At 45.3% G+C, this 57,671-nt stretch carries 47 protein-coding genes and 2 pseudogenes (1 of these 49 running past the window's edge); 26 read left to right on the top strand and 23 right to left on the bottom strand.

Annotated elements, in window-relative coordinates; genetic code table 11:
* The 3 genes from ACQEXP_RS12500 to ACQEXP_RS12490 form a co-directional block, all read left to right on the top strand.
* Positions 1–31, top strand: partial view of an IucA/IucC family protein gene (locus ACQEXP_RS12500; protein WP_426970215.1) — the final stretch only. The gene continues 1,733 nt to the left of window position 1, outside the view; only the last 31 of its 1,764 coding nucleotides appear in the window; its start codon lies off the left edge, out of view; it ends in the stop codon at positions 29–31.
* Between the two features lie 66 nt (positions 32–97).
* The gene (locus ACQEXP_RS12495) at positions 98–1,408 is read left to right on the top strand and encodes a lysine N(6)-hydroxylase/L-ornithine N(5)-oxygenase family protein (protein WP_426970213.1); all 1,311 of its coding nucleotides are present in this window, start codon (positions 98–100) and stop codon (positions 1,406–1,408) included.
* A 119-nt stretch (positions 1,409–1,527) separates the two neighbouring features.
* Positions 1,528–3,645, top strand: a complete 2,118-nt coding sequence (locus ACQEXP_RS12490) for a TonB-dependent receptor (protein ID WP_426970211.1) — start codon at positions 1,528–1,530, stop codon at positions 3,643–3,645.
* A 65-nt stretch (positions 3,646–3,710) separates the two neighbouring features.
* Here the strand turns inward: ACQEXP_RS12490 and add are convergent, their stop codons facing one another.
* Entirely contained in the window at positions 3,711–4,703 is a 993-nt protein-coding gene (add, locus tag ACQEXP_RS12485) for an adenosine deaminase (RefSeq protein WP_269375837.1), read from the bottom strand.
* A 212-nt stretch (positions 4,704–4,915) separates the two neighbouring features.
* Here add and ACQEXP_RS12480 point away from each other — a divergent pair, with 212 nt between their 5' ends.
* Complete coding sequence (locus ACQEXP_RS12480) at positions 4,916–5,581, top strand: Crp/Fnr family transcriptional regulator (RefSeq protein WP_426970210.1); 666 nt, start codon at positions 4,916–4,918, stop codon at positions 5,579–5,581.
* A 99-nt stretch (positions 5,582–5,680) separates the two neighbouring features.
* Here the strand turns inward: ACQEXP_RS12480 and ACQEXP_RS12475 are convergent, their stop codons facing one another.
* Complete coding sequence (locus tag ACQEXP_RS12475; RefSeq protein WP_426970209.1) at positions 5,681–6,658, bottom strand: arginine deiminase-related protein; 978 nt, start codon at positions 6,656–6,658, stop codon at positions 5,681–5,683.
* 314 nt (positions 6,659–6,972) lie between these two features.
* On the opposite strand from ACQEXP_RS12475, the gene ACQEXP_RS12470 reads away from it, so the two are divergent.
* Complete coding sequence (locus ACQEXP_RS12470; protein ID WP_426970208.1) at positions 6,973–8,817, top strand: ABC transporter ATP-binding protein; 1,845 nt, start codon at positions 6,973–6,975, stop codon at positions 8,815–8,817.
* Between the two features lie 515 nt (positions 8,818–9,332).
* A complete protein-coding gene (locus ACQEXP_RS12465) occupies positions 9,333–11,171 on the top strand; it encodes a hypothetical protein (protein ID WP_426970207.1) in 1,839 nt (612 codons plus the stop codon).
* A gap of 60 nt (positions 11,172–11,231) precedes the next feature.
* Here the strand turns inward: ACQEXP_RS12465 and ACQEXP_RS12460 are convergent, their stop codons facing one another.
* The 10 genes from ACQEXP_RS12460 to catB form a co-directional block, all read right to left on the bottom strand.
* Positions 11,232–11,783, bottom strand: coding sequence for a GNAT family N-acetyltransferase (locus ACQEXP_RS12460; protein WP_426970206.1), 552 nt, complete (start codon positions 11,781–11,783; stop codon positions 11,232–11,234).
* 14 nt (positions 11,784–11,797) lie between these two features.
* On the bottom strand, positions 11,798–11,959 hold the full coding sequence (locus ACQEXP_RS12455; RefSeq protein ID WP_167489421.1) for a hypothetical protein: 162 nt from the start codon (positions 11,957–11,959) through the stop codon (positions 11,798–11,800).
* Between the two features lie 238 nt (positions 11,960–12,197).
* Entirely contained in the window at positions 12,198–13,022 is an 825-nt protein-coding gene (locus tag ACQEXP_RS12450; RefSeq protein WP_426970204.1) for a helix-turn-helix domain-containing protein, read from the bottom strand.
* 19 nt (positions 13,023–13,041) lie between these two features.
* Positions 13,042–13,635 carry a LysE family translocator gene (locus ACQEXP_RS12445; RefSeq protein ID WP_426970202.1) on the bottom strand — a complete coding sequence of 198 codons (594 nt, stop codon included), beginning with the start codon at positions 13,633–13,635 and terminating at the stop codon, positions 13,042–13,044.
* Between the two features lie 299 nt (positions 13,636–13,934).
* Positions 13,935–14,135, bottom strand: coding sequence for a hypothetical protein (locus tag ACQEXP_RS12440; protein ID WP_138971672.1), 201 nt, complete (start codon positions 14,133–14,135; stop codon positions 13,935–13,937).
* Between the two features lie 535 nt (positions 14,136–14,670).
* Positions 14,671–14,883 carry a transcription antiterminator/RNA stability regulator CspE gene (gene cspE, locus ACQEXP_RS12435; RefSeq protein WP_138971670.1) on the bottom strand — a complete coding sequence of 71 codons (213 nt, stop codon included), beginning with the start codon at positions 14,881–14,883 and terminating at the stop codon, positions 14,671–14,673.
* Positions 14,884–15,351: 468 nt separating this feature from the next.
* Positions 15,352–16,989 carry a methyl-accepting chemotaxis protein gene (locus ACQEXP_RS12430; RefSeq protein WP_426970200.1) on the bottom strand — a complete coding sequence of 546 codons (1,638 nt, stop codon included), beginning with the start codon at positions 16,987–16,989 and terminating at the stop codon, positions 15,352–15,354.
* A 242-nt stretch (positions 16,990–17,231) separates the two neighbouring features.
* A complete protein-coding gene (locus tag ACQEXP_RS12425) occupies positions 17,232–17,765 on the bottom strand; it encodes a hypothetical protein (RefSeq protein WP_426970198.1) in 534 nt (177 codons plus the stop codon).
* Positions 17,766–18,018: 253 nt separating this feature from the next.
* A complete protein-coding gene (locus ACQEXP_RS12420; protein WP_426970316.1) occupies positions 18,019–18,867 on the bottom strand; it encodes a pirin family protein in 849 nt (282 codons plus the stop codon).
* Between the two features lie 191 nt (positions 18,868–19,058).
* Complete coding sequence (catB, locus tag ACQEXP_RS12415) at positions 19,059–19,691, bottom strand: type B chloramphenicol O-acetyltransferase (RefSeq protein ID WP_269375853.1); 633 nt, start codon at positions 19,689–19,691, stop codon at positions 19,059–19,061.
* A 205-nt stretch (positions 19,692–19,896) separates the two neighbouring features.
* On the opposite strand from catB, the gene ACQEXP_RS12410 reads away from it, so the two are divergent.
* Positions 19,897–21,192 carry an alpha/beta fold hydrolase gene (locus tag ACQEXP_RS12410; RefSeq protein WP_426970196.1) on the top strand — a complete coding sequence of 432 codons (1,296 nt, stop codon included), beginning with the start codon at positions 19,897–19,899 and terminating at the stop codon, positions 21,190–21,192.
* Positions 21,193–21,227: 35 nt separating this feature from the next.
* Here the strand turns inward: ACQEXP_RS12410 and ACQEXP_RS12405 are convergent, their stop codons facing one another.
* The 3 genes from ACQEXP_RS12405 to ACQEXP_RS12395 all read right to left on the bottom strand — a co-directional run bounded on the left by ACQEXP_RS12405 (position 21,228) and on the right by ACQEXP_RS12395 (position 23,754).
* Positions 21,228–21,608 carry a VOC family protein gene (locus tag ACQEXP_RS12405; protein ID WP_138971258.1) on the bottom strand — a complete coding sequence of 127 codons (381 nt, stop codon included), beginning with the start codon at positions 21,606–21,608 and terminating at the stop codon, positions 21,228–21,230.
* A gap of 93 nt (positions 21,609–21,701) precedes the next feature.
* Positions 21,702–23,096 carry a sensor histidine kinase gene (locus tag ACQEXP_RS12400; RefSeq protein ID WP_426970194.1) on the bottom strand — a complete coding sequence of 465 codons (1,395 nt, stop codon included), beginning with the start codon at positions 23,094–23,096 and terminating at the stop codon, positions 21,702–21,704.
* Entirely contained in the window at positions 23,080–23,754 is a 675-nt protein-coding gene (locus ACQEXP_RS12395) for a response regulator (RefSeq protein ID WP_426970192.1), read from the bottom strand. Before ACQEXP_RS12395 ends, ACQEXP_RS12400 begins: the two co-directional genes overlap by 17 nt.
* 170 nt (positions 23,755–23,924) lie before the next feature.
* On the opposite strand from ACQEXP_RS12395, the gene ACQEXP_RS12390 reads away from it, so the two are divergent.
* Positions 23,925–24,425: a GlcG/HbpS family heme-binding protein gene (locus tag ACQEXP_RS12390; protein ID WP_426970190.1), complete on the top strand. Its 501-nt coding sequence runs from the start codon at positions 23,925–23,927 to the stop codon at positions 24,423–24,425.
* Positions 24,426–24,532: 107 nt separating this feature from the next.
* Here the strand turns inward: ACQEXP_RS12390 and ACQEXP_RS12385 are convergent, their stop codons facing one another.
* Positions 24,533–25,066 carry a dihydrofolate reductase family protein gene (locus ACQEXP_RS12385; protein WP_426970188.1) on the bottom strand — a complete coding sequence of 178 codons (534 nt, stop codon included), beginning with the start codon at positions 25,064–25,066 and terminating at the stop codon, positions 24,533–24,535.
* A 99-nt stretch (positions 25,067–25,165) separates the two neighbouring features.
* Between ACQEXP_RS12385 and ACQEXP_RS12380 the strand changes: the two genes are divergently transcribed.
* The 5 genes from ACQEXP_RS12380 (at position 25,166) to ACQEXP_RS12360 (ending at position 28,118) form a co-directional block, all read left to right on the top strand.
* A complete protein-coding gene (locus tag ACQEXP_RS12380) occupies positions 25,166–25,720 on the top strand; it encodes a TetR/AcrR family transcriptional regulator (protein ID WP_426970186.1) in 555 nt (184 codons plus the stop codon).
* A gap of 138 nt (positions 25,721–25,858) precedes the next feature.
* Positions 25,859–26,635 carry a substrate-binding periplasmic protein gene (locus ACQEXP_RS12375; RefSeq protein WP_426970184.1) on the top strand — a complete coding sequence of 259 codons (777 nt, stop codon included), beginning with the start codon at positions 25,859–25,861 and terminating at the stop codon, positions 26,633–26,635.
* A gap of 40 nt (positions 26,636–26,675) precedes the next feature.
* Complete coding sequence (locus tag ACQEXP_RS12370) at positions 26,676–26,915, top strand: hypothetical protein (RefSeq protein WP_269375861.1); 240 nt, start codon at positions 26,676–26,678, stop codon at positions 26,913–26,915.
* Positions 26,916–26,956: 41 nt separating this feature from the next.
* Positions 26,957–27,370, top strand: a complete 414-nt coding sequence (arfB, locus tag ACQEXP_RS12365; RefSeq protein ID WP_426970183.1) for an alternative ribosome rescue aminoacyl-tRNA hydrolase ArfB — start codon at positions 26,957–26,959, stop codon at positions 27,368–27,370.
* A 106-nt stretch (positions 27,371–27,476) separates the two neighbouring features.
* Positions 27,477–28,118 (top strand): START domain-containing protein, encoded by a 642-nt coding sequence (locus tag ACQEXP_RS12360; protein WP_426970181.1) that lies wholly within the window; start codon positions 27,477–27,479, stop codon positions 28,116–28,118.
* Between the two features lie 47 nt (positions 28,119–28,165).
* Here ACQEXP_RS12360 and glgB read toward each other — a convergent pair whose 3' ends face one another.
* From glgB to ACQEXP_RS12345, 3 genes are all read right to left on the bottom strand, one after another.
* On the bottom strand, positions 28,166–30,343 hold the full coding sequence (glgB, locus tag ACQEXP_RS12355; protein WP_426970179.1) for a 1,4-alpha-glucan branching protein GlgB: 2,178 nt from the start codon (positions 30,341–30,343) through the stop codon (positions 28,166–28,168).
* A 185-nt stretch (positions 30,344–30,528) separates the two neighbouring features.
* Positions 30,529–32,709: a 4-alpha-glucanotransferase gene (gene malQ / locus ACQEXP_RS12350; protein ID WP_426970177.1), complete on the bottom strand. Its 2,181-nt coding sequence runs from the start codon at positions 32,707–32,709 to the stop codon at positions 30,529–30,531.
* 101 nt (positions 32,710–32,810) lie between these two features.
* The gene (locus ACQEXP_RS12345) at positions 32,811–35,264 is read right to left on the bottom strand and encodes a glycogen/starch/alpha-glucan phosphorylase (protein WP_426970175.1); all 2,454 of its coding nucleotides are present in this window, start codon (positions 35,262–35,264) and stop codon (positions 32,811–32,813) included.
* Between the two features lie 569 nt (positions 35,265–35,833).
* Between ACQEXP_RS12345 and malT the strand changes: the two genes are divergently transcribed.
* From malT to fbpC, 8 genes are all read left to right on the top strand, one after another.
* Positions 35,834–38,542 carry an HTH-type transcriptional regulator MalT gene (gene malT, locus ACQEXP_RS12340; protein WP_269375867.1) on the top strand — a complete coding sequence of 903 codons (2,709 nt, stop codon included), beginning with the start codon at positions 35,834–35,836 and terminating at the stop codon, positions 38,540–38,542.
* 158 nt (positions 38,543–38,700) lie between these two features.
* A complete protein-coding gene (locus ACQEXP_RS12335) occupies positions 38,701–41,574 on the top strand; it encodes an alkaline phosphatase family protein (protein WP_426970173.1) in 2,874 nt (957 codons plus the stop codon).
* Between the two features lie 192 nt (positions 41,575–41,766).
* Positions 41,767–42,402 (top strand): response regulator, encoded by a 636-nt coding sequence (locus ACQEXP_RS12330; RefSeq protein ID WP_269375869.1) that lies wholly within the window; start codon positions 41,767–41,769, stop codon positions 42,400–42,402.
* The gene (locus ACQEXP_RS12325) at positions 42,399–44,003 is read left to right on the top strand and encodes an MASE1 domain-containing sensor histidine kinase (protein ID WP_269375870.1); all 1,605 of its coding nucleotides are present in this window, start codon (positions 42,399–42,401) and stop codon (positions 44,001–44,003) included. Before ACQEXP_RS12330 ends, ACQEXP_RS12325 begins: the two co-directional genes overlap by 4 nt.
* Positions 44,004–44,089: 86 nt before the next feature.
* The gene (uhpC, locus tag ACQEXP_RS12320) at positions 44,090–45,391 is read left to right on the top strand and encodes an MFS transporter family glucose-6-phosphate receptor UhpC (RefSeq protein ID WP_426970170.1); all 1,302 of its coding nucleotides are present in this window, start codon (positions 44,090–44,092) and stop codon (positions 45,389–45,391) included.
* A gap of 77 nt (positions 45,392–45,468) precedes the next feature.
* The gene (locus ACQEXP_RS12315) at positions 45,469–46,503 is read left to right on the top strand and encodes an ABC transporter substrate-binding protein (RefSeq protein ID WP_269375872.1); all 1,035 of its coding nucleotides are present in this window, start codon (positions 45,469–45,471) and stop codon (positions 46,501–46,503) included.
* Positions 46,504–46,568: 65 nt separating this feature from the next.
* Positions 46,569–48,653, top strand: coding sequence for an ABC transporter permease (locus tag ACQEXP_RS12310; RefSeq protein WP_426970167.1), 2,085 nt, complete (start codon positions 46,569–46,571; stop codon positions 48,651–48,653).
* An 18-nt stretch (positions 48,654–48,671) separates the two neighbouring features.
* Positions 48,672–49,733 carry a ferric ABC transporter ATP-binding protein gene (gene fbpC / locus ACQEXP_RS12305; RefSeq protein WP_426970165.1) on the top strand — a complete coding sequence of 354 codons (1,062 nt, stop codon included), beginning with the start codon at positions 48,672–48,674 and terminating at the stop codon, positions 49,731–49,733.
* Between the two features lie 89 nt (positions 49,734–49,822).
* On the opposite strand, the gene ACQEXP_RS12300 is transcribed toward fbpC, so the two are convergent.
* Positions 49,823–50,179 carry a YibL family ribosome-associated protein gene (locus ACQEXP_RS12300; protein ID WP_138971249.1) on the bottom strand — a complete coding sequence of 119 codons (357 nt, stop codon included), beginning with the start codon at positions 50,177–50,179 and terminating at the stop codon, positions 49,823–49,825.
* Positions 50,180–50,405: 226 nt separating this feature from the next.
* Between ACQEXP_RS12300 and ACQEXP_RS12295 the strand changes: the two genes are divergently transcribed.
* The 3 genes and pseudogenes from ACQEXP_RS12295 (at position 50,406) to ACQEXP_RS12285 (ending at position 53,331) form a co-directional block, all read left to right on the top strand.
* A complete protein-coding gene (locus ACQEXP_RS12295; protein ID WP_269375876.1) occupies positions 50,406–51,179 on the top strand; it encodes a DUF4344 domain-containing metallopeptidase in 774 nt (257 codons plus the stop codon).
* A gap of 35 nt (positions 51,180–51,214) precedes the next feature.
* A pseudogene (locus tag ACQEXP_RS12290) lies at positions 51,215–51,423 on the top strand (DCC1-like thiol-disulfide oxidoreductase family protein).
* 246 nt (positions 51,424–51,669) lie between these two features.
* Complete coding sequence (locus ACQEXP_RS12285) at positions 51,670–53,331, top strand: methyl-accepting chemotaxis protein (RefSeq protein ID WP_269375877.1); 1,662 nt, start codon at positions 51,670–51,672, stop codon at positions 53,329–53,331.
* A 196-nt stretch (positions 53,332–53,527) separates the two neighbouring features.
* Here the strand turns inward: ACQEXP_RS12285 and ACQEXP_RS12280 are convergent, their stop codons facing one another.
* On the bottom strand, positions 53,528–53,806 hold the full coding sequence (locus ACQEXP_RS12280; RefSeq protein WP_426970163.1) for a type II toxin-antitoxin system RelE/ParE family toxin: 279 nt from the start codon (positions 53,804–53,806) through the stop codon (positions 53,528–53,530).
* Positions 53,806–54,087: a damage-inducible protein J gene (locus ACQEXP_RS12275; protein ID WP_426970161.1), complete on the bottom strand. Its 282-nt coding sequence runs from the start codon at positions 54,085–54,087 to the stop codon at positions 53,806–53,808. The genes ACQEXP_RS12280 and ACQEXP_RS12275 overlap by 1 nt, the downstream gene beginning before the upstream one ends.
* A 337-nt stretch (positions 54,088–54,424) precedes the next feature.
* Here ACQEXP_RS12275 and ACQEXP_RS12270 point away from each other — a divergent pair, with 337 nt between their 5' ends.
* Both ACQEXP_RS12270 and ACQEXP_RS12265 read left to right on the top strand, forming a co-directional pair.
* A complete protein-coding gene (locus ACQEXP_RS12270) occupies positions 54,425–55,459 on the top strand; it encodes a formylglycine-generating enzyme family protein (protein WP_426970159.1) in 1,035 nt (344 codons plus the stop codon).
* Between the two features lie 225 nt (positions 55,460–55,684).
* On the top strand, positions 55,685–56,719 hold the full coding sequence (locus tag ACQEXP_RS12265) for a formylglycine-generating enzyme family protein (protein WP_426970157.1): 1,035 nt from the start codon (positions 55,685–55,687) through the stop codon (positions 56,717–56,719).
* A gap of 35 nt (positions 56,720–56,754) precedes the next feature.
* On the opposite strand, the pseudogene ACQEXP_RS12260 reads toward ACQEXP_RS12265, so the two are convergent.
* Positions 56,755–57,671, bottom strand: a pseudogene (locus tag ACQEXP_RS12260) (LysM peptidoglycan-binding domain-containing protein); the annotation flags it as partial.

Genomic DNA, 57,671 nt, shown 5'->3' with positions numbered 1-57,671 from the left:
GACTGCACTGCGAACAGAACAACAAATTTAAAGACTTATAACAATATATAACGGCAAGTTAAGCCGCATAAAGTAAACCAAGAAAAGGATTGTGATCATGGAACACACTCACAACGTCAAACTCGATCTAGCAGGTGTCGGTGTTGGGCCGTTTAACCTCAGTATTGCTGCTCTATTGACTGAAAAACCTCAAATAACGTCGCGCTTCTTCGAAAGCAGAGATACCTTTGCGTGGCATCCAGGATTGTTACTCGATAACACCAACATGCAAACCATGTTTCTCAAAGATTTAGTGACAGCGATCAGCCCAGAAAACCGCTACTCATTCCTCTCATATCTGGTCAAAAACAAGAAGTTCTATCGCTTTTTGTCAGCCGAGCTCCAGTGCATCAGTCGCCATGAGTTCTCGGACTATTTGGCATGGGCGGCACATCAAATGGACAACGTTCAATTCTCCACTCGCGTTGAGCAAGTCAAATACACGGGCAAAACCTTCCATCTCCATACCAATCAAGGTGTTTATCAGGCTGACAACTTGTGTATTGGTACAGGTAAAGTGCCTTTTATTCCTGACTGTGCCAAAGCGCATATCGGTGAACGCGTTTTCCATGCTGCTGAAATCGGTCTTCGCCAACGAGATTTTACCAATAAGCGTGTGATGATCATTGGCGGAGGACAAAGCGGCGCCGATATCTTCATCAACACACTGCAACATAAATGGGGTAAGCCTAAATCTTTAGACTGGTTATCGCGTCGGTCAAACTATCAGCCACTTGATGAGGCGTCGTTTACCAATGAGTTCTTCGCTCCAGATTATGTGGATGCATTTATCAACCTCTCTCCAGCAGTAAAACACAAAGAGATTGCCAATCAGAAACTCACCTCTGACGGCATTACTCAAAAAGCGCTACTGACTATTTATCAAGAGCTTTACCACCGCTTCGACGTCCTGAAAGAAGAAAAATGGGTAAGGCTACTGCCTCATCGCACCTTGACTCACATTAGCAACGAGTCTGATGGATTCAGGTTAGCCGCGAACAACGCTCTGGGGCAAAACCTTGAAACACATCATGCGGATATTGTCATCCTCGCGACCGGTTTTGAAGCGCCCTATCCAGCCTGTTTGCGCGACATATTGCCCCTACTCGATATGGATGAAGATAACCGCTATCAGATGAGTGCCGATTTCGAACTGAAATGGGAAGGTCAGCACAACAACAAAATCTTTGCTGTAAATGCAGGCATGCACAGCCACGGGATTGCTGAACCGCAGCTCAGTCTGATGGCTTGGAGAAGCGCAAGGATCATCAATAGTCTGGCTGGCGACACACTGTTTGAGACCGATTCCGGCCGCGGGATGATCGATTGGCTTAGCCCGACCTCTCTTAGCAAGGCATCGATGATCTGATCCATTTAGGCGCTTGGTCTCTTTTCGGAGATCAAGGCCTATTTATCAAAGCAAGAAACTAAGGCCGTTGAACAAGGCATACCGTCTTGTCGCGCCTATACATAAACATAGAGAAAAAAATGAACGTTAAAAAAGGAAGTTTTCCACTATCTAGTGTCGCGATTGCTGTTGCTGCTGCGACTACGGTATTTGCAGCTCAAGCCCAAGAATACACCAGCGATGAGAAGATGGTCGTGGTATCAAGTCATCTACCAAAAGCCATCAGCGATATTCCAGGCACGGTCTGGTATATCGATTCAGAGACCATCGAGCAGGAGTACCGTGGTGGTAAGAGCCTCGATGAGATTTTAGCTGCCACTATTCCCTCGCTAGATGTAAGCAGCGGTGGCCGTACTCACTCGGGGCAAAATCTGCGTGGTCGAAGCCTGATGGTGATGATCGATGGCGTATCGCTTCAGTCTGTCCGCTCACTCAGCCGTCAGTTGGACTCCATTGATCCATTCAACATCGAACGCATCGAAGTACTATCTGGCGCAACGTCGATTTACGGAGCGGGCTCGGCAGGTGGTGTCATCAATATCGTGACTAAAAAAGCCTCAGGTAACGAAGTTGAGTTTGAAACCTTTGTCAGCGGTACTTCCGGCTTCTCATCAAGCGAAGATTTTGACTACAAACTGGCGCAATCAATCGCAGGTGGAAATGAAAAAGTTCAAGGTCGAGCGTCGGTCGCGTACACCAAAACTCAGGGTTACTTTGATGCTGATGGGAAAATCGTTACCCCTGACATTACGCAAGGCTCAACGCAGTTCAACGAAACCATCGATCTATTAGGCAACCTGCAAATTAATCTTGCACCTGGTCAGCAGCTAAATCTGTTGGCGCAATACTACGATAGCCAGCAAGATACGCCTTACGGCCTCTACTTTGAAAAAGACGGTAGCGGCAAGTTTCAGTTTGTCGATGTTAGAGAAGGTTACTCAGCAGAGCGTCAGCAGGGGACGGAGCGTGTAATGCTCAGTGCAGCATACACCAATAACAGTTTCTTGAGCCACCAGCTGATTGCTGAGCTTTCCTACCGAACCGAAGACCATATGTTCATGCCGTACACATCCGACGGTAAGAGCACACTCTCAACCAACTCTTCTCGCCAGACCACCGATATTTTGGCGATGAAAGCGGCGCTGAATAAATCATTTGGCTCATTAACGTTGACCTACGGTGTTGATGGTTACATAGATAAATTCGATAGCGATAAAGCCGTCTACGATCAGGCGACGACCGAGGCGACTGGCGGTCTAGTTCATGTGATCAATGAAATCCAAGGCCGTTACCCTGGTATTGACAGCCAATCTCTCGCGGGCTTTATTCAAGCGGAGTACCAAATTACCGATGACTGGTCTGTTCAAACGGGCTACCGTTACCAATACATGGACATTGATGTTGCCGATTTCCAAGCTAAACCAAGCTCGACGTTTGTTCCTGGTGGTTCAACCGACTACGCTGAAGGTCTTTTCAATCTTGGGACGATTTATCACTTAGATCCAACATCTCAAGTTTGGGCTAACTTCTCTCAAGGTTTCGATATCCCTCAGCTGTATCGCTACTATGGCAAGAGTGCAACGCAAGATGTCGCGGCATCTAAACTCGAAGGGATCAAAACAGACAGCTACGAAATCGGTTATCGCAATGACCTAGATAATCTGTCACTGCAATCGGCGATTTACTACTCACACTCTAGCGCAACAGTTCAGTACGAAGATGATTTCTCGATCTCTGGATTGGCCGATCCTAAACGTGTCTACGGTGCAGAAGCTCAAGTAAGCTACTGGGCAACAGACATGCTGCAACTTGGTTTGTCTGGCCACTATGTCGTAACACAAACCAAAACCGATGCAGGATGGGAAGATCACCAAGTGATGGAAGCAAGTACCTCCAAAGCGGGAGCTTGGGTTGGCTGGTATGACAATGACTACAGCTTGAAGCTACAAAGCCTGACGATGTTTGATTACAAAGATGCTGATCAGCGTGAACTCGACGGTTACACAGTGGTTGACTTTAGTGGCGCTTATCAGCTTCCAGTGGGTAGCCTTGGCTTCGGGATCAAGAACTTATTTAACGAAGACTACTACACAACGTGGAGTCAACGTGCTCAATACTGGTACGCAGGCAGCGATGCCCTCTATCAGTACAAAGGTCGCGGCCGTACATTCACCTTAAACTACCAAGTGAAGTTCTAATCATCTAAAAGCAAAAAACCGCCCTATGTGGGGCGGTTTTCATTTTAATTTTTCAGCCTTAGCGTTTAGATGTACTGCATCAGCTTCTGTTTCACTTCTTCGCTAGCAAAACACTGCTCAACACTTGCACGGTAGATTTGCGCATAGTCTTCTGCCGTTAACTCAAACAGTTCCATCACTTTTTCGACTTCTTGAGTCATAGTGGTATTAGAAACCGTGCGGTTATCAGTATTGATCGTTACTGGTAGGCCGTCTTTGTGGAAATCTTTCAGCGGGTGAAGCTTAAGCTCAGAGATCGCTTTCGTTTGCACATTACTGCTTGGACACGCTTCCAGACCCACTGAATCTTGCTTAACGCGTTGGTAAGCTTCAGCATGGTCTTTAATAGCAACACCGTGACCGATACGTTCAGCGCCTAGCAATTCAATGGCATCATAAACGTTCTGACCGCAGCCCTGCTCGCCCGCGTGAATAGTAATGCGGTAGCCTTTGTCACGAGCATATTGGGTGTAAGTCACATAATCGTGCGCAAAGTTGTCCAACTCACTGCCAGCCAAGTCAAACGCGACAACACCATTACCCAAGAACTTTTCACCCGCATCCAGTACTGGAGGGATTGTGTCTGAAGGTAGGAACTTAACCGCAGACAAAATGTAGTTACCTTTGATGTCATACAGAGCTTCCGCACGCTTCATACCTTTCACAGCACTTTCAATAATCTGCTCATGGCTAAGACCATTTTGGATGTGAAGGTGTGGCGCAAAACGCACTTCTAAGTATTTTACGTTCTCTTTTGCAGCATCTTCGAACAGTTCAAACGAAATACGCTCAATGCCTTCGGCTGTTTGCATCACTTTAATTGGAAGTGCAAAACGGTCTAAGTACTCTTGCAGGTTGGGACAAGTCTCTGGAGCAACCATCATCTCTTTGATGACATCCGCATCCGTGCTTGGCAGCTCGATGTTCTGCTCGGCAGCTAAATCAATTACCGTTTGTGGGCGAAGGCTACCATCAAGGTGGCAATGGAGATCAATTTTCGGGAGATCAAAATAGTTCATCGGGTTCAGTCCTAACTTTCACTGCTTATACGATAAAGAGGTAAAACAACGCACTATTGCAACTATAGCAATAATCGTGATTCACACACTTTATCCTTTGTTTTTGATTACAATAAAATTCATGTTATATGATTATCTAACATAAGTAACACGACAATTGTCCGGTCAGAGGCTAAATCATTCAACACTTTGTTGAATAACGAAAATTCACTATGGATAAGAACAAGATTTTAAGTGATGGACTGAACAAAATCCGTCAGTTAGTGAAAGATGAACAATACCGAACTATTCAAGTGCAAAAAGGCGACCACATCATACGTCAGCATAGCGAAGTTAATGATGTCTATTGGTCAAAGGCGGCACAATTTTCTGTTCTTCACACCGCTGAAAATGGCAAAACACTCAGTTTGGGTGACTATTACATTGAAGATAACTTTTTTGGTGAGATGGAGTTTTTCTCCGATGCGCCCAGCCCATTCAGCGTCATCGCCACTACAGATGCACAACTGATCGTGATCCCACGGGATAAGTTTGCTGAACTGCTGATTTCTGACGGCAGTGTCGCATTTTGGATGACACATAGAATGTCCAACATCTATCTCAATACTATGCATATTGCGATAGAGCGTTCGCTGTATCCACTTAAATTTAACATCATCAAAGATCTAGTCAGTCGATACAGTAACAGCGCCCGTTCATCCGGTCATACCTATATGTATCAGGAAGCACAACGCTTTGGCTGCACCGAAAGAGCGTATACACGTATTATCCATGAACTGATCAGCGAAGGGTTAGTGGCTAAAGGGCCTGATAAAGTCGGTATCGTCCCTGTCGATATTGACGTATTACGCGACTATCTTGAAAAATACTACCAGTAGTACGAACACTCCGTTTCCGAAGCACATTCATCCGCCTAACAAACTAAAAATCGACGCCCTAAAGCGTCGATTTTGTCTGTTTCATTTGCTGTTCTCAGCTCAAAGCTGATGGGTACGGCTTGGTAAAAACACTTCACCCAACATACAGCGAACGCTACCACCACCAATGTTTTCAATCGTCTTTACGTTGAATGGCAGCAGCTTACCATGGCTCGATAACTGGGCACGTTGCGCCGGAGAAAATGCATCGTATGCAGACTGAGACATCGCAATCACTTTTTCACCGTTGACCGTTTCTAACTGAAGAATGTTGCCACAGAACTGGTTCATCTGATCAATCGAAATCGAAATCACCTGCTTATCTTTCGCCAGCGACTTAATCACAAAACGACGCTCAAATTCAGGGATAACTTCATCACAAACGACACAGAAGCTCTCACCGATCGCCATCATCACATTGGTATGATAAATAGGCTTACCAGAAGGCAGTGCGGTTTGGAAAGATACCACACGCTCATAACCGATACGTTGTGCGTAGTCTTCAAGAACTTCGCGATCACAACGTTGAGATAGCGCCGCATAGACGGTTTTATTAACATGATCTTTAACCATAACACCTGTGCTCTCTAAATGAGCATCATGAGCTAGGTAAGAAGTCAGGCTATCCTGACCTAAAACTGGGCGACCCGCGAATTCTAACGCTTCAACCAAAGCATCAGTCTTAACTTCTTGCTGACGGTTTTTACAAGCCATAGGAAACGTGTAAAGCGTCCCGTCTGCGGTGGTACTAAACCAATTGTTTGGGAACACCGCATCAGGTGTTTCGACACCACCGAGCGGATAATCAAATACCACAACCTGCACACCCGCTTTGCGCAACGTATCGACCATAGTCGTGAACTCTTGCATTGCTTTTTCACGAACCTGACTGGTCGATTCCGACACTTTATGCTGGAATTCATTGTCTTTTGCCGTTTCAGCATTAAACGCAAATTCTTTAGGTGGAACCATGACCACGCAGTTAGCGTTCTGTACTGAAGATGGTTTAGTTTTTAGTATGGCTTGCTGTTTCAACATTGTGACAAACTCAATTAATCTCACTCACTAACGCCAATTGTAGACATATTGTTAAACGAAAGATTACTGAATTGACCTGTTATTATTCACTCATTTCAGCAATTTTAACTGAGACATACAAGCATGGCAGTTAAAGTTACTGCCAGAACAAAACTCATCCAGAGGTCGATGAATATTATGCAAGGGAAAGAATAATAAACTGGTTACATTTCACAGAACGAGGGTATACCATAACCGAACCCTTCCTATTTATGGACGAACGCTCGTGCCTTACGGCATCTCTTCTGCTTTATTTGCGTGTTTAGGAAATACATATGTTTAAGAAGTTCGAAGGCTTTACTCAGCCTTTCCCACAACAGGAGCCTGATCAGCCGCCAACGGGCATCTTTGCCTTTTGCCGTCACTATACTCGAGGGTTTGAAATCCCGCTGATTATCATGTCGATCATGTCAACCATTGTTGCGATCGTCGAAGTATCCCTGTTTGGCGCGATGGGTAATCTGGTTGACTGGCTGTCAAACAGTAACCCAGAGACATTTTGGCAAGACAACCAGAGCGCGCTCATTTTCTACGGAATGTTGCTTCTGGTAGTGATGCCTATTCTCGTTGTCTGTTACTCACTTTTGGTACACCAGACGTTACTGGGTAACTACCCAATGTCGATTCGTTGGCTCACCCACCGTTATCTGCTCAAACAGAGTCTCAACTTCTATCAAGATGACTTTGCTGGTCGTGTTGCAACGAAAGTCATGCAGACCTCTCTTGCTGTGCGAGAAACGGTAATGAAGTCGATGGATGTGTTCGTCTACGTTTCGGTCTACTTTACCTCGATCGTCGTCTTACTCGCTCAAGCTGACTGGCGTCTGATGATCCCAATGGTGATCTGGCTAGCATGCTACATCTGCATCCAAATTTATTTTGTACCAAAGCTAAAGCAAGTCGCGTCGGAGCAAGCAGATGCCCGTTCTACAATGACGGGGCGTATCGTAGACAGTTACACCAACATCGCTACTGTTAAGCTGTTTTCACACAGCAAAAGAGAAACTGAATATGCTGAAAAAGGCATGAAGGGGTTCCTTGACACTGTTTATCGCCAAATGAGACTGGTCACTGGCTTTGATGTCGCGGTTGAAATTACCAACTACATCTTAGTGTTCTCAATTGGTGCCCTATCGATCTATCTATGGATGGACAACTCAATCAGTATCGGCGCTATCGCGATTGCGATCGCCCTCGCTCTGCGTATCAACGGTATGTCGATGTGGATCATGTGGGAAGTCGGTGCGCTGTTCGAAAACATGGGTACGGTAGTAGACGGCATGAAAACCATGGCGAAACCAATTGATATCCAAGATAAGCCAAACGCTCTGCCGTTGGAAGTGAAGCAAGGCGGTATTGAATTTGAGGACGTCAGTTTTCATTACGGCGATAAAAAGAAAGGGGTCATTAGCCACTTAAATCTCAATATCAAGCCGGGTGAAAAAGTGGGCCTAGTGGGTCGCTCGGGCGCGGGCAAATCCACCTTGGTCAACTTGCTATTGCGCTTCCACGATGTTGAAAGCGGCAAGATTAAAATTGACGGTCAGGTGATCTCAGACGTCACTCAAGATTCCCTACGCAGCAAGATTGGTATGGTGACGCAAGATACGTCCCTGCTACACCGTTCGATTCGCGATAACATCTTGTATGGCAACCCTGACGCATCAGAAGAAGACTTGCTCAAAGCAACTAAACAAGCCCATGCAGATGAGTTTATTCAAGCGCTCAGTGACCCGTTTGGTAACACGGGCTACGATGCTCAAGTGGGTGAGCGAGGCGTCAAACTTTCGGGTGGCCAACGCCAGCGTATCGCAATCTCTCGCGTGCTACTCAAAGATGCGCCGCTGCTTATCCTTGATGAAGCCACCTCTGCTCTGGACTCTGAAGTAGAAGCGGCAATCCAAGAAAGCCTTAACGAGCTTATGCAAGGCAAAACTGTAATTGCGATTGCTCACCGACTATCGACCATCGCTGCAATGGATCGCTTAATCGTGTTGGATAAAGGCGAAATCGTTGAACAAGGCACCCACCAAGAGCTAGTTGAAAATGGCGGTATCTACGCCCAGCTATGGGCTCATCAGACGGGTGGATTTATCGCAGATGAGGCTGAAGTAGCATAACTAATTGATTTAATTACAAACTAACTTAACTAAAGAGTGGCGATTAACTGAGAATAACCGACAAAAACCGAGGTTAACTGACAGTTGTCGCCACTTTTTCATTGCTAGTTTTCGAGAGGATTTAGCTGAACATCATAAAGTGAATGGTGAACATGTGCCGCAATATATGAGTCGCTTTCCCACTTGGAACATGTTCGTTTCACTCACTCCCAAGTCTCGTTATAGCTTACATCAAACACTTTCTAGTCATTGACCGCACATCGTTTAGCACCACCTACAGTATCTTTCCGATCATGGTAGTAACCGCCTATATGATATACATGTAAATTATTGTAGACAAAGCCAAAAAAGGCAGTGCGCCAAGTCTGGACTTTGGGGAGTTTGGGATAGAGTTACTAGTTTTCATATTCCATCAGTGACATGGTTAACAGTTTCATATCAATTGGTGCGTAAGAAAAATACTCAGAGTTATTATTCAATGACTATTTCCGTATTTTTTATAGGGCTTCTCAGTTATGAAACTGAATCAAGTATTGAATCACACCAACCAAGTAGAACGTTCAAAGTTCATAAACTGTATCGATAAATTATGCCAAGATAACAAGACAGATCCTGAGCTAGCGAAGCAGCTAGACAAGATTGATGGTCAGCTAAAAGCTGCTTCTGGTAATGAAATCAATCAGCTTTTCAGTCTCGTGAAGGAGCATTTTAAGAAACATATTATTGAGCAAGTAGCTATTGGAGGACCGCAAGCGTCTTTGCTTATAAACATTCTTGCACGCGATGGAAACTGTATTGCCACCATTCCTTGGATTGAAAGCTTATATGCAAAAGAATACTCTGAGATTGATGCTTTGAGCTGTTCTTTAATCAAAGAAATTGAAGAACATGAATCTAGTGATTATAACCGACTAACTCGTCTTGATATCTATAGAGCCTGTATGCATACAGCCTTCAATAATGATCTCAAAGCTAATAGAACCGCAAAGATATCTGAAGACGAACGTGGTGTACTCAATGTGCTATCACAACGTTTAGGACTTTCAAGAGAAGAAGTTAATGCCATTGAACATTCTGTAGACCCTATACCTGAACTCGGAATTGAAGGGGCTCTTGAGTATTTGAGGGAAAACGGAATCATCTTGATAAACCGTAGTCGTTCAGAAATTTTAGTGGCAGACGAAGTTGTAGAAATTCTTCATGAAGTGCTCGGTAAAGAAATTCACGATAAGTTTGTACTTAGAATTCTGAGGTCTCTTTCTGACGCGGAATTATCCAATATTCTCAAGCACCATGGATACAGGACAAGAGGTATTGAGAGACAGGAAAAAATCTCTACGATTGCCCATTCAGGCCTATCTATTAAGAACATTCTGATGACTGATATACACAATGATGACGCCACCCAGAATCAGAGAAAAGAACGTATCAAGCAGCTAATTGAAGATATGGATTTAGATATCTCTCGAATCGGCACCCGTCTGCAAGATAGAATTGATGTGTTGATCGATTATCTCAAAACTTCGGAAGAAGATGAATTTAATGCCTTAAGTGTAAGCGGTTATAAAGAGCTACTAGAGTCACTAGCGCAGGCAGATCCAAATGTCGAAGAACGCATTAGAGCCGATTTTGAAATAGAAAACAAAGAGACCTTAGATCCTGAAAGATTGAAGGCTCTTAGCATCACTCCACTAGATATCCTGTACCTATATAGCAACGACGAGATAAAAACGATTAGGAATGATATGGGCCTTCCAAGAAGAGGTAACCCTCGTAGCCAAATTATCGATAGTTTCGCCAGCGCAAATGACAAACTAATTGAGAACTACCATTTACTGGCGTGCCGCGACTTACAGGGTTTACACGCCGTAGGAATAGACATTAAAGAAAGTGATATCGGAATTAAGTTTGAAGAAACTACTCGTTCAATACTAGAACAGCTAGGAATGAACGTAGATGAAGATCTGCGCAAGGACATTAATACAGCGAAAGATAAAGCCGATATTATTGTTTCTCTAGAAAATGATGACGTTATAGTCGGTGAAGCTAAATCATTTAAAAATGGACAGTTTGCTAAATATTCCACCACATCGAGACAAGTTAAAGCGTATGTTAAACGCTGTGAAACTAATGGTCACCGAGTTGCCCAAGTGTTAATCGTTGCGCCAGAATTCTCAGAAGACTTTATTGATGCGGCAGATATGGATACTGAAATCAACATCTCTCTATTGGAGGCTAGTGGGCTTCAAAAAATACTAGCTGCATATAAACAACGCCGTAACCCTAACTTCTCTCCGAAGCTATTAACTAAGGGTGGATTGCTTAAAGCAGATTTGATATCGAAATCAATTTAGATTCTTCTCGACACTGGAAAAATCCAGTGTCGGGACTTGTTCTTTTATCCGTTGATTTACTCAGAATTCTTCTAAGGTCTTAAGGTCGATAAACATCGCAGGGTGTTCGGTTGCATGATTCTCTGGTGTATCTAGAAAGTTGAAACCATTCTTGTAATAGAAATCGACCGCTTCTGTCTTCACATCTGCAATCAAAAAGCGACAACCTATCGCCGGAGCAATTTCATCCAAAGCAATCGCGATCGCCATATCAACCAATACAGAACCAAGGCCGCTTCCGCGCTGGTTAGCATCGACCGCTAAACGCGTGATTTTTAACGCGGGTAGAGTGGCGTATCGGTTAGCCTTTGGGCAGTCATCTACAGCATACGCATCGCCAAGGTCTATCTCACTGCTTGTCAACGTCATATAGGCTAATACTTTGCCTGTCTCTTCATTGTTATCATTACGCTCAATGCAGACATAACTAATGCCAATCATTGACTCTTGAAAGTTACAAGCTTGTTTTTGTAGGAAGGTCTTTAAAGGAGCGAAGGCTTGATCGCCAGAACGAAACTTTTTGCAGTTATCTGAAGGGGAAAGTTTTCGAATCGAATAGTTAGTAGTTCCCATATGACTGGGAACTACTATGCTTGCGCAGCGCGCATTTTAGCTAAGGCTTCACGACCACGTGCTAGCGCTTTCTTTGCATGTGGGTTAACTTTTGCTTCGCGAACCTGCTTTGCAAATTGCTTAGCATCTTCACCTGAAAGCTCTAGTCGCCCAAATGTACTACTCTTTATCGCCATTATCGATGCCCTTTCGGTTAAATGGTCACTCTCGTGTCTGCTTGGTCTAACTTCATATCAGTGAGTCCTACAGACGCCTTAATTTTCTTTGATCAAGACGACGCTGTCAACTTTACTGGCTATTTATTGAACTGACTAAAACCAACATAAGCCAACTATAACCGATTGATACCTCTAAACAACCTGCGCTGGCAAATTCCCATATCGCGATTAATACCCAGTTTTTCTCCACCAGCACTCAATCGACAAAATGCGACTGGTAGAACTTCGGCGTGACCGCTATCTTCTTCTTAAACTGGCGTTGGAAATGGGCTTGATCGGAGAAGCCAAGCTCTAAAGCGACGTCCGCAATCTCTTGCCCAGACTTAAGCATCACCTTGGCGCGTTTGATCTTCTCATCCATCAGATAAGCGTGTGGTGGCAAGCCATAATGATGTTTGAAGGCTCTTAGTAACTGGTATCGACTCATCTGTGCTTCTTGAGCCAACTGCTCCAACTGATGTGCATAAGAAACATCATCAAGTAACTTCTCTTGAACACGTTTTAGCTGTAGTGAGGGTGATTGCTTATTGTGGATTAGGCTTGCACCAAATGCTGTTTCAACGAAATCATACAGACGCGACTCAACCTGAAGCTGACTCGCTTCTCGTTGCAGGTCATTAAATAGGGCTAAGTAGCTTAGCTTAATACGAGAGTCACGCTCAAGTGGATGACAAAAAGGAGCATAATCATCGCTGTAACCACTCCGGTGATGTCCTAGGATCTCTTGCTGAACCTTTCCCATCTGTTTGCTATCAACAAACAACATACTGTAGGACCAGGTGCCGGCTTCGGGATTGCACGAGTGAACATCGGCTGGATTGATGGTCACAATGTCACCTTTACCAATGTGGTGAGTTGTTCGATGATTACGATAATCCGCACGCCCTTGCTGAATGATGCCAAATGAAAACTCATCATGAGAATGCGCTTCATAACAGGCGGTGCTTTGGTTAGCGATACGTAGCTCAATCCAAGGTAATACCGTGCTCTGTTTGAAGTTGGCACTTTTATCTATCTTCATGCGCAGCTCCTTTGCGCTCCTAATACCAGATCATGCTAACAGATGCGCCTAGAATAATCGCCATAGTACGATTAAAAACGCGTTGTCTGTTAGGTTGAGATAAATAGCGAGCAAAAGCACTGCCGGTCAGAGCCCACAGTCCTACACCAGCTAAACAGCACACTAAAGAGACGGTAGTAAACTTCCATAGCCACTGCTGCTGATCTACCTGACCGACGACATATAAACTGACGCCAGACATCGCAACCAGCCACGCTTTGGGGTTGAGAATTTGGGTAACGGCCCCAAGCCACCAGCCAGAGCTACTCGACTCAGCGCAAGTCAAATCACTCACAGGTGCAGTAAATATCTGATAGGCAAGATACAACAAAAAAACGCTTCCCGCCCAACGCAGTCCGACTTCCAGTACTGGCATAACCTCGACTAGAAGGTGCATCACACTGCCAGACAAAAACACGACCAGCGCGTAAGCCAAAGACGCGCCGAGGACCAATTTGAACGCTTCCCTGCTGCCTCTCTGAACAGCCGTGGTCGTCGCCAAAAGATTTACTGGCCCCGGAGTGGCGGCTCCAACAAAGGCAAAAGCGAGCATCGCGATCAATACACTATTCATGGTGTTCTCCTCAATTACCTGTTCAAGGTAACCAATCGCACCAGAGAGTTATTGAACGATATTGCAATATCTGAAGAAACTAAAGGGCCTAGTGGATGTAGCTGAATGAGAAATCACTGACACGTTAACTGACAATGGCGGCTCTGTTAGGTGAACACAGGACATTGTCGCCGCGTAAGTGATTTGTGGACAAGAGTAAGTCAATGATTATCCAGATTAGATAAACATAGATGAAGTTAGCTATTGCGAACTACTGAGACGCAGGCTTAGTGAGAAGACAATCAACCCATTTCAAGCGATTAATTTTTATTAATATATCGCTCAGCGTTTGCAAATAACTTATCACATAATTTTTTATGGGTGAGATACTCCGAAGAACCTTCAGTCATAGACTCTAGAACTTCTTTTGCTTCTTGATACTCTTTTACCATTGCAGCAAATCGTTCTTCGAAGTTATTTTTCTGTGCTTTTTTACTTGATTTTTTAACAGGTTTTCTCATATATCTTCTTACCTTATAGATCCCAAAGTTTTTTCTCTTCTCGTTCTAGCAATATGTTTTCAATTCTTTTTCTGATCTTATGAATATTGTTAGAACTTTCATCCGAACCAGTGCTTTTACCTTTGTCCGGTTTGGGGGAAGTACCCTTTGATGGCTTTTTCAATTCTCAATCTCCTTCTCTATTTTGGATATAAAAATCGCCCAAAACCTTCCCGTACGAATCTTTAATTTGACCAGAACTTTCAAGTTCACAAAATGAAAAACTGAGGTCAAAATCGCTAGTATTTAATCTAGGAAGAATATGACGTTTTAGTACATCGCTGTTTAACTGATGTATGGGAGAAGACCAAGAAATCTCACCATGATGAAGACAAAATTTTATAACGAACAATTAGGCTTTTGTCCTTTGATTGTTCTCTGTTCACGAAGAACATAATACCAATATGTTTTTCGATTATTTTTTCGAGTCATCTGACTCCTTATTAAATTTGAAGAAAAAAGATCTCCGCTAAGAGGGAGATCTTTTAGAAAGAAATTACACTAAAGTAACATTGCCAGCTTGTGGACCTTTGCTACCTTGCTCAACATCAAAAGATACTTTTTGACCTTCAGCTAGTGTTTTGAAGCCTTCGCTAACAATTGATTTGAAATGAACGAATAGATCAGCGCCACCGTTGTCAGGAGCGATAAATCCAAAGCCTTTAGTTTCGTTAAACCATTTAACTGAGCCAGTTGTTTTATTTGACATAATATATCTCGATACATTGAATGAATTATAAAGAAAGCTACTAAATAAGGAATGAAGAAAAAGGTATCGCAGGATAGATATGACGAATTTAATCGAAAAACTGAGAAGATCTTGAACTTAATATATTATTAATAGCTCACCGTTTGAGCTGACGACACTATACACTATGTGCACATAATAGATATGTATTTCTTCATTTAATTTTATATCAAACAAAATCAATGAGTTAGAGCGACAGCTCAAGCAAGATGTTAAGCCCTGTGTATTTCAATTCAGCATAATTGTCAGAATAATTGCGATAAAACGGATATCAATATGAGGCCAGACTCTGTTTCTAGCCTTGGATGGAGAAAAATGCTCTAACTTCGAAACTCAATAAAAAATGGTTCAAGGACGAAGTGTATCGAAAGGCGATTGACTGACTTTCTACCATAAAAAATTCAGTCAAACGCCTTAACTTATTTAATGCTACGCCAGCTTAAAGCGGTTGATCATATTCATGAGATTTTCAGAAACATGTCTGAGCTCTTTACCTGAACTCGCCATTTGCGCAGACTCGCTCGACACCGAAACCGCCATGTCACTTAAACTGACCACATTTCGGTTAATATCATTGACCGTTGCCGTTTGTTGCTCTGCGGCGGTCGCTATATGTTGCGCCATCTCTTCAATGGTATGGACCTCTTGGTTAATCTTGTCGAGCGTTTGTCCGGCTTGAGTGGATAACGCCGAAGCCTTATTCGCTTTGTCTGTACCCTGATTCATTATCACTACTACATTTTCAGCGCCCGCTTGTAGCTTCTCTATAATATTTTGAATCTCCAGAGTGGACTCTTGAGTACGCTGCGACAGAGTTCTGACCTCATCTGCAACAACGGCAAAACCACGACCTTGCTCACCAGCACGCGCTGCCTCAATCGCCGCATTGAGTGCCAGCAGATTGGTCTGCTCAGCGACACCACGAATCACTTCAAGAACGGTATCAACATTACGCGCGTCGGTTGCTAGTTTCTGTACAACTTGGGCGGCCGAGGCGATTTGTTCCGCAAGCTCATTCGCCTCGGTGACATTGTTTTTAATGATGGTATGACTGTTTTGTGTTTCTTTGGCGGCAAATCGACTGGCTTCGTTCGCTTCGACCGTTCTTCCTGCCACTTCTTCAACAGTAGCGAGCATTTCTGTCATTGCTGTCGCCAACATATCTACATCATTTTGCTGTTGAATCAAGCTGTCATCAATATGGTGTACCGAATCAGCCAATTGAGTCGCTGATTTCGATACTTGTGTTCCGGCATCACTAATATTGAGCATAATCGATTGAATCGAGGCAACGAACTGGTTGAAATAACGTGCCAAATGAATCAGTTCTTTGCTGCCTTCTTCGGGTAGGCGTTGTGTTAGATTCCCTTCCCCCTGAGAGAGGGTTTTCATTGCTCGTAAAGTGCGCTTTAAAGGTGAAGTAATGGTTTTAATGAAATAGCCAACCACAAGTGATAACACGACTAAAATACTGACCGCGTAACTGATTGAAGTTACCTCGGCTCGATAAGTCACCGCTTGCAAGGCGACCATATTAACCCCAGATCCAACCATCCACCCCCATGGTTCAACCATCACCGCATAACTTGTTTTTGGCGCAAGAGTCTCGCTATCTGGATTTTTCCAACGATAGTCGACAAAACCTCCACCATTTTGAGCGGTTTGATACATCTCTTTGACGAAGTAGGCTCCGGTACTATCTTGAAGATCCATAATGTTCTTACCGAGAAGAGACAAAACTCCGGTAGCCAATTGATAACCATCACGGTCTCCGACGAAGATGTAGTTTCCACCATCAAATCGCATCGCAGAAATGGTTTCCAAAGCACGAGCCTGAGCCTCCTCTGTGCTCAATGCGCCAGTCTCGCTTTGTTGTTGGTAATGTTTGATAACGCTGACAGCACTTTGAACTAAGGTTTCGACTCCTCGCTCATAGTTTTCGCGCATATGATCACGAGATGTGTCTATATTAATAAAAGTATTAGCGAATAGACCTATCGCAAATAAACCAAGTATCGACCAAGCTCTAACAGCAATAGATACATTTTTTAGTTTCCTACTTAACATACTGATATTCCCTAACCAATTAAATTTATTATTATCCCGTCAGCAAAACCATTAAAACCAAATGGTTATAGGCTAATTGGATTTACTTTATAAATATAACGGTAGCAGCAAAATGAGTAGTTTGTGCAACTGAACTATGAATTTCTTATGTTTTAACAAGTAATAATACAAGCCTCAATTTAACTCTATGAAAATATGTTTAATTAAAGTAAATCAGGTTGTGAGATGGATTATTCGTTTTTCTATTCCCTTAGTTTAAGCAGTAGCTCGCCCGCGGCAATACCATCGAAAGGTAGGTAATTTCTTTCAATCAATAAGTTCAACGCAATTCTATCTTCTTCTGTCAAAGCGATGTTTTCCGAAATACTTTGGGGGCTCAATACAGACTGCCCATAGCTAGGGATTTCAAACCAACCTTGTTGTTCCATTACGTTCAAAGCATGGAGCTCGTTATTTTGCCTAAACGTTTCTATTAATAATCTCTGTTGTTCTAAAACACAGTTATAGCTCGTTAGCTTGTGAAGGTAGATCAGGACACTCATTTGTTTTTCTTTAGTCAGAGATATCAGCCAGTCGCTAATTGGGTAGGGATTGTTCTTACGCAGACTTTTATCATTACATTCTCTAAACCTAATCATGTAGTCATTGTATACTTCCCTTGTCTCTACAGATTCTAACTTTAGAGCATCAGGAATCTTTACATCTGCATTAGCGACACACTGACTCAGGATAGCAATCAAGCTACATAGCCTGATAAACACATTTCCAAAACTCATTTTCCTTTCCTTGCGTTTTCGTCCATGAGGCTCGCCTATAAGAAATAGGCCAAAAAACGGAATTACCGGTATCACTTTCGTTGGTAAATGAGCGCATATCAAACCTTGCTTTGCGAAATAGCATGATCCTTACAGTCTGATCGGAAAAAACGAATAAAAAAGCCACACCCAAAGGTGTGGCAAGACAAAAAGAACTGGCAGTGGATAGTTCGTTTTGCTACTCAGTGACCGAATGGCGGTCACAAAGGTTCAGTTAATATGTTTCAAACACACCAGCGTTGTAGTCACGAATGGTTTGTTCAATTTCAGCCATGCTGTTCATGACGAAAGGCCCATAATGAACAACAGGCTCATCGATCGGTTGACCAGAAAAGAGCAGTACCCCACCCGATGCGCGGTTGGTCAGAGACACCTTGTCCCCCTTGCTCAACAGAGCCAGTTCGCCTTGATTGACTACCTGACCATCAATAGCGACAGAGCCCTGATAGCTAAGAACCATCATGTTAAAGTGTTCTGGCACCTCAATTGAAAGTTGCTGTCCTTGCTCAGAACGCCAATCAGAAACACTCAGTTCGACCCCTGTTCTGTCTAGCGGACCCGTTAACGTCTCGCCATTGGCAGCTATAGTTCCAGCTAATACCCTCAGCAATCCAAGCTCATCACCGCTATGCTCAGTGATGGTTTCTGGTTGGAAGTCAAAATATTGCGCGGGTTTCATTTTGTCGCGGGCAGGCTGGTTAATCCAAATTTGAAAACCGTGCAAATCGCCCTCTTCCATAATTGGCATCTCGCTATGGATAACACCACGACCCGCCGCCATCCATTGCGCACCACCACTGCGAAGTTCACCAACATTTCCCATATGATCACGATGCTGAAAGTGGCCTTTGAGCATATAGGTTAGGGTTTCAATGCCACGGTGTGGATGTGGAGGAAATCCACCGACATAGTCTTTACGTTGATCCGATTTCAACTCATCGACCATCAAAAATGGTGAAAATTGTGTATTGTTAAACCCAGCGACACGTTGGATTTTCACACCATCACCATCAGATGTCGCATGAGTGCGGATGATTTGCTTGATTACTCGATTCGCCATGATCGCCTCCCGATAACTTGATAGGTGTAGTTTAGAGAGCGATATGCCTTTCATACAGAGGGCAAAAACGAACAGCTTGTTTGAAAAATTTGAATGAGTGCAGCTAGACAACAGTGGCGACTAGCTGACACTGAACACAATACCTAAATCCATCTAATGAATGGATGAGGAAAATCATGGGACCTCAACGGTAGCTAAACCGAGCGTATCTGTTGTTGCCAGTAGAGATACAAGCCATGTATATCGGCAGAGCATAACCACGACATTGCACCGGAGAGTTGTTCATCACTCCAATTCCACCACTGCATCTCTTCCAGCTTGTTTATCTCATCCTCATCAAAGCGAAACTTGATATGTTTGGCAGGATTCGATCCAACCACTTCATAAGGCGCAACATCTTTAGTTACGACGGCACGACTGGCTATGATGGCACCATCGCCAATTTTGACGCCAGCCATGATCATTGCCTCGGAGCCAATCCATACATCGTTACCAACAACAGTATCGCCCGCTCGCTCAAAACCGTCCTGTGCCGCAGAAAAGTGCTCATTATTCTGATAGAAAAAGGGAAAGGTCGATATCCAGTCCGTGCGATGCCCCTGATTTCCCGCCATCATAAATACCGCACCTGAACCAATAGAACAGAAGTTACCAATGATGAGCTTGTCGACGTCATTGCGATCTGGGTTGAGGTAACGGGCGCAGTCATCAAAGCTGTGACCATGATAGTAACCGGAGTAATAGCTGTGGCGTCCCACTATGATATTTGGGTTAGTCACTTGCTGTGTGAGCGGTTTACCCGCAAATGGTGATTCAAAGTAATTCATATTTATTGGTTCTTTTAATTGGCTATGAGTTTTGAGTCGAATAAGTCACTGACTCAGGCGTTAGCATAAGCAGAAACTTGAGCTCGGTCACTCTGATTTTTATTCGAACTTGCACATGCCTCACTCCATCAAACAGCGATTGGTATCTGTTCCGCATCAGGATAAGATACGCCATATCTAAGTCACGGAAGTCCTGATAATAATTATGAAAGCTCACCCATTTATTGATGCCGGTGTTAAATACACTCCGCACTATTTCCAAGTACCCTTAAACTACGCAGACAAGGCACAAGGGACAATTGAAATCTTTGCTCGTGAACTATCACTTGTGACCGATGGCGAAAGCACTAAACCTTGGCTGGTTTACTTTCAAGGAGGACCAGGGTTCCCTTCTCCTCGTCAGAATGGTCACAACGGCTGGGTCAAACGTGCTCTGCAAGAGTACCGAGTGTTACTCCTCGATCAACGCGGTACCGGCAATAGTTCTGTGATCACCCATCAAACTTTGGCTCCGTTCTCGGCAGAGCAGCAAGCTGAGTACCTAAGTCATTTCCGTGCAGACAATATCGTTCGTGACGCGGAATTTATTCGTCAACAGTTTGGTATTAACCAGTGGGCAATTCTCGGTCAGAGCTTTGGTGGTTTTTGTTCACTGACTTACCTGTCACTGTTCCCTGAAAGCCTTTCTCGTAGCTACATCACTGGAGGTGTGCCATCTATTCACCGCCATCCTGATGAGGTGTATCAAGCTACATTCAAGCGTACGATGGAAAAGAACCAAGCTTTCTTCAAACAGTTTCCGCAAGCGCAGCAACTGTGTAAGCAGATTGCAGACCATCTGCTTGAGAACGATGAATTTCTGCCAAACGGGCAGCGTTTCACGGTTGAGCAATTCCAGCAGATTGGTATCAACTTCGGCATGAGTGATACTTTCCTGCCAACCTACTACGCGCTCGAGAATGCCTTAATCGAGGTGGATGGCAAACCACAACTTCGTTACGAGTTCCTAAATAATATGTTGATGGAACAAGGTTTCCAGACCAATCCTATCTACGCCATCTTGCATGAGTCGATCTACTGCCAGGGCTTTGCTTCAAACTGGAGTGCTCATCGTATTCGTCAGACACGAGATGAATTTAACTACACGAAAGAAAAGCCATTCTACTTTACCGGCGAGATGGTGTTTCCGTGGATGTTCGACCAATACCACTGCCTGAAACCACTCAAACAAGCGGCAGAACAACTGGCAGCAAAACAGGATTGGGCACCCTTGTACCATGCGGATGTGCTTGCCAATAACAAAGTACCTGTGAGCTGCGCGGTATACGCTGATGACATGTTCGTCGAAATGGACATTAGCCGTGAAACCTTGGCAGAGATTCCAAATTCACAAGCGTGGATTACCAACGAGTACGAGCACAACGGACTGCGTGCCGATGGTGAAAAGATCCTCGATAAACTCATTGCCATGGGTCATCAAACCGCGGCGACTATCAACTAAAAATAACGCCCCCGACTCACATCGGGGGCGTTTTTTTAGCTCATTGAGTGGAGACCAATCATATTGCCTTCCGTGTCAGCCACTATGGCAATGTATCCATGAGGGCCGATGGAAAATTTGCTATTCATTACCTTGCCACCCGCTTGTTCAACACGAGATTCCTCGACCGCACAATCCTGACATGAGAAATAGACCATAGTACTGTTGCCACCCGCGGCGACGCCTTCCATTTTCGCCAATGCACCAGATGCTCCATACTGCTCCATATCAGAGGGAAACAGCCACATCTCGACCCCCATATTGGCGACATCTTCGAGATGCTCCAATGAGGTTTCAAGGACTGCTTCATAAAAAGCTTTTGCTCGCGGCATATCATTCACATAGATTTCAAACCAACCAACCGGATTCATTTGCATACTCTCACCTAACCGTTATAAGTTCCCTTCTAAAGCTAGCGCAGTTACCACTCTCCGCCACCTTGGCAAAGGCTATAATGGTCATTTTCTCACTCATGAGCCAACAGGCAGGGTGACTGTAAACGTGGTCCCCTTACCCAGTTCGGAATCCAAAGAAATATTGCCACATAAGTTGTCTACCATCGCTGCCGCTAGCGACAATCCCAGCCCATATCCCTCTATGTTGCTACGACTAGTATCGACGCGATACAAGCGCTCAAAGACCAATTGTTGGTACTGTTGGTCGATGCCAATACCGTTATCCATCACTTTGATCTCAACCTGATGTTCAGCATGTTGAGCCGCTTTGATCGTGACGTAACCACCCGATTCGGTGTATTTGATGGCGTTGTCGATCAAGTTGACCAAAACTTGAGTAAGCTTGTCTGGATCGGATTGGATCAACAGCGAAGCGCTCACTTCAATCTTTAGTGCAATGCCCTTCTCGTCGGCAACATCTTCATACCAACTCACCACCGTTTCGATTACCTGACGAACATCGGTTGAGGTACTTTGCTGCTCGCGCTTCCCTGTCAGCTCATCGTTAAGTTTCATCAGTGCCGTGAGCATATTGCTGGCCTGCATCGCATACTCAGCACAATCAGCCAGTGCGCTGTGCATCTGCTGCGAATTTTTTTGATCGATTAGCGCAGATTGAGAGGCCAAAGTGATGCGTGACAAAGGTGTACGAATATCATGAGCGATGGCGTCAACCGTTGTGTTAAGCGTCGTCGTGACATGATGTAGCCGCGCCACCGCCTGATGGACGCTCTCACTGACGACACTCAAGCCTTGCGGTGCAGAGTGGGATTGCTCTACCCACTCCAACTTGCCTTGCTTGAGTTTGTCTAACAGGTCACCTAGCGTGACTAACGGAGACATCGCACTGACGATGATCCGACGCGTAAACCAAGCCGTTGCTGCCACCAGCAGAGCTAGAGCAAACAAGGTCATCAGCCACTGTTTAAAAGCGATCGAATAACGAGCTTGGTTATCAAGTACCAGCCAGAAATCTTGCCCCTGCCCTTCTATCTTGAGTGACATATACGGATTGAAGATAAATGCCGTCAACCAGAACTTGGTGTCTATGGTGAACCGCTCAAGCTCACCCTCGAATTTAAAGCTCTCATCGCCAGCAATATACAGCGGTTGCGCGCTACTATCCCCCGCAACTGAATAGGCTCGGATATTGTTTTCTATCAAGCGGTGAGGATTGGCACTCATGACATGAACCAAGCGGTCCGCGGAATCGAAGGTCAAAATGCGCTGGTATTCCGTCGCCATCGAGCTAAGGATCTTTTTTTCAGTTCGATACAGATCGTAAAAAAACATCGCACCGACTACCCCCTCAACCAACAATAACACCAGCATCAAAACAGCAATAAAACGCATCAGCAAAGTGTTCTGTGCCTTGTTGAGCGCTTGTTTGATATTAAGACTTGAGGACATAGCCGACCCCTCTGAGTGTGTGAATCAACGGGGTATCAAAGCCTTTGTCCACTTTGCCACGCAATCGGCACACCAGAACATCCACCACGTTGGTTTGAGGATCAAATTGGTGACCCCAAACGTATTCCAAAATAGCGGTTTTGGTAATCACACTTTCAGGCTGTTCCATCATCAGCTTAATCAACATAAATTCACGCTGATTGAGGTGCAGCGTTTTTCCCGCACGCTGCAAGGAGTGTTTGAATAAATCCAGCGACAGTTCACTGTAAGTCAGAGTGTGGCTTTGAGCTTGGTTCTGCTTGCCACGACGAGCTAATGATTGGCAACGGGCAAACAGTTCAGGAAAGGCGAATGGCTTCACCAGATAATCGTCGGCCCCCGACTGCAATCCCAATACTCGCTCTTCCACGGAGTGTTTGGCGCTGAGAATAATTACAGGGGTGGTATGACCCTCACCACGCAACTGAGCCAACACCTCAAAACCATCTTTCTCAGGCAACATGATATCGAGCACTATGACGTCATACGCTTGCGTAACCGCTTCATGCAATCCATCAACACCATTACCTGCGTGAGTAATGGTGCATGCCTGTTGTTGAAATCCATTCATCAGGAAACGAGCAATATGTGCATCGTCTTCAACCAAAAGTATTTTCATCGCTACTCGTTTCGTCGTTGTGCCAATTCATTCTAATCACCCTACTCTACCAACAACTTTGTAGGAGTTTAACCAAGATTACAGAATGGTAATGTTTGGGAAAGCTTGCCGTAATTGACCATTGGTTAGGATAGCCCTACTGAAAACAAACATGTCTAACAGGAGTAAACATGAAAAACATCAAACTTGGTCTTCTAGCTGCGTCTTTTGGTTTTCTTTCTATCCCTTTCAACGCTATGGCGGCAAATACCACTCATACTGTATCGGTCGAACAGATTTCATCAAAGTCTGCTTTTAGTCTAGCAAGCCAAGCGGTCAATCTCTGTGAGGCTAAAGGGTACAAAGTTTCCGCTACCGTCGTCGACCTATCGGGCAATGTCATGGCCCAGTTACGTGCAGATGGTGCAGGTATCCATACTCTCGATAGTTCACGCAAAAAAGCCTTTACCGTTGCTAGCATGAAGCAGCCGTCAGGCAATCTAATGAAAACCATCGCAGATAAGCCGATCCTACAGCCTCTACAATACATGGATGACAACCTGCTGTTCCTAGCTGGTGGTGTTCCAGTTGAACTAAACGGCAAACTGATCGGTGCTATCGGAGTTGGCGGTGCACCTGGTGGACATTTGGATGTTGAGTGTGCAGACGCCGCCATCAAGCAGACGTTCTAATCTAAACGTCAATAACTGCCAATCACCAAGCTCTGTGCTTTAGTCAGAGTTTGGTGATGTTCCATTGTTAAGAAATGAAGGTTTAATGCTTACTTAAGCTGTAGATGTTAACCCATGCGCTTAAAGTGATTCTGGACAATCGTCTCAAGATACACCTTACTCTCGATCAATTGATAACTCTGCATCTTCTCAAGCTCACCAAATAACTTAATGCCGCCGCCAAGGAGTACAGGAATTGTAGTAATCGTTAGCTCATCAACCAGTTCTTGCTTGAGGAAGTTTTGGATAGTGACGCCACCATCAATGTAGAGGTCTTGATAACCTTTGCTGTTCAGATCAGCGACAACCTCGGTCAGATCCCCCTGAACCAGAAAAACCTTATCCTGATAGCCGTTTGGTACCTCTTTCATAGTATTGCTGAGAACAAAAACGGGCTTTGAATACGGCCAGTCAACATCAAAACTGAGCACTGTTTCGAGTGTATTTCTGCCCATCACGAGCGCGTCGACTCGATCCATTAGAGGCGCAAAACCCATATCGATGTTATCCGGGTTAGGCACACTATGCAGCCAATCCAGCCCACCCTCTTTATCCGCGATATAGCCATCAATACTCGTGGCGATAAATACAATATTTGCCATGGTTTGCACTCCAAACGGTTAAACAGTTGCATCTCAACTCAGTTGAGATATCATTTATTCTACACTGTAGAATAAAAATTAGCATAATGAGGATCTAAGATGTCTGTCAAGGAAAAACGTCGAGGACGACCACAAAGCGACAAAAGACAACTGAGTGAACAAACCATCCTTGATCAGGCCAAACTGCTGATGTCTGAAGATGGAAAAATGCCGAGCATTAGGAAGTTAGCAGGCCAGTTAGGCGTAGATGCGATGGCAATTTATTACTATTTCGCCAATAAAGATTCGTTACAAGAAGCGATTGCAGTGTCACTGATCGAAGAGATTTATCAGCCTAACCTAGCGGACCCTTGGCGTGATGAACTCACAGCACTATGCCAAAGTTATGTATCACTGCTGCATCGCCATTCAGGATTGTTAGAAACCCTGTTGAAGATGAAGTCAAATAGCCCAGCGATGGTATTTGTCGAACGTTTCAATGCGATCCTTGCGCCGCTTAAAATTGATAACGCGAAAAGCACCAACGCCATACACCTACTGGCTGATTATCTGCATGGCTTTGCTTTAGCACTCAACTGCCAACCAGACAGCGAACTAAATATTGAGATGCTCAATGGTCCTTTAGAACTCTATTATTCAGTATTGCAATCATAATCTTACAGCAATCAGTGATGACATATGAATCAGCTCACATTAAACTGTCGCTCGTTGGGCGATTATTCAACAAGCAGTGTACCTAGCCTATGCTTGAATAACGGCGTAGACCAACTCTAACGCGCACATTATGGGGGAATGACAGTCGAGATGTTACACGGAGTGGTGCAAAAAAGACTCTCTATCTACCTGAGCTTATTACTTGGTGTTTTTTTCGTCTGTCCAACAATTGCCAGCAACACTTTTACTATGGCGTTCAATCACGATCCGGCTAACAATCCACAGTACGCCTTCTACCAAAAAGTCTATCAAGAAGCCTTCGCTACATTGGGGTTAGAGTTCCGTTACCAGGTTTATCCCAGCACCCGCGCCACACAAATGGCCGATCATGGAAAAGTCGATGGTGAGCCGCAAAGAGTCTTAGGCTACGCAAGTCAAAGTCCCAATCAGATCCGCGTCAATGAACCGATCTTCGAAAATCGCACCTTGGCATTTGGCATTGATCCAACCCTGAACGTTGTCGATTTGAATAGCCTTAAAAAGAGTGACCTACGTATCGACTATTTGCGTGGCTCAGCTTGGAGTCACAATCACCTTAAAGCATTGGTTGACGCTGATAATTTGCAAGTTGTAGACGACAGTGAACAAGGCTTTATGAAGTTGACTAAACAACGTTCAGATCTATTTATCGTTCTTGAAGTCATCGGTCTTAAAACACTGCAAAACAACAGCGACTATTATCAAGCTGGCGTTCGAGTGGTTGGCCAAGTAGGCAGCAACCTCTCCTATCCCTATGTCCATAAACGCCACGCTGACCTAATTCCTAAACTAGAACAGGCTTTACGTGATATGAAAATCAGCGGGCGATATAACCAGTTATTGCTAGAAACCATGCCCTATTTAGAAAAACGTTAAGTGACCTTTTCACTGACCCAACCAAGCCCAGAGGTGATGTATGCCCTTACAATGGTGTGAAAAATGTGCCAAAGAGACCGAGCACAAAGAACTGATTAAGCAGAAACCGTCTAAGTACGGTAAAAGCAAAAAGGAACAATTTAAGGCCTTTCTTTCTGGATTTGTTAGTGGTGCTGCCGTCGGTGGTGCGCTTGCTTCTCTAGAATTGATTGATCGCTATGTAGTCTGTCAGGAGTGTGGCCATAAGAAACTCGAAAACCATGGCGAAGAGTTTCAGTAAGGCTACAATAGGTCGGTGTCTATTTTCGTAGTAAGCCGCTAATGCTGAAGATTTCTAATACCGTTACCCTTCAATCCTGGGAAATCCAACTGACCGCTATACGAGCGCAAGGTTCAGGCGGTCAGAACGTGAATAAAGTGTCCTCTGCGATTCATCTTCAGTTTGACGTCAAACACTCGACCTTACCGGACATCTACAAGCAACGTATTCTTGCGCTCAAGGATTCCCGTCTATCTAAAGAAGGGGTTATCACCCTCAAGGCGCAGCAATTTCGAACCCAAGAGCAGAACAAGGAAGATGCGCTCAATCGCTTAGCAGAGCTTATCCGTTCGGCGATGGTGGTGCAGAAAAAACGCCGCGAAACCAAGCCAACCAAAGCATCTAAAGAGCGCAGGCTCAAAAGTAAGGGAATCAAGTCGCAGACTAAATCCCTGCGAGGTCGCGTGCAGCACTAACCGTTCGACCCTTGGATGCCCATTGTCTCCTTTCCTAATAGGGAGACTTTGCTCTGTACTGTAAGTATGCTTGAATTAAATCAGAAACGAATCGTTGAGTAAGGTTATGACAAGCTTAAGGAAAAGCATCATTTTAATCCTATTGATGGTATCAAGCGCCAGCTATAGCTACGCCTCTACCCATTGGCAGTTTGAGGGGGACGCCGATGGTATCTCAATCTTTTCTCGCCATCACAGTGATGGATTAGTAGAGATTCGCGCACGTATGTTTGCGCCAACCAGTTATGCAGCTTTTCTTGCTTTGCTAGAAGATACTGAAAATGTACCAAACTGGATCGATAATGTTAGCCATAGCCGCGTCTTACGCCAAATTTCTCCTAACGAAAACATCGTCTACACCCAGTTCTCCGCGCCTTGGCCAGCTAAGGATCGCGATATGGTAACCTATTCGAAATATGCGCTTGATGAGATTGGCTTCACCCTCAAGATAGAAGATGCTCCACAGTCAGTCCTCGCGGAGCAAGAGGGCTACGTCCGCATTTCAGAGGTACAAGCGACATGGACGCTCCAAAAGCTAACCAACGGAATGACGTTAATAGAGTACACCGCATTTGCTAATCCTGGCGGCGCTCTACCTAACTGGTTAATCAATAAATTGGCTAAAGAGAGCGCTCGCAGTACCTTTGAAGGGCTCAAACAACAATTACCCAACTATCAAGACGATTCTAAGCCGGATCTGAGCCAATAAAAAAGGGCCAGCGATGGAAGCTGACCCTTGTGTTACTTACTATTTAGCTATTTAAACTTATAGAATACCGTCGCCAGCGGAGGCAGACGCAGTGAAATAGATTGTGCCAATCCTTCACTTTCTACCGCCTCGGTCGTTACCTTTTGTTCAACTGAATAATCACTGCCATGATATTTAGCGCTGTCCGTATTGAGCAGCAATTCATATTCGCCCGCCAGAGGTACGCCTAGTCTGAAATTGTCGTGAGGAACAGGTGTAAAGTTAGTGATCACCAAAATTCTCTCACCATTGTCACTCAAACGCTCATGAGCCAGAATCGAAGCTTCTGCCGCATCTTGTAGACGCCACTCAAAACCGCGCGGTTCGCAGTCGAGTTCGTGCATCGCTCTTTCACTTGCGTAAAGCTTGTTAAGATCTCTGGTTAGGCTCTGCACACCTTGATGACGTTCAAATTCTAGTAAGAACCACTGTAGCTGATCATCATGGTTCCATTCAGCCGTCTGACCAATCTCAGCCCCCATAAAGTTGAGCTTCTTACCCGGTTGTGCATACATATAGCCAAGGTAAGCGCGCAAGTTAGCCGTTTGCTGCCACTCATCACCTGGCATCTTGTTGTGAATAGAACCTTTACCGTAAACCACTTCATCATGTGACAGAGACAGAACGTAATTTTCACTATGAGCGTAAACTAATGGGAAAGTGATCGTATCGTGATGGTATTTGCGATGAACAGGATCCTCCTGAATGTATGACAAGGAGTCATGCATCCAACCCATATTCCACTTAAAGCCAAAGCCCAATCCGCCCATAAAGGTTGGCGCAGAAACACCAGGGAAAGCGGTCGACTCTTCAGCAATAGTCATTGCATTCGGAAAGTGTTTGTAAACTTCTTCGTTCATCCATTTAAGGGTCGCGATAGCATCGTAGTTTTCGTTGCCACCATCGACATTTGGAATCCATTGATCGTGACTGCGCGAGTAATCGAGATAGAGCATTGAAGCAACCGCATCAACGCGAATACCGTCAATATGGAATTGTTCAAACCAGTAAAGAGCGTTAGACACGAGGAAGCGGCGAACATGTTCACGGCCGAGATCGTAGATGTACGAGTTCCAATCTTGATGCCAACCGCGACGAGGATCAGGATCATGGAACAGTGGCGTGCCATCGAAGTTAGCCAAGCCATGGTCATCCGATGGGAAGTGCGCTGGCACCCAATCAAGCACCACACCAAGGCCCGCCTGATGGCATTGATCAACAAAGTATTTGAAGTCGTCTGGCGAACCATAACGGCTGGTTGGCGCAAACAGACCAACCGGCTGATAGCCCCAAGAGCCGTAGAACGGGTGCTCAGAAACCGGCATCAGTTCAACGTGGGTATAACCCATATCGACTAAATAAGGAATTAACTGATCCGCCAGTTCTCGGTAGTTAAGGAAATCACCATCGGCATTGCGACGCCAAGAACCTGCGTGTAGCTCATAAAATGAGAGCGCCTGCTTACGTTTCTCTGTAACTTCACGCTCTTGCCACGCATGATCCTGCCACTGGTAGCGGCTGTGGTCGTAAGTAACTGATGCAAAAGATGGGTATTGTTCAGAGTAGGCTCCCCAAGGGTCCGCTTTATGCGGTAAGCCTTCACCATTAGGACCTTTTAATTCGAACTTGTACTGTGAACCTTCAGCAAGGTTTGGAATGAAGATCCCCCAAATACCATAGTCGAGACGCTGCATTGGCGTACGTCGACCATCCCATTGGTTGAAATCACCCACTAGGCTACACGCTGACGCATGCGGTGCATAAACTAAGAAACGAATACCGGAGATCTGTTTGCCATCTCGCTCCAAAGTGATGAATTGAGCACCCATGTGCTTGTACATCTCTTTTGGTGTATGCAGATCGTCATACTCTGCGTAAATCGTGTGGTATTGATATGGGTCGTCGATCAGTTGTTCGGTTCCATTCCAATCAACGGCTAACAGATAGTGACTAAAGCGTAAATCTTTGTTTTGTTTGAGGATAAAGCCAGAAGCGTCCTCACGTTCAAGTTCGATACGTTGATCATCAATAACTAACTCAACTTTGTCCGCACCCGGCATCCAAACACGCAATGCCTCTTGTTCGCCACTGAGAAATGGGCCGATGAAAGAAAAAGGGTCAGAAAATGTTGCATGTGAAAGTTGGTTATATATCTTTGTCGCCTTATCTAACGTTGTCGTTTTCAAGTTATTCTCTCCCTAACCTAACTTTCTTTATTCAAATGAGTTTGGCTGAAATATAAAGGGGTTCTATGACCCAAAAAGCCCGCTAGGTAGCGGGCTTAATTAGCGTTACAACAGTGTAGCGAATTCGGCGTTTACATAGAGTGACCTGACCGAAAAATTTTCCATGTACACCTTGTAACTCCGTTTTATTTACTCACTTTAGCGCGAACTTCGGTGAGCTTATGAGCAATACGATTTACCCCTTCATGAGCAAAAACTTCATCAAGGTTCATCGACAGTTTACGACGCCAGTTCGGGTACTCATCAACCGTGCCTGGAATGTTAACTGGCTTATCCATTTCCAGCCAATCTTCCAACTGAATACTCAACAGAGTTGAAGATCCAGCGGCAACGTGCAGTTGCAGTGCTTCCGCTAGGTAGGAATCCATAGGTACGTACTGAGCATCGCGACCAACACCTTCAGGCAAGTAACCGTGCCATGCAACGGAATCTAGGATGCCTTGCTTACACTCTAGACGATTCGCAAACAGACCTTCTAGTTGCTTGGCATCTGGGTAAAGGCCTAACTCTTGCCCCATCTTCAGGTCATCACAGTGCCAGAAACCACGTAGAGTCGGCATATCGTGAGTACACAGAGCAGACATAGACTGTTCAGCGTAGTGTGCTGGAGAGATAAAACCACCGTCATCTTCTGATGTTTCGAAGAAGAACACCTTGTATGAGTGAACACCTGCGTCACGCAGAATATCGACAATCTCATCCGGCACAGTCCCTAAATCTTCACCAATCACGCTACATTGGTGGCGATGAGACTCTAGAGCCAAGATCGCTAGCATGTCTTCCACAGGGTAGTAAATGTACGCACCTTGAGTCGCGTTTTCACCTTTCGGGATCCACCACAAACGCAGTAAACCCAGTACATGGTCAATACGCAATGCACCACAATGCTTCATGTTCGCACGCAGTAGTTTGATGTACGCATCGTAACCCGTGGCTTGAAGCACTTGTGGGTTAAGCGGTGGTAGACCCCAGTTCTGACCCAAAGGACCAAGAATATCTGGTGGAGCACCAATGCTCGCATCCATGACTAGGTTGCCTTCATCTGCCCATGTTTCTGAACCAGAATCCGCAACACCGACGGCAAGGTCACGGTACAAGCCAACAGACATGCCTTTCTCTTCCGCTAGAGCCTGCGCCTCTTTGATTTGGATGTCAGCCACCCATTGCAGATACATGTAAAGATGTACTTGATCTTGGTTCTGCTCGATAAAATCCTGAACCGCGCGGTTTTCAAACTTACGCAACTCTTCAGGGAATACTGGCCAGCCCCAAATGTTCGCATCTTGTGCATGCAACTGAGCGTGCAGAGCATCAAACGCAGCTTGGTGAATTAGGCTTTCGCCACCTTCTTCGACGAACGCTAAGAAAGCCTGTGCACGTTCGCTATTTTTATCCAGATGACGCTTTTTAAACTCTGTAAACAGCTGCGGTAACACACTCATTTTGAGATCCGCGACTTCACTGTAATTCACCCAGTGAGATTCACGCGCTTTTTGTAGACGTTGCTGAAACTCCGCACTGCCCACTTTTTGTTGCGCTTCAATGCTGAGAGAAAACTCAGGTACAGAGCTCACATCAATGTAAAGAATGTTCAACCAACGACGTGATGAAGGGCTGTATGGACTCGCGCCTTCTGGGTTCGCAGGGAACAGTGAATGAATAGGGTTAAGACCAACAAAATCGCCACCGCGGGAAGCGATATCCGCCACTAACTGTTTCAGATCCCCAAAGTCACCAATACCCCAGTTATGCTGAGTACGTAGCGTATAAAGCTGGACACTTGGGCCCCACATCTTCTTACCATCGACGATAGCATCCTGCTTGTAACATGCCTTTGGCGTCACAATTAGCGTCATCTCATAAGGCGCTTTACGACGTTTACGAGAAATCGTCAGTTTGTGATAACCCCAAGCAATATCACTTGGTAATGCAAACACTAAAGGGCCACCCTCTTTACGCTCATCACGAACGATTTGCGATTGAAGATAGCCTTCAAGTACCTCTCCTTGCTCTGTATCCAGACGCCAGCTGAACTCACTTTCGCGAGCACTCGCACCAAGATTGAGCACCACTTCAATTGGCTCTCCATCACGGACCACCTGAACAGAAGCGAGCACCTCTTGCTTGTGCTTTTTCTCCGCTGATTTTAGAAGAGTTTCATCATTGGTTGTGTCATAGCCTAAAGACGCGAGTAGTCGACGAATAGTTTCGTCTGCAACTTTTGCTTCATCTCCCCACGCGCTTACGTAGCTGTCGGCAATTCTCGCCATTTCAGCGACTTGTTTTAATGCGTTATCTTGTTTCATCGCTCTCTCCGAAGGACTGCTTATACCTTCAAAATGTAGGGTTATTAAATCGTTATAAAGAGTAGAGCCAAGGCGCTAGGCCTTGGCTTTGTCTGGTTCAATTAGCGCGATACCGCTTCTAATTTCCAAATGTTATTGACGTAATCTCTAATCGAACGGTCTGAGGTGAATTTACCCATCAAGGCCGTATTCAAGATGGCTTTCTTCGCCCAGCCAGCTTGGTCTTTGTACTGTGCTCCCATCGCTTCGTGCGCCTGAACATATGATGCAAAGTCCGCTAAACATAAGTATGGGTCACCGCCATCAAGTAGGCTGTCGTACGTTGCTCTTAGCAGGCCTGGTTGACCAGGTGTAAACTCTTCGCCAGCCAGCAGGTCTAGTGACGCTTTTAGCAAAGGATCTGCGTGGTAGTAGTCGTAAGGGTTGTAACCCGCTGCTTTAGTCGCAACAACTTGGTCGACTTCAAGACCGAAGATGTAGATGTTCTCATCACCCACCTCTTCACGAATCTCAACGTTAGCGCCATCCATAGTACCGATAGTCAATGCACCGTTCAGCGCCATCTTCATGTTACCCGTACCCGATGCCTCTTTACCCGCTAGAGAAATTTGCTGAGATACATCCGCCGCAGGAATAATGATTTCAGCCATGCTCACGCGGTAGTCAGGGATGAAGACCACTTTCAGTTTATCGCCAATACGCGGATCGTTATTGATCTTGTCCGCAATCTTATTGATAGCGAAAATAATTTCTTTCGCTAAGTGGTAGCCCGGTGCCGCTTTAGCAGCGAAGAAAGCAACACGTGGCGTGCATTCGAAACCAGGTTCGTTAATGATTCTGTGGTACAGAGACAAGATGTGTAGCAAGTCTAGATGCTGACGCTTGTACTCATGTAGACGCTTGATTTGCACGTCAAAGATTGCGTTCGTATCAAGCTCGATACCCATGTTGTCTTTCACCCATTTAGCTAGGCGCTCTTTGTTCTGCTTCTTAACAGCCATGAACTCTTTCTGGAACTTCGCGTCCGTTGCGTACTGAGCGATACCTTCTAGCTGCTCAAGTTTCGCAGGCCACTCACTGCCAATCTTGTCAGTAATCAGCTTAGAAAGACCTGGGTTACAGAACTTCAACCAACGACGTGGAGTGATACCGTTAGTCACGTTGTGTAGGCGAGTTGGGTACATTTCATGAAACTCAGGGAAAAGATCTTTCTTCACCAATTCTGAGTGTAGTGCCGCTACACCATTCACCGCGTAAGAGCCAATCACACATAGGTTAGCCATGCGAACCATACGGTTGAAGCCTTCTTGGATGATAGATAGCTTAGCTTGTTTCTCGCCATCACCAGGCCACATTGCACGAACTTCTTGTAGGAAGCGGTGGTTGATTTCAAAAATGATTTCCATGTGGCGTGGAAGCAGACGCTGGATCAGAGATTCAGGCCAAGTTTCCAATGCTTCTGGAAGTAGTGTGTGGTTGGTGTAAGCGAAAGTCTTCGAGCTGATTTCCCATGCTTTTTCCCAAGATAAGCCTTTCTCATCAAGAAGAATGCGCATCAATTCTGGGATAGCGATTGTTGGGTGAGTATCGTTTAGCTGGATAGTCTCTTGCTTAGGCAGATCCGCCAATGCAAAACCTGCTTGCTCGTGACGACGCAGAATATCGCGAACTGACGCTGCCGAGTGGAAGTATTGCTGCATTAGACGCAGTGTCTTACCTTTCTCGTGGTTGTCATTCGGGTACAGAACTTTAGTGATGTTACCAGCGTCGATCAGCGCGTGCTGAGCTTCGAAGTAGTCACCGTTGTTGAAGCTTGCTAGTGAGAAAGGCGCAATAGCCTGACATTCCCAAAGTCGTAGTGGGTATACCGTGTCAGACTCGTAACCAACAATGGGTAGATCCCAAGGCATTGCTTTAACTGTCATGCCAGGTACCCATTTGCGGACTTCTTTGCCGTTTTCATGCGTTACTTCAACATGGCCATAAAAACCGATCTCTTGTGCCAATTCAGGACGAGCCACTTCCCATGGGTAACCTTCAACACCGCGCCATGCATCTGGGGCTTCCTGTTGACGACCATCTTTGAATGATTGCTTGAACAAGCCGTATTCATAGTGAAGACCGTAACCCACCGTTGGGTACTCTTGTGCTGCACAAGAATCCATAAAACATGCTGCTAGACGACCTAGACCACCGTTACCCAGTGATGGGTCACGCTCTTCTTCTAGCAAGTCAGTTAGGTTTTGACCTAACTCTTCCATCGCTACTGTGATTTGATCGTACAAACCCATGCTGATTAAGTTGTTGCCCGTCAGACGACCAATAAGGAACTCTAATGACAAGTAGTTTACGCTTTTCGCGTTTTTGATCTTCGGATCCTGCTCAGTCTTAAGCAAGTCAAAGGTTGTTAGTTCTGCTAGTGCTTTGCCCATTGCTAGGTACCACTCACGCGCAGTCGCTGTTTCTACAGTTTTAGCGTAAGTCGCTGAAAGGTGTTTTTTCACATCAGCTTGGAACACTGCTTTATCAAAATTTTTCTGTTGCGTAGGTTTCATTAGAGAAATCTCACTTATTGGTTTCAATCCATCTGTGCCATATCGTGCATCGACATGATTGGCAAAACATCCTCCTACTCCTAGCCAATTTAGGAGGAGGACAAAGGGCGTAGAGGGCGTACAACCAGTAGCTCAGTGATCTAGGTCTCATTAAGTTTTACCAACATCACAGCTCGGGTGATTGAGATCACACCGTCAACCAATTTAGCCTATATCTGGTTTATTAAAGATAGGTGTCGAGAAAAATACGCAATTGATGAATATGCATACTCGATCACATTAAGTTTTACTTCGCAGTGCAAATTTCACGAATTCTCGTGCAAACAGGTACTCAAATCTCATCTCACACAGATCTAATAGGAGACACTCATCACAAAAAAGGGGCGTAGCTGGCAGCAAAATGTGAATTAAGCGAAAAACCCGTCGTTGATCAATAACGGTCATGATTGTTCTCAAGTAACATCCTTGCCAATAAGCTTTACTGATTAATATTTACACAACTAAGTGTTTCACCTTCGGGTAACTTCGCTGCTCCACGAGAAAGTGGAAGGATAATAGGGAATAAAAAGATGTGGATTCCTTCTAAGTTAACGCGTCCGGGTCGATTGCATAACGCCATTGTACGACCAAGGGTATTAGATCTGCTCCAGCAGGCTCCTTTCTACAAATTGGTGCTACTCAGATCACCCGCTGGCTATGGTAAAACCACCATGGCGGCTCAATGGCTATCGGACAAGTCACACGTCGGCTGGTACAGCATTGACGAAAGTGACAACGATTCTTTTCGCTTTATGAACTACCTACTTCAGGCACTGAATAAAGCCACCGATGGCAGCTGCCCGAACTCGCAAAAACTTGCAGAAAAACGCCAATTCTCTTCACTTCACTCCCTATTCGGTGAAGTTTTCACTGAGATGTCTGACTTTCATCAAGAGTGTTATTTGGTTCTGGACGACTACCACTTAATTTCTGATGACGAAATCCACGAAGCCATGCGCTTTTTCCTCAAGCACATGCCAGACAATTTGACTTTGGTAGTCACCAGCCGAGCAGCACCACCACTTGGGACGGCCAACCTTCGCGTCCGAGACTTAATGATCGAGATCGGCGACGAAATGCTCGCCTTTGATACCGAAGAGACAACGCGCTTCTTTAATCAACGTATCGCCGATGGCATTGACGATACCACCGCGACCAATTTACGTAACTACGTAGAAGGCTGGCCATCAGCACTACAGTTGATCGCTCTCCAAGCGCAGCATCAAAACAAAACTCTCGCACAGTCGGCAGAGTCTTTTTCTCAGTTCAACCACGCACACCTATGGGATTACCTGATAGAAGAAGTGTTTGATCTTTTGGATACGGAAACCCGCCAATTCTTGCTTCAGTGTTCTGTCCTCGATCACTTTAACGATCAACTGGTCTCTGAACTGACTCAGCGAGAAGATGCACTGAGCATGATCGAGTCTCTCAATCGCTTTGGTCTGTTTATTCACCCTCTCGAGGGAGAGCAAAACTGGTACCGTTTCCATAATCTGTTTGCCGAGTTCCTTGCTCACGAGCGCAGTGCGAGGATTCCTCAGCAAGAGAAGCAACTTCACCATGCGGCCGCTAAAGCGTGGCTAAAACTCTCCTCGCCTCATCAAGCTCTTCGTCATGCACAAGAAGCCAAGGACAGTCAGTTAACCGCAGATATCCTGACTCAGTATGGCTGGAAGATGTTTAATGGTGGTGAGCTGCAAACGCTCGAAAAAGCGATCAACTCTCTCTCCACAGAACAGCTCTACAGTGAACCTAAGCTTTGTATGTTGCAGGCTTGGTTAGCGCAGAGTCAGCACCGCTACAACGATGTTGGTGACCTGTTATCAAAAGCTGACCAAGAGATGAGTAAGCTCAATGTGGTTCTGAGCACCAAAGAGCAAGGTGAGTTCAATGCGCTGCGAGCTCAGGTTGCCATTAACCGCAATGAACCAGAACAAGCGCTAGAGTTAGCAGAACTGGCACTTAGTCAGCTGGACAGCACTGTTTACCGTAGCCGTATTGTTGCCACGTCAGTCGTGGGAGAGGTCAACCACGTACTTGGTCATCTCAGCCGAGCTCTGCCAATGATGCAGCAGACAGAGAAACTGGCACGCCAGTATCAGGTCTACCATCAGGCTTTATGGGCGATGCTGCAACAGAGTGAAATCCTGATTGCACAGGGTTACGTTCAAGCCGCTTTCGAAGTACAAGACAACGCCTTTAAACTGATCGAAGAACAACAGCTGCAACAAGTTCCGCTACATGAGTTCTTACTTCGTGTCCGCGCCCAGATTTTGTGGTGTTGGAATCGACTGGATGAAGCCGAGGAATGTGCCTATAAAGGTCTGGATATTCTTGGTAACCACAGCCCGAGCAAGCACTTACATAGCTACTCGATGCTGGCACGTATCGCCATCGGTCGTGGCGAGTTAGATAAAGCGGGTAAGTTCATTGAACAAATTATTCATCTGCTGAAACAGTCTACCTATCACGTTGACTGGACGGCTAACGCCTCACTATCTCTGATCCTATTCTGGCAAGCTCGCGGCGATCTGGAGTCTATCAAGCAATGGCTAGAGACCACGGTTCAGCCTGAGCACGCATGTAACCACTTTACCCAGCTTCAATGGCGTAACATCGCACGTGCCCAAATCATACTAGGGCTTTTTGACCAAGCCACTGAGACACTTAATTTCCTTCAGCAACAAGCAGAGGAAAATGAGTTGCTGACCGACACCAACCGTAACTTGATTGTTTCCGCTGTGCTCGCCATCTCACAAGATGATGAAGAGAGAGCTCGTGAGCAACTAAAGAAAGCATTAGCTCTGACCAATCAGACGGGTATGTTAGGTAATTTCCTCGTGGATGGCGCGAAAGTGGGTCATATCTTGGAGAAACTCAACCATAAGAATGAGTTGGGAGATTTAGAACGTCACCGCGCACAACAACTGCTCAAAGACATCTCAACCACTCAACGCAGCAGTTCTGTTCACTTTGATGAAGAGTTTGTTGAAAAGCTCGTCAACCACCCGAACATCCCAGAGTTGGTTCGCACCAGTCCACTGACTCAGCGTGAATGGCAAGTTCTCGGGCTGATCTATTCTGGTTTTAGCAACGAGCAGATCGCCCAAGAGCTAGACGTGGCGGGGACAACCATCAAAACCCATATTCGCAACTTGTACCAGAAACTCAATATCGCCAACAGAAAAGAGGCGGTCAAAACCGCCGAAAATCTGTTGCAGTTAATGGGCTACTAATCCACTAAGACCTACCAATCAGCCGACAGTTCTGCTGGCTGATTGGTAGCGAATCTCACTTCCAAGCAAAACACTTTCGTCGCATGCGCTAACGCTTGCACTCTCACTCTTTAATGTCACAATGTAAATCATTAGCAGCATGAATGAGAATAATATCAATGACTTGGTTCAGAGCAACGACCCTTACCATCGCGTTAACTAGCGCTTTATCCACCTCCTGCTATGCCGAAATCGGTAACACACCTGTGGTTGGCGGTTTATTCAACTCCAGCGAAGTTCTCAAAAACCAAATTGTAGATTCTCTCTCCTATTCAACCCGCTTTGCTCGTGATATGACTCTTTTCACGATTGGCGGGATGACGCTCGAAACCTATTTGCTCTCACTTCCGTTAGATGCCAGTACCAAGACAAGAGTGATGGGGCAAATCGCCGATCCCACCTACTCAATTCCTCTCGGTTATTTCCTCTATCAGTTTTACGACCGCTACACAGGGATTGAAAGCGGAGATCAGTTCAAAACGTATCTCCAAACGGTCTATGACCAACAAGCTTTAAAGGGGTTTGAACACTCTTTATTTCAGCTTGATTCCAGCGCTCCACCAAAAGAAAAGCAACACGCCAAAGATCAGGCGCATCAGGAAGGTCTAAAAATCGATAGTCAGTTTATCGCAACTATGGTGACCGTCTATGACGCTTTGATTCAAATCGGTGAGTGGCAAGATATGGAGCAATTGCCACAGCATTACATTTATCTCGATAACACACCTAGCGACAAGCAGTTAGTCGACAAAATTCAGCCAATCGTCGTTGATATACTCAAGAAAACTGCCGCAGGAATGGACGAGGGAGAGATGAAAAATGCTCTGCTTGCCATCGTCGCAGACGGCGGCGCTGAACGAGCTAATCAACCCAATAATAAAGCACAGGCATTGACCGTCACACTGATCGACTTTGTACGCCTGAATGTCTTAAAAGCGTACCGCCAGTTCGTCTATCAAGATGAAAGGCAACAACGTCTCAACGATTGGCTACAGAAGGCCTTTGATAAGGAACCATCGACCGCGGTCGGCTTTTTGCAATCCCAACAAGAGCGCCGTTTCGCCGTTCAAATCACCGTGGATGGGCTTCAGCAAGGACTGATTGAAGGTTTAGTCGACCCGAGCAAACCCTTTATTTCTCATGCCTATCAACGTTATTTACAAAGCAAACAGCTAAACACTCCGCTTGCTCAGTCAAGCCCTGAACACCAGCAAGATATGCGCTTTTTGCAGATACTCTCTGAGCAAACTTATCGCGATCCCTATTACTTGCCGTTTTTCAAACGCCTCTATCAACAACATGCTGACTCGATTGCCAATGTTGGCATCTCTTCAACACCAACAATCAGCGTACGCAACTTACCTATCATTAAAACGGGGGCGAAAGTCGCAGGCGAACAAGGGACAGGCATCCCAAATTTTCACTTTGTCGATCGTCATCAAGATCGCGCCTACTACTTCTTTGGCAACGACGCTTTGCAGCTTGATCGCCTAATGCAGGCCAATAACGTATCGACTATGTTTGATCGCCTAGTCCATCTAAAAACCCTTAACTGTAACGCTCAATATGATTGGAATGCCCATACCAGTTACGATGGTTTGGTCAATTTAGGGGTTGGGGAGTCGCTCAGGGACTTTGGTGAGAAACGTTGTCTTAGAGAGTTGGACGAACGAGCCCAAGTTGAAACCGTGCTAACAAAACTGCGTCAGTCACTGATTGACAATATAACAGCATATCAAGACATTCCGAGTTGGGATTTCTACACCAAGTTGACTCGCAAATGGAAGATTGAACAAGATATTTCAAGCTATACCAAACTCGACGGTCAAGGCATGCCAGACTTTACCCTAGTGTACAATCCTTGGCCTGATCACTTTGCTCACTTTGTCGGTCCTTTTAGTGACGAAATCATTATGCCAACTGGGGAGCTCAATAGACTCGATTACTGGATCACTCAAATAGAGCAAAGCTACAAAAACGCGGGCATCTACGATCAAACCTTGTGGGGCATGGCTGGCGATCATGGTTTAGCTCCTGTCTATTACACGCTCAACCCTGAAAAAGCCATCTTCGAGCCTTTAGAGGAGAAATTGGGGTTCCCACTGATTATCAAGAAAATCTCTTCTGATGAAGGGGAAGGTCCAAAGATCACCAACGCGTTAAGCTATCCGAGCAATAAAGGGATAGACGTCGTTGTCGCCTCAACCGCTGGAGGCAACTTCATGTTCGACCTATTCAATTCAAAGCAAGGGTGGGACAGTCAGCCTGTCTACGCTGAGTTAATTAACTGGCAGCCGATCAATGCGGAGGGCAAAACCGTAGACATTATTGCAGAATCCCTAAACTACCTAGATGATTCATTGGACTATATGGTCGTGCGTGAGCAAGCCTGTAGTGAAAATCGCTGCCAAATACGCATCATGGCCAACCGAAATGGAACAAGGGTTGACGAACAAATCATTCAGCAAGGCGATCGCTACTATTACGGCAGCATAAACCGTAAGGCTGCGGTTCAGCTGCTTGATGCCAAGTCACTCAACCCGTACCTCTCTGCCCCAAACAAGAACGAGCTGAGTCGCTTTGCCGATCTGGTTGATCAATGTATCGAACGTGTGAATCCGAATGATAGCCAAACCTGGTGTAATGCAACTCAGTGGCGAGAACTGACCAGCTATACACCAAAACCCGACTCTGTCGTTCAGTTAGCTCAGCTATACGCCGAAGATAGAGCAGGCACAATTAACCTCTTCCCGAGAGAGGGGATTGGCTATAACACTAAAGTTCCTGGTCGACATGCGGGTGAAAGCTACTTGGAAAAAGACGCCTTTATCGGCTTTTGGGGAACGCCAATTGGTCAAGCGGCAACGCCACTTAGATCGGAAGCCAATGGTTCCTTAGCGCCTACTCTGTTTGAGTATTTGACTGGTGAACAAGTGGTTGAAGGCGAAAATGGTTGGGGCTTCCCTTCCCTGCTTCACAAGCTCGATATTTAGTGCCAAAAACACGGACCAACTTTCAAACAAATTGGTTCGTGTTAGCACTTTTACCATCAGAAATGATGGATACCACGATATCTATTGACAGAGTCAACAATTCCTTATAGTTGTTCTCACTAGCGTTGATACTTAATTCAATATGTCACTTTTGCTAGAACTTTTGGTACAAGCTACCTCAAGGAAACCGCTATGATTTCTGTTTCTCTTGTCGACGACCATATTATGGTCCGCTCAGGTTTTGCTCAATTACTGTCGTGTGAACCCGATATACAAGTACACAGCGAGTTCGATAACGCGCGCGACGCATATCGCGTCCTTTCCGTATCGAACATAGATGTTGCTGTGATCGACATATCGATGCCCGATGAGAGTGGCTTAGTACTGCTAGAGAAGTTGCGAGCAAAACAACCTGACTTAAAAGCCATCATGCTGAGCATTTATGATTCAGCATCGTTTGTCAGTAAAGCTATCGATGTTGGCGCCTATGGTTACCTTTCGAAACGTTGCGGACCGGGTGAATTGGTCACCGCGATTCGTAAGGTCGCCGCAGGTGATCATTACTTGTGTACTGACGCATTAGTTAATCTTAGCAATGCCTCGTCAGCCTCTTCTGCATTGAAAGAGCTCACCAAACGCGAGCGAGAAGTCTTCGACCATCTGATTCAAGGTTTAGATGTGAAAGAGGTCGGCACCAAGCTGTCGATCAGTCATAAAACCATTCATGTCCATCGCGCAAATATCCTCAGCAAGCTGGAGCTATCCAATAACGTCGATCTAATTCGCTTTGCACTCCATCATAAGCTGCTCAGTGATGAACCCGTATGAGTGAACTGACCCGACGACAGCAACTACCAAAACTGATTTTAACTAAAGGCTTTAGTTATAGCTTTGCCATCTTGGGATATGTTATTTGTTGGTTTTGTTTGTGGAATGTCAGTCTCTACCTAACACCTGACATCTTGTTGGCCGGTCTTCTGTTGCCAACTGGGTTTAAACTCGCAATCTATACTTTGACCACACGAAAACTTTGGCCTTGGTTCACCATGTCTGAGGTTTTGCTTGTGGCTAGCTTGGTTCAGTTAACTAATGCGCCTGTTTATTGCTACCTTCTGATACTCTTTGCCTGTTTTAACCATGCAATCGCGGTCATTTTTCAACAGTTTTGGAGACCGCTTCAGATCTATTGGCAGCGCTTGCTCGCATTGTCTGCACTTGCTCTCGCCTACGCTCACGTTTGTGGTTTTGCATTACTGCTGTTGAGTAAACCAGTAGGCTTAGGTGGCATGTATGCGCTTCAAGGTGGCATTGCGGTACTCACTGGCGGCATTCTACTCACACCGTTTTTCTACCTAGTATATGACTATCTGCGCCGCCAAGTATGGCAGCCACTCACGCCAACATTAGTGCACCAAGAAGTGGTGTTACGCCCGTCAGCCCTGATCTGGTGCCTGTTGTTTTTTGCGATTGGTTTAATTACCGAGCTGACATTATTCGAGCAGATGAAGTCTTTGGCTCTGCTGATCTTTCTGTTGCCCAACATCTTTATGGCTTATCGTTACGGCTGGCAAGGGGGCGTACTGGCCAGCGTAATGAACAGTATTTTGCTCACGACTGCACGACAGGTAACTGGCTCCTTCGATAGCGATTTAGAGTTGCAAACCTTTATCTCAACCCAAGCATTTATTGGTCTTGGTTTAGGTATCGCGATCAGTCGTCAATACTTCCTTGCACAGCAGCTTCATCAAGCTAACTTAAAACTCGCCAATGAACTCGCCAGTAAGCAGCAACTGGCAAGCCAACTCGTCCATGTTGAAGAAGACATCCGTAAGTCTGTGGCTCGCGAACTTCATGACGAAATTGGCCAAAATATTACCGCGATTCAGATTCAATCAATGCTCGCAAAGCGATTGGCAGGTGATGAACAACAAATCAATATTGCTAACACAACCAACGAGTTAGCACTAAGGATCCATGACTCAACTCGTCAACTTCTCAAACAACTACGCCCTCATGCCCTTGATGAGCTAGGTCTTGAAAGTGCGATTAGACAGTTAGTCGCGGAAATGAAGTTTGCCGAACGCGATATCGATTTTAGTCTTAACTTCGGCATTTTTGCTGAACGACTTGATGATATTACTGCGGTGACGCTTTACCGCATCGTCCAAGAACTACTGAATAATGTCTGCAAGCATTCTCAAGCCAATCAAGTACAACTCTCTTTAGTACCCGGTGTGCGCTTCAGTTTAGAACTGCGTGACAACGGTATAGGCCTACCTGACAACTGGAGGCTGAAAGGACAAGGGCTCAGAGGCATTGAAGAACGAGTCAGTGCTCTCGGAGGAACGATGAGTATCACCTCAAATTCATTGGGGAGTAGGATATTTGTTAACTTACCCACAAAAAACACAACATCTCCACCAAACTAGGAAAATTTCCTAGAGATATATAAAACCGTCTAATTCATTCCATCTATGGGTTGGTTACCATTCTTTCATGCCAAGGAGAGGAGCTCGTGTTAGTCGCTGACAAAAGCCCAAATCAAATTGACCAAATGTACCGTTATTGGCGAGTTCAGCTAATGATAGTGATGTATGTCGGATATGGTGTTTTTTACTTTACCCGTAAAAGTCTCAATTTTGCGATGCCAAGTATGATCACCGACTTAGGACTGGAGACTTCCGACATCGGTATTTTGGGAACGCTATTTTATATCACCTACGGCGTGTCAAAGTTTCTCTCCGGCATGGTGAGTGATCAAACCAAACCTGCCTACTTTATGGGGCTTGGGTTGATTTTTACAGGATTGATCAACATCGCCTTTGGCTTGAGTTCTTCTCTATTTATGTTCGCGCTGCTTTGGACTTTAAACGCGTTTTTTCAGGGATGGGGATGGCCACCGTGCGCCAAGCTGTTAACCAGTTGGTATTCACGATCTGAACGTGGCTTCTGGTGGTCTATTTGGAACACATGCCACAACTTAAGTGGCGCGATAATACCAATAACGATTGGCTTTGCCGCGGTAACTTGGGGATGGCGCTTTGGCTTTATCCTGCCAGGAAGTCTAGCCATTATCGTCGGTGTAATGCTCTGCTTCCAACTACGTGATAAGCCTACCTCGATGGGGCTACCCACGGTCGGTGAATGGGTTAACGACCCCATAGAAATAGCACATGAAGCAGAAGGACGTGGGTTACCGTTTTGGCAAATAGTAAAGACCTACGTATTGGGAAACAAATATATATGGTTGCTGTGCAGCTCTTATCTATTGGTATACGTAGTTCGCATTGCAATCAATGATTGGGGCAATCTCTATCTTACTCAGCGTCACGAATACCAACTCTTCAGTGCCAATGGCGTCGTGTCAATGTTTGAAGTAGGAGGCTTACTCGGTTCGCTATTTGGGGGCTGGGGATCAGACAAGTTTTTTCACGGCAACCGAGCACCGATGATACTGCTATTTGCTCTGGGGATTTTTGTTTCTGTGGCCGCTTTGTGGCTTACCCCTTTGGATAACTTCATCATTTTATCTGGCTGCTTCTTTGCCATTGGTTTCTTTGTCTTTGGGCCACAAATGATGATTGGCATGGCCGCAGCAGAGTGTTCTCACAAAGATGCGGCAGGCACCGCAACCGGTTTTGTTGGCTTATTTGCCTACCTTGGTGCTGCACTAGCGGGATACCCACTCGCACTTGTAATCGACCAGTTTAACTGGGAGGGATTTTTCAGCGTCGTTACGCTCTCAGCAGCGTTGATTGGACTGTTAATTCTTCCTTTTGTTAAAGCTCAACAACGGGCAGGGATAGCCATAACCTAACTGATAAATTCCCTCTCGTTGTCTTATACCGCAAGGACTTACCAACCCTACAGTTGGATACAACAAGAGGAAATAACATGAAAGTTGGAACAAAACGCAGCCTACTCTCTGCTTGCATTCTTGCAGCATCAATCGCTGCACCTCAAGCGCTCGCCGATGGTCGTTTAGTGGTTTACTGTAGTGCGACCAACGCCATGTGCGAAGCGACAACAAAAGCTTTTTCAGAGAAGTATGATGTAAAAACTTCGTTCGTTCGAAATGGTTCAGGCAGTACGCTGGCAAAAATTGATGCCGAGAAAAAGAACCCTCGTGCGGACGTATGGTATGGCGGTACGCTCGATCCTCAATCGCAAGCTGGCGAGATGGATCTGCTCCAAGCTTACCAATCCCCTCAACTCGAATTCATCATGGACAATTTTAAAGACCCAGCCAAGCGCAAAGGTAACTACTCTTCTGCGGTGTACATGGGGATTCTAGGTTTTGGGGTAAATAAGGACCGTCTGGCAGAAAAAGGCCTGGCAATTCCTCGCTGCTGGAGTGACCTAACTAAGCCTGAATATGCGGGTGAAGTTCAAATTTCAGACCCACAGAGCTCTGGTACGGCTTATACGGCACTCGCCACCTTTATACAGCTTTGGGATGAAGACAAAGCCTTTAGCTACTTCAAAGCGTTGGATAAAAACGTCTCTCAATACACTAAATCAGGCGTAACACCATCGCGCAACGCAGCTCGTGGTGAAGTCGCTATCGGTATTGGCTTCTTGCACGACTACTCGCTAGAACAATCAAAAGGCGCACCTCTAGAACTTATCGCTCCGTGTGAAGGTACAGGCTACGAAATCGGCGGTGTAAGTATTATAAACGGAGCGCGTAACCAAGAAAATGCACAGAAATTCTTGGATTTCGTTTTGTCGAAAGAGGGTCAGGAAACGGCATGGAAAAAAGGTCAATCATTCCAAATCCTAACCAATACGACTGCCGAGCAATCACCAAACGCTCTTGATCCTAAAACTCTTGAGCTTATTGATTACGATATGGAAACGTACGGTTCATCAGACGAACGTAAACGTTTGATCAATAAATGGGTGAACATCGTCAAGATGGGTCAATAATCCAACTGGGAACGGGTGATGATGCTTGTCATCACCCTACTTGCTCATAAATTTAGGTATTAATTATGAACGAACTCACCGCGCATATTAGCCCTGAACTTACTAAGCGCGATCCCGTATTTTACTGGATATTGAGCTTGGTAGTTGCTTTCATTCTTCTTCCTGTCTTTGCTCTCGACTATGGTTTGATCGACTCTACTCCTGATGAGTTTTATTCCGCCATGGGTTGGAGTGGTGTCAATATTTCGTGGTTATGGTTCGGCCTTCCTGCTGCTTTGCTGCTACGTCCATTAAAAACACAGAACAAATATGCCAAACGTCGTCATCAGTTTGATATTGGCTACTCAGCATTTTGTATGCTGTTTGTGTTGATCTCTTCTTGGTACGCCGAACACGGTATGGGTTATGCCACCATAGTGTTGTTTACGGTGTTAGGTGCCGTCATGACACTCGCATTCTCACGCCTAGAGTACCTTGGTGGAGATGCCTTCGTCGTTGGCTCACTGATCGCTATCGTTCTGTTGATCACCGTCTTTATTATCTATCCGAGCTTCGCCATTTTCGTCCCAATGTTTGAGGATGAAATGGGCAACTTTGTGGCTTGGCAGTTTGTCGATATCCTCAGTCGCTCGCACATTATTCAGATCGTAATCAACTCGGTTGGCTTAGGTATCGCTGTTGGTATCGGTGCGACTTTCTTTGGGTTGATTTTCGCTATTTATACGACTCGTATTGCGGAGCGCAGTGCGTTTATCGCACGTATATTCTCCATTTTACCGATTGTCACCCCACCTTTTGTGGTCGGCCTTGGTGTGACATTGATGTTGGGTCGCTCTGGCTACATCACCGAACTCATGGTTAACTGGTTTGGTCTACAACAGACTAACTGGCTGTACGGTTTCACTGGTATCTGGCTTGCACAGGTACTCGCTTTTGCTCCTATGTCATTTATGATTCTTGATGGGGCAATGAAGTCACTACACCCGTCACTCGAAGAAGCGTCTTATACCTTGCGTGCAAACCGCTATCAGACCTTCTTCAAAATCGTCATGCCACTGCTTAAACCGGCACTAGCCAATAGCTTCCTAATTATATTTGTTCAGTCGTTAGCTGACTTTAGTAACCCGCTGGTTCTCGGTGGTAGCTTTGACGTACTGGCAACGCAGATCTATTTCTATATCGCAGGTGCTCAACTGGACTACGCGTCAGCAAGTACTCTCGGTGCGGTTCTTTTGCTCTTCTCACTCGCCATTTTCGTCGTTCAGTACCTGTGGATTGGTAAGCGCTCATACGTCACCATCTCTGGGAAATCCTATCGCGGTGATGTGCAGCCTCTGCCTACCTCTCTAAAGCATGCAGTCTGTGGCCTACTTTACTTCTGGATGGCGTTTAACATCCTACTCTACGGCAGTATCTTCTATGGAAGCTTTACGGTTAACTGGGGCGTTGACTACAGCCTAACCCTATCTAACTACTTAAACCTATTCGGCAGTGGTTTTGGTGAAGGTGCATGGCCATCGCTTATCACGACTATGATCTACGCTGGCATTGCTGCGCCTTTGACCGCTTTCTTTGGTCTGCTAATTGCCTATATTGTGGTTCGCCAGCAATTCCATGGTAAGAAAGTGATTGAATTTGCCACCATGCTCTGTTTCGCCGTTCCTGGCACGGTTGCGGGTGTGTCCTACATTCTCGCGTTTAACGATGCTCCGATCTACTTGACGGGTACTGCGGCAATTGTGGTTATTTCGATGGTAATGCGTAATGTTCCGGTAGGGATTCGCTCTGGTATTGCTGGTCTTGGCCAACTTGATAAAGCACTTGATGAAGCCTCTCTTAGCCTGCGCGCAAACTCGCTTAAAACCATTACACATGTGCTGTTGCCGCTCCTACGCCCTGCGATTTTATCAACCTTAGTGTTTAGCTTCGTGAGAGCAATGACCACCGTCAGCGCGATTATTTTCTTGGTCACACCCGAAACTCGCGTTGCCACCTCGTACATATTAAATCGTGTGGAAGACGGCGAATACGGGATTGCGATCGCTTATGGCTCAATCCTAATTGTTGTCATGTTAGCGATTATTTTGATTTTTGATTTTCTTGTCGGTGAAGCACGCGTCTCGCGTTCCAAAGCCAATAACCAAGAGTAGCAATTGGAGATAGAACTCATGGAAAAAGAAAACTTTGTAGTCTTAAAGAATGTCTGCAAACGCTTTGGGGATAAGACCGTAATTGGCGATTTAGACCTTGAAATTAAGAAAGGTGCACTCGTCACCCTATTAGGCCCATCAGGATGTGGCAAAACTACCGTCTTGCGCTTAGTGGCGGGATTAGAAAAGCCCACCAGCGGGCAAATTTTCATCGATGGAGAAGATGTCACCAATACTTCCATTCAACATCGTGACATTTGTATGGTGTTTCAATCTTATGCCTTGTTCCCACATATGTCGCTAGAAGACAACGTTGGTTACGGCTTAAAAATGCTCGGGCTAGATAAAGCCGAAATCAAGCAGCGAGTTAAAGACGCTCTAAAATTAGTCGACTTAGAGGGATTTGGCGAACGTTACGTCGACCAAATTTCCGGTGGTCAGCAGCAACGTGTCGCTCTTGCTCGCGCTCTGGTTCTCAAGCCCAAAGTTCTGCTATTTGACGAGCCACTCAGTAACCTAGATGCCAACTTACGCCGAAATATGCGTGAAACTATTCGCGATCTACAGCAGCGGTTTAATATCACGTCACTCTATGTTACTCATGATCAAGCCGAAGCGTTTGCCGTCTCCGATACCGTTATTGTTATGAAAGATGGCGACATCATGCAGCAAGGTACACCAACAGAGTTGTACCAGCATCCGGCATCTATGTTCATGGCAAACTTTATGGGTGAAGCCAACATGTTTAGCGGCCATTACGATGGTACATACGTGGATATCCATGGCTACCGATTGAAAGCCAATCAAGATAATCTCGCTGGCATTGCCGCTGGCGACTATGAGATTGGTGTACGACCTGAAGCAATCCTCCTCGCCGAAGAAGGAGAGGCTTGCCAACAATGTCAGGTCAGCAGTTTTGCTTATATGGGGTCTATGTATGAAGTCGTGGTTCAATGGCAAGGTCACGAGCTATTGTTGCAACTCAACTCATCACAGTTCGACGCCAGTTACGCCGACCACGCCTACCTAACCATCAACCCAAATGGTGTGTTCCTGTTGCCCAAAACAGGTCAAGAATAGTTAGTGCTCACTGGGATTTACCATTGAGTAACACCAAACAAAAAAGCGCCGTTAGGCGCTTTTTTTAAAATACTTACCAGACGTTGGCATCAGAACTTGTTCGGTGCGTAGCCTGTCATCACTTCAATGCGCAGCTCTTTACCCAGCTTTGTCATTGGGTGAACTACCACTAGTCCTTTTACCGACTTTTTCAGTTTACCCATATCCGCCTGTTCCGCTTTCGTGATTTCGCGAGAGAATGGCATATCCTGCAAGCTCTTACGTTCTTTGTTGCGATCGAATTGCTGCTTGTGCTTCATTGAGCTTACTTTCTTGTTCAGCTTTTCGATTTCATCAGTGAACTGAGAAATCATTTCTTGATCACCACGACCTTTAGCTGCGTCCAGTTTACGTTGGCAAGTATCTAGACGGTTATGAAGGTTTTGAAGTTCTTTTTTAAGGCTCATGGTGATTTATCTCATAGAAACGGAAAAGGTCGGCGAGTGTAGCACAAGCATAGCGGCTTCCCTAATGATAATCATCATTTCACTCCCATCTAATCCCTTGGGCAACCCTACCCTCAATCCCTCGTTCAAGATTGAGTGTCACCAACAGCAAACTAGAGCGAAATCGTTCATTTTATGTCAGTATTAGTTAAGTCCATCCATTCCAAGACAATAATAAGGATTGAGTATGTTTTATCGTGTGTTACTTCCTTCGCTAATGCTGTTTGCATCTACTGTCTTTGCTGGTTCAGAAAGTGTTGTCATTCGCTATCTTGAACCACAAAATGAGGTTGAAAAAAAGGCCAAGTCTGAGATTGAGCAAAGTGGGGTAAACCAAACCTTAGTTGACTTATCACAGAGTATTTTTCCGTTCAAAAACACCTTAACCATCCAATACGGCGGCGATCAGGGCCCACTCTACGATCCAGAAGCGCATCAGGTTCATATGCCTTACGAGTTCTATCAGCAAGCGCTGGATTACTTTAAGAAAAATCAATATGACAAAAAATATGGCAAGAGTGCGCAAGCCGGTGCCATTGATACCGTATTACACACCCTACTTCACGAAGCCGGGCACGCTTATATTGCCGACCAAAACATCCCGATTCTAGGCAAGGAAGAAGATGCCGTAGATAATTTTGCTGCGCTAATGATGATCGAATATGTGGAAAATGGGGAAGATGCTGCAATCAGTGCCGCTGATATGTTCGCCTTTGAATCCGAAGATCGTCCTGACTACTACGATTTTGGTGAATACATAGACGAGCACAGCTTTGACTTACAACGCTACTTCTCAACGTTATGCCTAGTTTATGGCAGCAACCCTGAACAACATAAAAGCTTATTAGACGAAGTCGAAAACGACTATCTGGCTGATCGTAAAGATTTTTGTATCTATCAATATCAAGCAGTGGGTCAAAACTGGCACAGATACTTAACGTCAGTGAGCGATGAGCAATAGCCATAACGGTTTCGTAGAAACATCGAGGTGAAAGCATGACTAAATTGACGATTTTCTACGATGGCCGCTGCCCACTGTGTGCAAAAGAGATGCGCAAAACAACCTGTTGCTCGGTTTAGATGTGACATGCCAAGCATGGAAGCTCGTTGGTAAAGGTTGGTTATACGCATCACTAAGTTTACCTATTCTCCGCCCGTTTGCAGATTGGCTATACATCAAGTTTGTCAACAACCGTTACCAATAGTCTAAGTGGTTGACAGGAAAGCGTTACTGCGACGACAAGCAATGTTCTCGATAGATTGTACTAAGGTCTAATATCGAGAATCTGCAAACCCCTCAAGATTCACAGTCCTGAGCCGATAAATTGGCTAATCTTATAAGATAAACTTTTGGTCTATAAGCATGATTCCAATAACTAAGCTTCTTGCCTATTCGGTCCTCTGATCGTGGTATGGTCAATGAGCCACTATTACTAAAACAGGATGTTTGTATGAGTCTTACAATTCGTAGCCGCTTATATATTTTGGCATTAGTTCCGCTGCTAGTTATCGCGTTAGGTATGCTTAGCTTTACCTACATGAAAACCACCGAACTGAACGAGCAACAAATCGAAGTTACTCGCGCTAACTTAATGAACTTGAAGAAAGCCGAACTAAGAAACTATCTTCAAATGGCCAAATCTGCCATCGAACCTTTTCTAGAGAAAGGTGCGAGTCTTGAGGAAGCTTACCCGACCCTGAAAACACTAGAATACGGTGAATCAGGATACGTATTCGGTTACGACTCCAAAGGCGTACGACGTGTTCAGGGTAAGAGTGAAAAAGGGATCGGAGAAAACTTCTGGAATCTACAAGATCAACAAGGCAACTACCTGATCCAAGATCTCATCCGTAACGCAAAGACTGGCGAGTTCACCACTTACTACTTCCCTAAACCAGGCGAAACTAAGCCTCTACCTAAACTGAGCTACTCAATCTTTATTCCAGAGTGGGATTTGATGCTGGGGACTGGTTTTTACACAGATGATATTGATGCCATCATTGCCGATATGGAAGCCGCAACTATTAGTGCGTTGCAAACTACCTTGTCAGCTATCGTCATCTTCTGTTTAGTCATCGCGGGGATCGTTGCTGTCTTCGCAGTAGCGGTAAATCGTACCATAATGAAACCGCTAGAAATGTTTGATGACTCCATTAGCTCATTTGCAAGCGGTGACGCTGACCTGACCGCGCGTATGGAAGCGTTTAAAGCCCCAGAATTTGCTAAGCTAAGCAGCAACTTTAACGCTTTCGTTGCCAGCCTTCAGACCATCATTGCTAACGTGAGCGATGTCGGCCAGCAAGTCGTCGCGGAAACCAACAACATGTCCCAGCGCGCTGCTAAAGTCGATGAATTGGCATCAGGGCAACGCGAAGAGACAGAACAAGTTGCGACGGCAATGACCGAAATGACAACGACAGCTAGCGAGATCTCCAACAACGCGAGTCAGGCTGCATCATCAGCAAAAGAAGCGGATGACTACGCGAAAGAAGCGCAGCACATCGTTAATTCAGCGGCACAATCGGTTGAAGCTCTCGCTGAAGAGGTTTCACAAGCCAATGGCGTCATTTCTCGTCTAGAAGGCGACGTACAGAACATCTCCTCCTCACTGGAAGTCATCCAAGATATCGCTGAGCAAACCAACCTACTTGCGCTAAACGCAGCAATTGAGGCCGCTCGTGCGGGTGAACAAGGTCGAGGCTTTGCGGTCGTAGCTGACGAAGTACGCAAACTGGCTAGCCGCACTCAAGATAGTACTGGAGAGATTCACCAGATGATCGAGCAACTAAAAGCCGCCTCTGATGATGCAGTGAAAGCGATGGAGTCTAGCCAAAGACGTGGTGCAAGCACCGTTGAAGAAGCGAATGCCGCTGCCAAAGCGCTCATTCAGATACAGGAATCCATCGGAACCATCATGGATATGAACTCACTTATCGCTACGGCTACAGAAGAGCAAAGCCTAGTGGGTCAGGAAATTTCTCAACGTGTGGTGGTCATTTCAGACCAGAGCTCGCAATCTGCCGAACTGGCAAATGAGAACCGCGCGGGTAGCCAAGAACTCAACCACCGTGCCAACGAGCTATACGATTTGGTTGGCCGCTTTAAAGTGTGATGCTCAACTTTTCGTTTCCTTCAAAGCCCGCACCTCTTCTGCGGGCTTATTTGTCTCCCAAAAAACTAGCAATCACTTTCATCGTTTCCATCGTGTGTCATAACTTATTGATTATCAGTTGATTTGATATGAATTACCCAAAGGTGAAAGACGACAATTTGTCGTCTAACAAGTATTAGTCCCCTAGAGGAAGCAATCAATCCATAGGAAATTTTTGTTTCTGGTGAAGCACACGCATGATTCGGATTATGTCACCTTCGATCCAATAGGAGACGATCATCGAAATATCAGGAATTATAAGTAATCGCCCACGAATACCGCCTCGCTGCATACCCATAAGTGGCTGCTCTAGCAAGTTTTCCACTTTTGCTTCAATGAGACTGTCAGTTCTCTCAGCAGCATCAGGGTTGAAGTCATAGAGAAACTCAAAGATCTTTTCACGATCATTGAGCGACTCTTCTTCCCATAAAATCATTACATACCTCGATTACGGATCCTGGCTTTGCGCTCTTCCATTCGAGATTTAGCAGTTTGGTGCTCAACGAAAACGGATTTTCCTGAGTCTAACTTCTCAAATGCTAGGTTTACTTGTTCAGTTAGCCATGTATCGTGAGCTAATGTTTTTCTTTGTTGTTCAGCGAGTTGCACAGTTAGTTCACGGCAAGCGTCACTCAGAGTGCGACCTTGGCTCTCAGCCATTTGTTGAGCTAGGCGTTTTGTTTCTTCATCAACACGAAATTGAATTCTAGTGTCCATGATGTATTCCTTTGTTGGTGTGTGTACAAATGTTAGCACCAGCCTTTGAGATCGACAACTAACAATGCATTTATGAGTGATACCTTAATTACCAAGCGACTTTGTCATTACGTTAACTACCGAGGAAAAATGTCGGGACTGAATTATCGTTCTCTGTAAAGTATTAAAATGATTCTTTAACTAGTTCACTCCTGATAATCACTTGATAAATTTATTAATTATTAACTGGGTGTGCATCATTAAGAAAAGGAACAAAAATCACATTATTTTCAGGTCATTAACTTCAAGTCATCAGCATAGCCGCTTAAAATAATCGGCTAAATAATTAGGATTGATAATGAATTATAAATGGCTAGGTCTTCTCAGTGTGATACCTTTATTGGCGGCATGCAATAGTGATATCGATATTTCCAGCAACGTGCTTTCTCAACAGCAGCTCAACACCATTATTAGTAATGTCAATAAACACTATCCAGATGCAGACAGCGAACTCAAACAAAATATCGCCAAGGTTGCGGTAAAGTCGATTGAGAATATGGTGTTTGTGGAAGGTGGCAGTTTTATTATGGGTGACTTTCGTATGCCCTGCATGAACGACGATCTTAATCGCCCAGTCTGGACGCCAGAAGCAAGTTGTTACAGTGCTGTTGAAATGGTCAGCAGTGGAGCGGATATTCAACATGAAGTAACTTTAAGCAGTTACTCGTTATCAAAGTATGAAGCAGAGATGTTGGATTATGATGTTTACTTACAAACGCTTGGTCGACCATTTGAACAGAGTGTTTATGAAGGACAGTACCTAGAACGTGGCTCTAAGGTCTATAAAACGGTATTACCAAAATTTATAAAAAAACCAGCCAGAGAAGTAAATTGGCAAGATGCCAAAAACTATTGTCATTGGCTCGGGCAGTTAACGGCTCTACCCGTCGATCTGCCCACCGAAGCACAGTGGGAATACGCTGCACGTAGCCGTGGTCAAAAACTCTACTACGCAACCAACAATGGCTTTATTCAGTTTAGAGGAAGAGGGTTCCATAACCCAGAATTAGGTGGCTATGAGGAATTTACCGACAAAACCGCCAACATGGCCACTGGCTTAAACCCTGTAGGCATGTTTGCGCCTAATCCACTCGGTCTCTATGATATGACTGAAAATGCCGAGGAGTGGGTCAATGATTGGTACGCTAAAACTTATTATAAAGTGTCACCGAAACTCGATCCACAAGGCCCCGAATCAGGTGAGTATAAAGTTGTTAGAGGTGGGGTTGGTATGGTCACTGTCGCCCGCGCATTTGACCCAATAAAGAGTGATAATCTGTCATACCGTTCAGGATTCCGTTGCTCCGTCCAAAGCGCAGAACAAGCTTATTAGCATTGAAAACAACTGCATTATGGTGGTCGACTCTTAACGGGACACACATTTTAACTACATCAACATTAATACCGAGTTTCTGATAATTACTTGATAAATTCATTAATTATTAACTGGGTGTGCATAATTAAGAAAAGGAAGGAAAATCACATTATTTTCAGGTCATTAACTTCAAGTCACCAACTTAGCCGCTTAAAATAAACGGCTAAATAATGAGGATTGATAATGAATTATAAATGGCTAGGTCTTCTCAGTGCGATACCTTTATTGGCGGCATGCAATAGTGATATCGATATTTCCAGCAACGTGCTTTCTCAACAGCAGCTCAACACCATTATTAGTAATATCAATAAACACTATCCAGATGCAGACAGTGAACTAAAACAAAATATTGCCGAGGTCGCGGTAAAGTCGATTGAGAATATGGTGTTTGTGGAAGGTGGCAGTTTTATTATGGGCGACTTTCGTATGCCTTGCATGAACGACGATCTTAATCGTCCTGTCTGGACGCCAGAAGCTAACTGTTACAGTGGTGTCGAAATGGTCAGCAGTGGAGCGGATATTCAACATGAAGTAACTTTAAGCAGTTACTCGTTATCAAAGTATGAAGCAGAGATGCTGGATTATGATATTTACCTACAAGCTTTTAATCGACCATTCGAACAACGAAAAATCGATGGTCAATATCTCAAACGGAGTGCTAAAGATTTTGAATCAAGGAAAGAGTATTACGAAGGCAAACCCGCTAGAAAAGTAAATTGGCAAGATGCCAAAAACTATTGTCAGTGGCTCGGGCAGTTAACGGCTCTACCCGTCGATCTGCCCACCGAAGCACAGTGGGAATACGCTGCACGTAGCCGTGGTCAAAAACTCTACTACGGGACCAATAATGGGTTTAAACAATATAGAGGTGGGGGTTTTTATAACCCTAAGCTAGGCGGCTATGAGGAGTTTACAGATAAAACCGCCAATATGGTCACTGGCTTAAACCCTGTAGGTATGTTTGCGCCCAATCCCCTCGGTCTCTATGATATGACTGGAAATGCCACCGAGTGGGTCAACGATTGGTACGCCAAAGATTATTATAAAGTGTCGCCAAAACTTGATCCCCAAGGACCTGCATCAGGTGAGTACAAAGTCAAGCGAGGTGGGGTTGGTATGGTCAATGTTGGCCGTACATACCGCGAACTGGAGGTCAGTGATGACGCGATTCGCTCCGGTTTTCGTTGCTCTGTTCAGAGCAAGGATCAAGCTTATTAGCCCCGAAAACGACCGCCTTACGGCGGTCGCTGTGGTTAGATATAATAGCCATTATTTTTATTTAAGCGCGCGATTTGCCGCTCGACTCTCTCCCTCTTCTGGCTCCAACTCCAGCCAGAGCGCGGCGAAAACGGGCGCATTTGAGCAAAGTTGCTCTCGTTGATTTCATTCACTTGCGCCAGTTTTAATACCCAGTTGTTAAAGCTTGTCTGTTGTTCGCCATCTAAAATCGCATTGATGCGCGCTAAATTGTCAAACAACGCTTTGTCCTCTGCTTGTTTACCGCCTGACGGTTTTTCACCAGTGGCATTCATACGCGTGAGCACCTCTTCAAATCGTCGCCACGTTCGAACCGCGCCAAGCAATAAGATATAAATCGCCTTCTCTTGCTCCTCATCCCACGACAGATAAAACGTCGTCACTAAGGTATTGAGCATAATGCCGACGCTTTCTGGCAGCAATTCTTCAAACGGCACTTCGCCAATCACATCGCTATAGTTCGCGACAATGCGCCTAGCAAGGCGAAAGGCTTCCTTTTTCTTATCAGATTCACCCTTCCAATTTTCCAACCGTTCATCCCACCAAGTATTGATCGACTGACTGCTGTTCATCACCGCCTGTTTAAGTGCGTCTTGCGGATTAGCAATCACATCACAGGCAAATGCTATGTAACTGGACTCGATCAGGTGTTGGTACACCTCTCTATCAATATTGGCGAGTACGCGGTAATCCGTTGCTTTTAAGCCTTTAAAAAGGATAACGGCGAGCTGCCATAGTTGCTCAAAATCAACTGTCGTGCCAAACCCGCCACTGGCGCCAGGGCCAAACACCAAACGACCAGAGCAGTTAAAGTAGAATTTACCATCTTTACCAAGACTCAGCTGAAAATCCCATCCAGCACCTGCTCCAATAGCCACATTGCCGTTGGCACCCACCTTGGCGAGGGTGGCAA

This window comes from Vibrio sp. TRT 1302 (genome assembly GCF_050113875.1).
In the GTDB taxonomy this organism is placed as follows: domain Bacteria; phylum Pseudomonadota; class Gammaproteobacteria; order Enterobacterales; family Vibrionaceae; genus Vibrio.
The sequence above is the reverse complement of the archived record's forward strand: the minus strand, read 5'-3'. Positions and strand labels throughout refer to the sequence as shown.

Bases quoted from the DNA above. Each gene is read 5' to 3' on its own strand.
- ACQEXP_RS12475 (WP_426970209.1), bottom strand. From the start codon at position 6,658: ATGTTGAAACAGCAAGCCATACTAAAAACTAAACCATCTTCAGTACAG.
- ACQEXP_RS12395 (WP_426970192.1), bottom strand. From the start codon at position 23,754: ATGAAAATACTTTTGGTTGAAGACGATGCACATATTGCTCGTTTCCTG.
- arfB (WP_426970183.1), top strand. From the start codon at position 26,957: ATGCTGAAGATTTCTAATACCGTTACCCTTCAATCCTGGGAAATCCAA.
- ACQEXP_RS12400 (WP_426970194.1), bottom strand. From the start codon at position 23,096: ATGTCCTCAAGTCTTAATATCAAACAAGCGCTCAACAAGGCACAGAAC.
- ACQEXP_RS12280 (WP_426970163.1), bottom strand. From the start codon at position 53,806: ATGATTTTATGGGAAGAAGAGTCGCTCAATGATCGTGAAAAGATCTTT.
- ACQEXP_RS12470 (WP_426970208.1), top strand. From the start codon at position 6,973: ATGTTTAAGAAGTTCGAAGGCTTTACTCAGCCTTTCCCACAACAGGAG.
- ACQEXP_RS12430 (WP_426970200.1), bottom strand. From the start codon at position 16,989: ATGTTAAGTAGGAAACTAAAAAATGTATCTATTGCTGTTAGAGCTTGG.
- ACQEXP_RS12455 (WP_167489421.1), bottom strand. From the start codon at position 11,959: ATGGCGATAAAGAGTAGTACATTTGGGCGACTAGAGCTTTCAGGTGAA.
- ACQEXP_RS12390 (WP_426970190.1), top strand. From the start codon at position 23,925: ATGAAAAACATCAAACTTGGTCTTCTAGCTGCGTCTTTTGGTTTTCTT.
- ACQEXP_RS12270 (WP_426970159.1), top strand. From the start codon at position 54,425: ATGAATTATAAATGGCTAGGTCTTCTCAGTGTGATACCTTTATTGGCG.
- ACQEXP_RS12360 (WP_426970181.1), top strand. From the start codon at position 27,477: ATGACAAGCTTAAGGAAAAGCATCATTTTAATCCTATTGATGGTATCA.
- ACQEXP_RS12345 (WP_426970175.1), bottom strand. From the start codon at position 35,264: ATGAAACCTACGCAACAGAAAAATTTTGATAAAGCAGTGTTCCAAGCT.
- ACQEXP_RS12300 (WP_138971249.1), bottom strand. From the start codon at position 50,179: ATGAGCCTTAAAAAAGAACTTCAAAACCTTCATAACCGTCTAGATACT.
- ACQEXP_RS12295 (WP_269375876.1), top strand. From the start codon at position 50,406: ATGTTTTATCGTGTGTTACTTCCTTCGCTAATGCTGTTTGCATCTACT.
- ACQEXP_RS12410 (WP_426970196.1), top strand. From the start codon at position 19,897: ATGAAAGCTCACCCATTTATTGATGCCGGTGTTAAATACACTCCGCAC.
- ACQEXP_RS12330 (WP_269375869.1), top strand. From the start codon at position 41,767: ATGATTTCTGTTTCTCTTGTCGACGACCATATTATGGTCCGCTCAGGT.
- ACQEXP_RS12325 (WP_269375870.1), top strand. From the start codon at position 42,399: ATGAGTGAACTGACCCGACGACAGCAACTACCAAAACTGATTTTAACT.
- ACQEXP_RS12265 (WP_426970157.1), top strand. From the start codon at position 55,685: ATGAATTATAAATGGCTAGGTCTTCTCAGTGCGATACCTTTATTGGCG.
- malQ (WP_426970177.1), bottom strand. From the start codon at position 32,709: ATGAAACAAGATAACGCATTAAAACAAGTCGCTGAAATGGCGAGAATT.
- ACQEXP_RS12285 (WP_269375877.1), top strand. From the start codon at position 51,670: ATGAGTCTTACAATTCGTAGCCGCTTATATATTTTGGCATTAGTTCCG.
- ACQEXP_RS12380 (WP_426970186.1), top strand. From the start codon at position 25,166: ATGTCTGTCAAGGAAAAACGTCGAGGACGACCACAAAGCGACAAAAGA.
- ACQEXP_RS12315 (WP_269375872.1), top strand. From the start codon at position 45,469: ATGAAAGTTGGAACAAAACGCAGCCTACTCTCTGCTTGCATTCTTGCA.
- malT (WP_269375867.1), top strand. From the start codon at position 35,834: ATGTGGATTCCTTCTAAGTTAACGCGTCCGGGTCGATTGCATAACGCC.
- ACQEXP_RS12385 (WP_426970188.1), bottom strand. From the start codon at position 25,066: ATGGCAAATATTGTATTTATCGCCACGAGTATTGATGGCTATATCGCG.
- ACQEXP_RS12490 (WP_426970211.1), top strand. From the start codon at position 1,528: ATGAACGTTAAAAAAGGAAGTTTTCCACTATCTAGTGTCGCGATTGCT.
- ACQEXP_RS12480 (WP_426970210.1), top strand. From the start codon at position 4,916: ATGGATAAGAACAAGATTTTAAGTGATGGACTGAACAAAATCCGTCAG.
- ACQEXP_RS12275 (WP_426970161.1), bottom strand. From the start codon at position 54,087: ATGGACACTAGAATTCAATTTCGTGTTGATGAAGAAACAAAACGCCTA.
- ACQEXP_RS12450 (WP_426970204.1), bottom strand. From the start codon at position 13,022: ATGAAGATAGATAAAAGTGCCAACTTCAAACAGAGCACGGTATTACCT.
- ACQEXP_RS12445 (WP_426970202.1), bottom strand. From the start codon at position 13,635: ATGAATAGTGTATTGATCGCGATGCTCGCTTTTGCCTTTGTTGGAGCC.
- ACQEXP_RS12495 (WP_426970213.1), top strand. From the start codon at position 98: ATGGAACACACTCACAACGTCAAACTCGATCTAGCAGGTGTCGGTGTT.
- ACQEXP_RS12465 (WP_426970207.1), top strand. From the start codon at position 9,333: ATGAAACTGAATCAAGTATTGAATCACACCAACCAAGTAGAACGTTCA.
- add (WP_269375837.1), bottom strand. From the start codon at position 4,703: ATGAACTATTTTGATCTCCCGAAAATTGATCTCCATTGCCACCTTGAT.
- ACQEXP_RS12370 (WP_269375861.1), top strand. From the start codon at position 26,676: ATGCCCTTACAATGGTGTGAAAAATGTGCCAAAGAGACCGAGCACAAA.
- ACQEXP_RS12425 (WP_426970198.1), bottom strand. From the start codon at position 17,765: ATGAGTTTTGGAAATGTGTTTATCAGGCTATGTAGCTTGATTGCTATC.
- ACQEXP_RS12460 (WP_426970206.1), bottom strand. From the start codon at position 11,783: ATGGGAACTACTAACTATTCGATTCGAAAACTTTCCCCTTCAGATAAC.
- ACQEXP_RS12405 (WP_138971258.1), bottom strand. From the start codon at position 21,608: ATGCAAATGAATCCGGTTGGTTGGTTTGAAATCTATGTGAATGATATG.
- ACQEXP_RS12310 (WP_426970167.1), top strand. From the start codon at position 46,569: ATGAACGAACTCACCGCGCATATTAGCCCTGAACTTACTAAGCGCGAT.
- ACQEXP_RS12375 (WP_426970184.1), top strand. From the start codon at position 25,859: ATGACAGTCGAGATGTTACACGGAGTGGTGCAAAAAAGACTCTCTATC.
- ACQEXP_RS12335 (WP_426970173.1), top strand. From the start codon at position 38,701: ATGACTTGGTTCAGAGCAACGACCCTTACCATCGCGTTAACTAGCGCT.
- ACQEXP_RS12440 (WP_138971672.1), bottom strand. From the start codon at position 14,135: ATGAGAAAACCTGTTAAAAAATCAAGTAAAAAAGCACAGAAAAATAAC.
- cspE (WP_138971670.1), bottom strand. From the start codon at position 14,883: ATGTCAAATAAAACAACTGGCTCAGTTAAATGGTTTAACGAAACTAAA.
- catB (WP_269375853.1), bottom strand. From the start codon at position 19,691: ATGAATTACTTTGAATCACCATTTGCGGGTAAACCGCTCACACAGCAA.
- fbpC (WP_426970165.1), top strand. From the start codon at position 48,672: ATGGAAAAAGAAAACTTTGTAGTCTTAAAGAATGTCTGCAAACGCTTT.